The sequence below is a fragment of the Methylocaldum sp. RMAD-M genome (assembly GCF_017832375.1).
In the GTDB taxonomy this organism is placed as follows: Bacteria; Pseudomonadota; Gammaproteobacteria; order Methylococcales; family Methylococcaceae; genus Methylocaldum.
In genome coordinates, this window is record NZ_JAFIBZ010000010.1 from 112179 (window position 1) to 158560 (window position 46382).

Annotated in this window: 43 protein-coding genes (1 of these 43 only partly in view); 11 read left to right on the top strand and 32 right to left on the bottom strand. The window is 58.9% G+C overall.

Annotated elements, in window-relative coordinates; genetic code table 11:
• Positions 1-18 carry the 3' end of a hypothetical protein gene (locus JOD69_RS12180; protein WP_077728665.1) on the top strand. 291 nt of this gene lie to the left of the window's left edge, so the window shows 18 of its 309 coding nt (coding positions 292-309); its start codon lies off the left edge, out of view; its stop codon occupies positions 16-18.
• A 5-nt stretch (positions 19-23) separates the two neighbouring features.
• Entirely contained in the window at positions 24-1076 is a 1053-nt protein-coding gene (locus JOD69_RS12185; RefSeq protein WP_086134009.1) for a metallophosphoesterase, read from the top strand.
• Here JOD69_RS12185 and JOD69_RS12190 read toward each other — a convergent pair.
• The 4 genes from JOD69_RS12190 to JOD69_RS12205 all read right to left on the bottom strand — a co-directional run bounded on the left by JOD69_RS12190 (position 1073) and on the right by JOD69_RS12205 (position 3126).
• A complete protein-coding gene (locus JOD69_RS12190) occupies positions 1073-1522 on the bottom strand; it encodes a CDP-archaeol synthase (RefSeq protein ID WP_086134077.1) in 450 nt (149 codons plus the stop codon). The two genes, JOD69_RS12185 and JOD69_RS12190, sit on opposite strands and share 4 nt — an antisense overlap.
• A gap of 85 nt (positions 1523-1607) precedes the next feature.
• Positions 1608-2273, bottom strand: a complete 666-nt coding sequence (locus tag JOD69_RS12195; protein ID WP_077728663.1) for a DUF1614 domain-containing protein — start codon at positions 2271-2273, stop codon at positions 1608-1610.
• 58 nt (positions 2274-2331) lie between these two features.
• Positions 2332-2838 carry an Hsp20/alpha crystallin family protein gene (locus JOD69_RS12200; RefSeq protein ID WP_086134008.1) on the bottom strand — a complete coding sequence of 169 codons (507 nt, stop codon included), beginning with the start codon at positions 2836-2838 and terminating at the stop codon, positions 2332-2334.
• A 33-nt stretch (positions 2839-2871) separates the two neighbouring features.
• Positions 2872-3126, bottom strand: a complete 255-nt coding sequence (locus JOD69_RS12205) for a hypothetical protein (protein ID WP_139841055.1) — start codon at positions 3124-3126, stop codon at positions 2872-2874.
• 54 nt (positions 3127-3180) lie between these two features.
• Here JOD69_RS12205 and JOD69_RS12210 point away from each other — a divergent pair, with 54 nt between their 5' ends.
• Entirely contained in the window at positions 3181-4470 is a 1290-nt protein-coding gene (locus tag JOD69_RS12210) for a hemolysin family protein (RefSeq protein ID WP_240502395.1), read from the top strand.
• 50 nt (positions 4471-4520) lie between these two features.
• On the opposite strand, the gene JOD69_RS12215 is transcribed toward JOD69_RS12210, so the two are convergent.
• Genes JOD69_RS12215 through JOD69_RS12225 form a run of 3 tightly spaced genes read right to left on the bottom strand, consistent with a single transcriptional unit; the run spans position 4521 to position 6691 of the window.
• Positions 4521-4706 carry a hypothetical protein gene (locus JOD69_RS12215; RefSeq protein ID WP_086134007.1) on the bottom strand — a complete coding sequence of 62 codons (186 nt, stop codon included), beginning with the start codon at positions 4704-4706 and terminating at the stop codon, positions 4521-4523.
• Positions 4707-4723: 17 nt separating this feature from the next.
• Positions 4724-5335, bottom strand: a complete 612-nt coding sequence (locus JOD69_RS12220; RefSeq protein ID WP_086134076.1) for an alpha-ketoglutarate-dependent dioxygenase AlkB — start codon at positions 5333-5335, stop codon at positions 4724-4726.
• A 15-nt stretch (positions 5336-5350) separates the two neighbouring features.
• Positions 5351-6691 (bottom strand): nicotinate phosphoribosyltransferase, encoded by a 1341-nt coding sequence (locus tag JOD69_RS12225; protein WP_086134006.1) that lies wholly within the window; start codon positions 6689-6691, stop codon positions 5351-5353.
• Positions 6692-6803: 112 nt separating this feature from the next.
• Between JOD69_RS12225 and JOD69_RS12230 the strand changes: the two genes are divergently transcribed.
• The 3 genes from JOD69_RS12230 to JOD69_RS12240 all read left to right on the top strand — a co-directional run bounded on the left by JOD69_RS12230 (position 6804) and on the right by JOD69_RS12240 (position 8574).
• The gene (locus JOD69_RS12230) at positions 6804-7097 is read left to right on the top strand and encodes a hypothetical protein (protein WP_133718730.1); all 294 of its coding nucleotides are present in this window, start codon (positions 6804-6806) and stop codon (positions 7095-7097) included.
• 9 nt (positions 7098-7106) lie between these two features.
• A complete protein-coding gene (locus JOD69_RS12235) occupies positions 7107-7313 on the top strand; it encodes a heavy-metal-associated domain-containing protein (RefSeq protein WP_077728659.1) in 207 nt (68 codons plus the stop codon).
• Positions 7314-7593: 280 nt separating this feature from the next.
• On the top strand, positions 7594-8574 hold the full coding sequence (locus JOD69_RS12240; RefSeq protein ID WP_086134075.1) for a malate dehydrogenase: 981 nt from the start codon (positions 7594-7596) through the stop codon (positions 8572-8574).
• A gap of 46 nt (positions 8575-8620) precedes the next feature.
• Here JOD69_RS12240 and argF read toward each other — a convergent pair whose 3' ends face one another.
• Entirely contained in the window at positions 8621-9520 is a 900-nt protein-coding gene (gene argF / locus JOD69_RS12245; protein ID WP_086134005.1) for an ornithine carbamoyltransferase, read from the bottom strand.
• Positions 9517-10704 (bottom strand): acetylornithine transaminase, encoded by a 1188-nt coding sequence (locus JOD69_RS12250; RefSeq protein ID WP_086134004.1) that lies wholly within the window; start codon positions 10702-10704, stop codon positions 9517-9519. The genes argF and JOD69_RS12250 overlap by 4 nt, the downstream gene beginning before the upstream one ends.
• Before the next feature lie 307 nt (positions 10705-11011).
• On the opposite strand from JOD69_RS12250, the gene JOD69_RS12255 reads away from it, so the two are divergent.
• A complete protein-coding gene (locus tag JOD69_RS12255) occupies positions 11012-11551 on the top strand; it encodes a ferritin-like domain-containing protein (protein ID WP_077728656.1) in 540 nt (179 codons plus the stop codon).
• 66 nt (positions 11552-11617) lie between these two features.
• Here JOD69_RS12255 and parE read toward each other — a convergent pair whose 3' ends face one another.
• The 7 genes from parE to alaC form a co-directional block, all read right to left on the bottom strand.
• Complete coding sequence (gene parE / locus JOD69_RS12260; protein ID WP_086134003.1) at positions 11618-13504, bottom strand: DNA topoisomerase IV subunit B; 1887 nt, start codon at positions 13502-13504, stop codon at positions 11618-11620.
• Between the two features lie 324 nt (positions 13505-13828).
• Positions 13829-14920 (bottom strand): threonine synthase, encoded by a 1092-nt coding sequence (gene thrC / locus JOD69_RS12265; RefSeq protein ID WP_086134002.1) that lies wholly within the window; start codon positions 14918-14920, stop codon positions 13829-13831.
• Between the two features lie 34 nt (positions 14921-14954).
• On the bottom strand, positions 14955-15248 hold the full coding sequence (locus tag JOD69_RS12270) for a type II toxin-antitoxin system RelE/ParE family toxin (RefSeq protein WP_086134001.1): 294 nt from the start codon (positions 15246-15248) through the stop codon (positions 14955-14957).
• Positions 15245-15502, bottom strand: coding sequence for an addiction module protein (locus JOD69_RS12275; RefSeq protein ID WP_240506925.1), 258 nt, complete (start codon positions 15500-15502; stop codon positions 15245-15247). Before JOD69_RS12275 ends, JOD69_RS12270 begins: the two co-directional genes overlap by 4 nt.
• A gap of 117 nt (positions 15503-15619) precedes the next feature.
• Positions 15620-15859: a hypothetical protein gene (locus JOD69_RS12280; RefSeq protein WP_139841054.1), complete on the bottom strand. Its 240-nt coding sequence runs from the start codon at positions 15857-15859 to the stop codon at positions 15620-15622.
• Positions 15860-15958: 99 nt separating this feature from the next.
• Positions 15959-17269 carry a homoserine dehydrogenase gene (locus JOD69_RS12285; protein WP_086134000.1) on the bottom strand — a complete coding sequence of 437 codons (1311 nt, stop codon included), beginning with the start codon at positions 17267-17269 and terminating at the stop codon, positions 15959-15961.
• 34 nt (positions 17270-17303) lie between these two features.
• Positions 17304-18488, bottom strand: a complete 1185-nt coding sequence (gene alaC, locus JOD69_RS12290) for an alanine transaminase (protein ID WP_086133999.1) — start codon at positions 18486-18488, stop codon at positions 17304-17306.
• 178 nt (positions 18489-18666) lie between these two features.
• On the opposite strand from alaC, the gene thiD reads away from it, so the two are divergent.
• Positions 18667-19446: a bifunctional hydroxymethylpyrimidine kinase/phosphomethylpyrimidine kinase gene (gene thiD / locus JOD69_RS12295; RefSeq protein ID WP_086133998.1), complete on the top strand. Its 780-nt coding sequence runs from the start codon at positions 18667-18669 to the stop codon at positions 19444-19446.
• A gap of 99 nt (positions 19447-19545) precedes the next feature.
• Here thiD and JOD69_RS12300 read toward each other — a convergent pair whose 3' ends face one another.
• The 3 genes from JOD69_RS12300 to JOD69_RS12310 form a co-directional block, all read right to left on the bottom strand.
• On the bottom strand, positions 19546-20304 hold the full coding sequence (locus tag JOD69_RS12300; RefSeq protein ID WP_086133997.1) for a BON domain-containing protein: 759 nt from the start codon (positions 20302-20304) through the stop codon (positions 19546-19548).
• 59 nt (positions 20305-20363) lie between these two features.
• Positions 20364-20930 (bottom strand): HPF/RaiA family ribosome-associated protein, encoded by a 567-nt coding sequence (locus JOD69_RS12305; protein WP_077728645.1) that lies wholly within the window; start codon positions 20928-20930, stop codon positions 20364-20366.
• Positions 20931-21088: 158 nt separating this feature from the next.
• The gene (locus JOD69_RS12310) at positions 21089-21583 is read right to left on the bottom strand and encodes a BCAM0308 family protein (protein ID WP_077728644.1); all 495 of its coding nucleotides are present in this window, start codon (positions 21581-21583) and stop codon (positions 21089-21091) included.
• Between the two features lie 287 nt (positions 21584-21870).
• On the opposite strand from JOD69_RS12310, the gene JOD69_RS12315 reads away from it, so the two are divergent.
• Entirely contained in the window at positions 21871-23487 is a 1617-nt protein-coding gene (locus JOD69_RS12315) for an NAD+ synthase (protein ID WP_086133996.1), read from the top strand.
• Positions 23488-24372: 885 nt separating this feature from the next.
• Here the strand turns inward: JOD69_RS12315 and JOD69_RS12320 are convergent.
• The 8 genes from JOD69_RS12320 to JOD69_RS12355 all read right to left on the bottom strand — a co-directional run bounded on the left by JOD69_RS12320 (position 24373) and on the right by JOD69_RS12355 (position 35061).
• Positions 24373-25131: a VPLPA-CTERM sorting domain-containing protein gene (locus JOD69_RS12320; protein ID WP_086133993.1), complete on the bottom strand. Its 759-nt coding sequence runs from the start codon at positions 25129-25131 to the stop codon at positions 24373-24375.
• A gap of 646 nt (positions 25132-25777) precedes the next feature.
• Entirely contained in the window at positions 25778-28300 is a 2523-nt protein-coding gene (locus JOD69_RS12325) for a PAS domain S-box protein (protein WP_168183795.1), read from the bottom strand.
• A gap of 170 nt (positions 28301-28470) precedes the next feature.
• On the bottom strand, positions 28471-29262 hold the full coding sequence (fetB, locus tag JOD69_RS12330; protein ID WP_086133991.1) for an iron export ABC transporter permease subunit FetB: 792 nt from the start codon (positions 29260-29262) through the stop codon (positions 28471-28473).
• Complete coding sequence (locus JOD69_RS12335) at positions 29249-29959, bottom strand: ABC transporter ATP-binding protein (protein ID WP_086133990.1); 711 nt, start codon at positions 29957-29959, stop codon at positions 29249-29251. The genes fetB and JOD69_RS12335 overlap by 14 nt, the downstream gene beginning before the upstream one ends.
• Positions 29946-30587, bottom strand: coding sequence for an MBL fold metallo-hydrolase (locus JOD69_RS12340; protein WP_086133989.1), 642 nt, complete (start codon positions 30585-30587; stop codon positions 29946-29948). Before JOD69_RS12340 ends, JOD69_RS12335 begins: the two co-directional genes overlap by 14 nt.
• A gap of 242 nt (positions 30588-30829) precedes the next feature.
• Complete coding sequence (gene oadA / locus JOD69_RS12345; RefSeq protein WP_086133988.1) at positions 30830-32632, bottom strand: sodium-extruding oxaloacetate decarboxylase subunit alpha; 1803 nt, start codon at positions 32630-32632, stop codon at positions 30830-30832.
• A 7-nt stretch (positions 32633-32639) separates the two neighbouring features.
• A complete protein-coding gene (locus JOD69_RS12350; RefSeq protein WP_086133987.1) occupies positions 32640-34058 on the bottom strand; it encodes an acetyl-CoA carboxylase biotin carboxylase subunit in 1419 nt (472 codons plus the stop codon).
• Positions 34059-34323: 265 nt separating this feature from the next.
• On the bottom strand, positions 34324-35061 hold the full coding sequence (locus JOD69_RS12355; protein ID WP_086133985.1) for a hypothetical protein: 738 nt from the start codon (positions 35059-35061) through the stop codon (positions 34324-34326).
• Between the two features lie 743 nt (positions 35062-35804).
• Here JOD69_RS12355 and JOD69_RS12360 point away from each other — a divergent pair.
• Positions 35805-37994, top strand: coding sequence for a TonB-dependent receptor (locus JOD69_RS12360; RefSeq protein WP_205781036.1), 2190 nt, complete (start codon positions 35805-35807; stop codon positions 37992-37994).
• 218 nt (positions 37995-38212) lie between these two features.
• Here JOD69_RS12360 and JOD69_RS12365 read toward each other — a convergent pair whose 3' ends face one another.
• The 4 genes from JOD69_RS12365 to JOD69_RS12380 form a co-directional block, all read right to left on the bottom strand.
• The gene (locus JOD69_RS12365; RefSeq protein WP_168183794.1) at positions 38213-39904 is read right to left on the bottom strand and encodes an autotransporter domain-containing protein; all 1692 of its coding nucleotides are present in this window, start codon (positions 39902-39904) and stop codon (positions 38213-38215) included.
• A 275-nt stretch (positions 39905-40179) separates the two neighbouring features.
• Positions 40180-40899 (bottom strand): response regulator transcription factor, encoded by a 720-nt coding sequence (locus JOD69_RS12370; protein ID WP_077728629.1) that lies wholly within the window; start codon positions 40897-40899, stop codon positions 40180-40182.
• Between the two features lie 239 nt (positions 40900-41138).
• Positions 41139-42782 carry an ATP-binding protein gene (locus JOD69_RS12375; RefSeq protein WP_086133982.1) on the bottom strand — a complete coding sequence of 548 codons (1644 nt, stop codon included), beginning with the start codon at positions 42780-42782 and terminating at the stop codon, positions 41139-41141.
• A 309-nt stretch (positions 42783-43091) separates the two neighbouring features.
• Positions 43092-43304: a hypothetical protein gene (locus JOD69_RS12380; RefSeq protein WP_086133981.1), complete on the bottom strand. Its 213-nt coding sequence runs from the start codon at positions 43302-43304 to the stop codon at positions 43092-43094.
• Positions 43305-43741: 437 nt separating this feature from the next.
• Between JOD69_RS12380 and JOD69_RS12385 the strand changes: the two genes are divergently transcribed.
• Positions 43742-45256 carry a CAP domain-containing protein gene (locus JOD69_RS12385; RefSeq protein WP_168183793.1) on the top strand — a complete coding sequence of 505 codons (1515 nt, stop codon included), beginning with the start codon at positions 43742-43744 and terminating at the stop codon, positions 45254-45256.
• A gap of 541 nt (positions 45257-45797) precedes the next feature.
• Here the strand turns inward: JOD69_RS12385 and JOD69_RS12390 are convergent.
• Positions 45798-46382: IS66 family transposase (locus JOD69_RS12390; RefSeq protein WP_210023956.1), on the bottom strand; the 585-nt coding region annotated here is incomplete at its 5' end.

Below are 46382 nucleotides of genomic sequence, written 5' to 3' on the forward strand. Positions count from 1 at the left end.
AATCATGTGATGCCTTGACGCGAATGCAGCCCACGCCACCGGGCCAGCGCTTTCCCTTTCCGCCGCTGAAGGCGGCCGGAGACGCGGCGCTCGCGTCAGAATCCATTCCCCTCGGCCACCTCCGTTGTCCGCCCATCGATTCAGAGACCTATCGAAGGTTGGAAAGGCGGGTGGGGCGCTGCCACCTCAACCAAAGACTGGGCATAGAGCATGATTTCGAGGCTCGCGTGTTCGGCCAGGGACGCACTTTATTCCATATCGAAAATTGGTATTCCGTTCATGGCTTGATCCGCCATATCCTGCGGCTCTTGTGGCTGCACAACCGTGGCCGCGAAAATGCCCGAACCATCCAAATCCGTCATAACGAGATCAAGCTCGAACGGCTCCCGCGGGCGTTCGACGGTTTTACTCTGCTGCACATTACCGATCTTCATCTGGACATCTCGGAGGATATTCCCGACACGCTCATCGACGCCGTAAAGCGGGTCGATGGCTACGACATCTGCGTTCTGACCGGCGATTTTCGTGCACAAACCTATGGTCCGTACGAACCGACGCTGACGGCCATGCAAAAGGTTCGTCCGTTTCTGAAGGGGCCGGTCTACGGCGTCCTGGGCAATCATGACACCATCCGCATGTCGCCTGGGCTGGAAAACCTGGGAATCCACATGCTGTTGAACGAGTCTATCGCCCTAACTCGCGGCGATGCGACCATCTATCTCGCCGGCATCGACGACCCTCACTACTACCGCGCCGACAACATCGAGAAAGCCACCGATCAAATTCCACAGGAGTCGGTTTCCATTCTGCTTTCGCACTCGCCGGAGATGTATCGGCACGCGGCCTATGCCAATTTCGACGTGATGCTGAGCGGCCACACGCACGGCGGCCAGATTTGCCTGCCCGGAGGCATTCCCATCATTCTCAACGCAAACGCCCCTAGAGCGTTCTGCAACGGACCATGGCGTTACCACTCCTTGCAGGGTTACACATCAGCCGGCAGCGGTGTCAGCATCGTGGATGTGCGTTTGAACTGCCCGCCCGAGATAACCCTGCATCAGTTGCGCTCGACCTAGTAGGGCTGCTCGCGTATCCGGAGCTGGAAAAGGATACGCGAGACCACGAGTTCCAGGAATGTAAAGCCGGCGACGAGACCGGCCACATGGATAAGCTCCAAACCCAGCTCGACACGCACTGCAAGTAAAGGGAACAAAGACTCCGGAATTTGATCCAGTCCTAATGCCATGCCACTGGCCGGAACACCAAGACGCCTCTTGATGAAGCTGGAAAAGAGATCGCCCAGCATCGCCGTGGCGCCGATGCAAAGACCCAGCTCGAAGGGAAATCCTACCCCCGCGGCGGCCAGTCCGGTAACCGGAATCGCAGCAATGAACCCTCTCCAGGTCTTGGACGAGCCAAACAGCGGCCGCCGGTCGACGAAATGCGCGCCGCCGTCTATAGGCCATGCCAAACGCTCGCCCAGTCCCTTGTTGATCAGTATGGGAACGCCGTTAGCGGCCATTAGCAGGAATAGAAGTTTAAGAGTCAGCATTGTCACCGTAATCGGCCGCCCAAAACCGGTACCGCAATTCGAGAATGTCGCCGCTTCAGCTCAAGAGCACTGCCACCAGGCCGGTTATGAAAATGCCGTCGAAAGTGCCGGCGCCTCCGATGGATGCAATCGGAGCCGCCATTCGGCGAATATCCTTCAGGCGCAAGAGATCGGCACCGATCAAGACCCCCAACGATCCCGAGATATAGGCGAGAGGAGCCCGATATTCCTCTCCCAGGAAAATGGCGGCCAGAGCCGCCGCGAGCGGAGCGACCAAGACCGGCATGCCGATGCCGACGCCCGGAATGGGCCGGCTCATGAAGTAGCTGACCGAAGCGACAAAAGCCGTAGCCGCAATAATTTGCAAAGGCGGAACACTGTAGCTGTTGACCAGGTACAGCGAGAACAGCACCGGCACCAAACAGCCGCCCACGTTTACCGCGACTTGAGTGCGGCCGGTAAAAGGCACCGGCGGCCGGCGCAGCAAGCCGTATCCTATTCTTTCAATCGGCGGTGGCGCGGCGGATACCCGCAGCGTAAACAAAGGCAGATTGATGGCGCTGCCGAGCAAGGAGGTAATCAACAGCGTCAGCGCCGATTCCGGATTCAAACCGAGTTTCTGGAAAGTTAGGGTAATCAGCCCCAGCTTGATACTGAAGATAATCCACAGCAGCAAGCCCAAAAAGAACAAAAAGTAGAGAGGTGAAAACGGTGATCGCATCAGCGCTGGTCCAGCCCATAAAAAAGGCCGTGGGGCATGTCCCACGGCCCCTCATGGGTTATTCGACTTTAATGCTTTTACGCTTGGAGGTGGCCACCTTGGGAATGGTCAACTCGAGCACGCCATCTTTGAAATTCGCCTTGACCTTATCCCCTTCCACCGGGCAAGGCAGGCGGATGGTCCGCTGAAATTCGCCCCGACTCAGCTCGCGCCGGTAGAACTGGCCTTTTTCCTCCTCTTCCTCGCGTCGGGTCGTGGCTCGAATGCTGAGTGTATTGTCCTGCAGCGAGACATCGAGGTTTTCCTTGCTGACCCCCGGCAACTCCGCACGGACCAGCAACTCCGGTTCGCGGTCGATCACATCCACTCTAGGCACGCGCCCGCCGAAGACGGACTCTCTTTCCGGCCAGCCCCGTCCAAAAAAGAACGGTTGCATCCAGTTGCGCCGCACCTCGTCGAACCATTGCTCGAGCTCGTCCAAGGGGCTTAGGAATTGCCCCGCTTGCGGCTGCGTCACTTCTTTGCCGGTGGACTTTTTGGTCTGACTCTCTCGCTTGTCGGTCATAGCATTTCCTCCTTTATAAACGCAAACTTGGATTCACATATCAGGCACGCTGGAGAGAACAAAGCCGGACATGCCGGTTTCTGAAATAAGACCGTTAACGACATTTTTCAACGGCTTTGCGACGAGCTGCTGCCTTCCATAGGTCGTGCAACATTCGACAACAACCCATGTCAAAGTGTTGCAAGAGAAAGCCGTATCGGCAACATGGCGTGGGGTTCGCAAGATGTCCCCTTCGGTTTTCTTTTCCCCTTCTTCAACTGTCGGCGCTTCAAAACACCATTTTTGCATCGCCCTTTCTTATTCGCTACTCTAGCTTACCGGATAAACAACCGCTATCTTTTGATGGAAATTCTCATATTGGTCTTTCTTTTTCTGTTGAATGGCGTATTCGCCATGTCGGAAATGGCCATCGTCTCCGCCCGGAAAATCCGCCTGCAACAGTCCGCCCAAGAAGGCCATTTCGGCGCTAAAGCCGCCCTCCAGTTAGCCAACGAACCTTCTCATTTCCTTTCCACGATTCAGGTCGGCATCACCTTGATCGGGATTCTCATGGGCGCTTTCGGTGAAGCAGCCATTTCCGGCGAACTAGCCGAATATCTCGAACAGTTTCCGGAAATTGCGCCTTACAGCCGCGGTCTATCGCTGGCCGTGGTGGTCATCGGGATTACTTACTTTTCTCTGATCATCGGCGAGCTGGTTCCGAAGCGGCTAGCGCTGCAAAAGCCGGAGAAAATCGCCATGGTTATCGCCCGGCCGATGAATTTCATTTCGCTGGTGGCGTATCCTCTGGTCAAGATTCTGAGCCTATCGACCGACTTCATTCTGCGGCTGTTTAGAGCGCGACAGCCCGAGGAGCCGCTGATCACCGAAAAGGAAATCAGGATCATGATCGATCAGGGCACCGCAGCCGGCGTGTTCGATAAATCCGAACAGGAGATGGTTTCGAACGTCCTGCGCCTGGATGTGCTTCGCGTCGGGGCGATCATGACGCCTCGGATGGATATCTATTACCTGGACATCAAGGATTCATTCGAGGAAAACCGCCGAAAGATCATCGACAGCCCCTATTCGAGAATCCCCGTCTGCAAAGACGGGCTCGACAACGTCATAGGATTCGTCCAGGCCAAGGATCTGCTGACCAAAGCCCTCCTCGGCGATTCCATCGACCTGGGCCGACTGATCAAAACGCCACGCTACGTGCCGAAATCCCTCAATCCCATGCAACTGTTGGAGGAGTTCAAGCGCTCGAAAACGCCCATGGCTTTAGTCGTGGACGAATACGGCGAAGTCGCCGGACTGGTCACGCTCAAGGATGTGATGGAAGCCATCGTGGGCGACATTCCTATGGCTGAAGGGGAAGAAGAACCGGAAGCCATTCAGCGAAACGACGGTTCCTGGCTTTTGGACGGAATGCTGAGCACCGCGAAATTCAAGCAGATCTTCGACTTGGAGGAACTACCCGACGAGGCCACGGGCAATTTCCATACGATAGGCGGCTTCGTCATGCTGCAGCTCGGTCACGTTCCGCGCGCGGCCGATCATTTCGAATGGAATCACCTTCGTTTCGAAGTGGTCGACATGGACAAGAATCGAGTGGACAAGCTGTTGGTTTCGCCGATCGATTTCGGCTAACAAGGCTTGAGACGACGGAGAAACTCGACGTAGCCCTAAACTTGGCTTGATCAGCGTGACTCGTTCTTCGTGGTGCCGCAGCGTTCGCACCGATAAACGGTAATCAGCTTGCCCTGCTTGACGTCAAAGGGCTTTTCCCGCACCACTATCCATTTGTGAAAACCGCTCCGGCACAATGTCTTGCCGGCGTGCTTTTCCGAGGCCTTCGGCCGCCGGAAATTAACGACATCGCCCATGGATCGAACTCCTCAACTCAGGAAAAAATGGTTCTGAAAGTCAAATTAATGCGTTCGGTCTTAGGCTCCCGCGCTTTCGGCACGGAATGTCGCCACCCATGCTGCAAACGCCCGCCCATGAGCAGCAGACTGCCGTGGGTCAAGACGATTTCCAAGGTTTCTCCGGTCTTGTTGTGGCGAAGCCTGAACAGCCGTTCGGCGCCAAAACTCAAAGAGGCGATGAACGGGTTCGATCCGAGCTCTTTCTCCTTGTCGGCATGCCAGCCCATCGAGTCCCGGCCGTCTCGATAGAGATTGCCGAGCACGCTGTTGAACCGCCGCCCGCAAAACCTTTCAACGCGGTCCTTCAGCATCGACAAGGTTTCGTTCCAAGGCAGCGGTTCATGGCTCACGCCGGAGTAGCGGTAAGCCGCGCCCGCGTCCCCGTACCAGCACACCAACCGCGGTACCCTCACCCGCCTGCCGAAAACCGTGATGTCTTCTTCCTGCCAAGCCAACTCCCGCCGCAAAAGGATATGAAGCGCATCCGCTTCCGGGCGAGAAACGAAATCTTCGACGAAATACAATTCGCCGTCCCGAGGCGCGAGATTAACCGTGGGCCATTGGGCCGGTGAGCCTGGCTGACGCAAACCGAACAACCCCGTTCAAAGACCCGCGCTATCCATCCGTTCCACCAAACGCTGCAGACCATCGGAAATCAGAACGGTGTACGCCGCGCCATCTTCGATGGCTTTCAGGGCGGGTGGCAATTGCTGCAATTGTCCCCGTAGCCGCTCCCGCATGACAGCGAGCGTCTCCTGTGCACCGACGCGCTTGCCTTTGGCCATTACCTGGCGAAGCAGCGGTTCGCCTTCGATCTGAGACTCGCTTTCCTCGGCCATCACATCGTGCAGCATGTGGCCTTCATCGTCGTAACGGCGGTACACCTGCTTGCGCCCAGGCCAATTCTCCTTGCCTTTCGATCGCTTGCGTCTGGGACGCCCCGCATATTCCTGCAACTTGTAGGCGCAGTTCAAGTACGGCATATCCTGGGACGTCGTCAAACGCGTTCCGACTCCGAATCCATCGATAGGAGCGCCTGCCTCGAGCATCCTCAGGAGTTCGTGCTCGTCCAGATCGCCGCTGGCGAAAATGCTGCACTCCGTGAGCCCGCCCTCATCCAGAATCGACCGTACCCCCTTAGCCAGTTCCGCCATATCGCCGCTGTCTAAACGCACCCCTTTTATGGGGATGTTTCTTTCGGCCAGCCTGGGAGCCAAAGCAACCACTTTTCGGGCGGCTTCCAGCGTGTCGTAGGTATCGATCAGAAGCAGCACGTTGCCCGGCAGGCTTTCCGCAAACCGCTCGAATGCTTCGACCTCGTCGTCATGCGCCATGATGTAGGAATGGGCCATGGTGCCGTAAACCGGAATGTCGAATAATTTTCCGGCCAGAACATTCGACGTACCGTCGAAACCGGCCAGATAAGCGGCTCGGGCGGCCATCAGACCGGCCTCGGCGCCGTGGGCGCGGCGCAGTCCGAAATCCACCAAAAGCTTTCCCGGCGCGGCGAGCGCCGATCTAGCCGCTTTCGAAGCGATCATGGTCTGGAGCTGAACGATATTGATCAAACGGGTCTCGATGATCTGGGCCTCGGCAATCGGCGCCGTTACCCGAACGATCGGCTCGTTCTGAAAAAAGACCGTTCCTTCCGGGATGGCATAAACATCCCCGGTGAAGCGAAGCTTGGACAAATGGTCGATAAACTCGGGCGTAAAGTAATCCAAAGTACCGAGCCACTCGCACTCCTCGTCGGAAAACTCGAAGTCTTCCAGGAATTCGACAAGCTGTTCCAGCCCGGCGGCAATCAGAAAATTTCGGTTCGGCGGAATCTTCCGTACGAACAGTTCGAAGGTCGCGGTGCCGGACATGCCCTCCCGATGATAGGCCTGCAGCATGGTAAGCTGATAAAGATCGGTAAGGAGCGCGGCGTGTTGTGTTTTCATGCTGTAATCCGGTCCTGCGATATCAGACGGGCGTCCGAGACAAAGTCGGCGATTATTAACGGCCTTAAAAACTACGCGGAATTTTTTGGCTGTTCGGAGTCACAAATAAATAATGTCTAGCGATATCGAATCATCGAGCGATCGGACATCGGCTGTCAAACGGACTATTGCTTCAAATGCCGTTCGAGCCGGTATTGAATGTCTGGTTCGCTCCAACGCCAAGACTTATAATTCTTGGGCGTCCGGACATGGCATCAAGTTCAAAGCCTGCTTTAGAAGCGGCATTGCCCTGTTTGAACTTCGGCGCAATCCACCGGCTTTTAGTTCAGACGATGTCGCACTGGCGAGATCACAATCGCGGCTGGCCCGCGAATCCGTGTCGAAAATCACAGATTTCACAGATTGAGTATGACCAATGGCTAAAATTGTCTTGAAGGTAACGGGCATGAAGTGCGGCGGCTGCGAAAATCAGGTCCAGGACGCCGTTAAATCCTGTGTCGGCGTTTCATCAGCCAAGGCTTCCCACACGGCCAGCACGGTCGAAATCGATTACGACGAAACAAGAACCGACCTGGCCTCGGTTAAGCAAGCAATCACCGAAAAAGGCTTCACGGTCGGCTGAAAGTTCCGTCACGCGAGCTTTTGCGCCAGGCGGTACTTTCCTCCGTTAGGATGAGCAATCCGTTCGGCTTTGCAGGGACCGTAGCCGCGTCCACAAATCCAGCACACGATAGGAAAAATGTTTGCCGACTCGTAATGGTATTCGGAGCAGTGCCGATGGATAGAATGGAATGGCGAATCGCGCCGTATCCCTGTCTAATGTCTGAGAGGTTTTCAAGCAGGGAGATGCTTATCGGCCTTCGTGCCGCGGCTCGATGCTCAACTATAAAAAGGGTATTCACATGAAAACGCCTGCGCATATCGCCGTTACGGGAGCGGCGGGGCAAATTAGTTATGCATTGCTGTTTCGGCTGATTGCAGGGGACTTGCTGGGCGACGATCAACCCATCGTATTGCATTTGCTCGAGATTCCGGAGGCCATCGTCGGATTGGACGGCGTAAGGATGGAACTCATCGATTGCGCCCCGCCCTTACTCCACGATGTGATCGTATCCGATGATCCTTATGTGGCGTTCGAAAATGCCGATCTCGCCTTCTTGATCGGCGCGAAACCGCGGGGGCCCGGCATGGAGCGCAAGGATCTCTTGAGGGTGAATGCGGACATCTTCGCCATCCAGGGCCGGGCGCTCAATGCCGCCGCCAAACGCAGCGTCAAAACGCTGGTGGTCGGCAATCCCGCCAACACCAATGCCTTGATCACCCAGCACAATGCCCCCGATCTTCCGCCGGAAAATTTTTCCGCCATGACCCGGCTCGACCACAATCGGGCGGTAAGCCAGTTAGCCCTGCATTGCGGTTGCTCGGTGAGCGATATTCGGAAAGTGATCATCTGGGGCAATCATTCGACCACGCAGTACCCGGACTTGCATCATGCACTGGTTCAGGGAAAGCCGGCGCTCGACAGGGTCGAATGGGATTGGTACGAAAAGGAGTTCATTCCGACCGTACAGAACCGTGGCGCGGTGGTGATTCAAACACGCGGAAAATCGAGTGCCGCTTCCGCCGCCAACGCAGCGCTAGACCATATGCGGAATTGGCTGTTCGGCACGCCGACTGGGGACTGGACCAGTATGACTATCCTCAGCGACGGCAGTTACGGTATCGCACCGGGCCTCATGTTTTCCTACCCGGTCGAAATCGAGGACGCACAGTACCGGATCGTACAAAATTTGGAAACCAGCGAGTTCAGCCGGGAGAAACTCAAGATAACCGAAGCCGAGCTGTTGGCCGAACGCGAAGCGGTGCGGCATCTCCTCCGTTGAACGCGGGCGGCGGCGCAGTGTCGGCCGCCGCGTCCCGGATAAAAAGTCAGTTTTTTACCAGCAGCAATTCCAGCAACGCCTTTTGCGAATGCAAGCGGTTCTCGGCCTCGTCCCAGATCACGCTTTGCGGGCCTTCCAGCACTTCGGCGCTGACCTCCTCGCCGCGATGGGCCGGGAGACAATGCATGAATAGCGCCTCCGAAGCCGCCAGTTCCATCAGAGTCGAATCGACTTGGTAGCCTTGGAAGGCATTCCTGCGCTGCGCCTGTTCGGATTCCTGCCCCATGCTTGCCCAAACATCCGTCACCACCAAATCCGCTCCGCGCGCTGCGTCCGACGGATCGCTCAGCAGTTCCACGCGATCGCCGGCCCATTCGATCAATGCCGATTCCGGCTCGTAACCTGCGGGGCAAGCAATCCGGAGCTTGAAATCGAGCAATCCTGCCGCGTGAATATAGGTCTGGCACATATTGTTGCCGTCGCCGATCCAGGCCACCGTCTTGCCGGCAATGTCGCCGCGGTGCTCGAAATAGGTCTGCATGTCGGCGAGCAGCTGACACGGATGGAATCTATCCGTGAGACCGTTGATGACCGGCACCCGCGAATAGGCCGCGAAAGTTTCCACCGTTTCGTGGGCATGGGTACGCAGCATGACCCCATCGACCATGCGCGAAACGACGCGGGCGGAGTCTTCGATGGGTTCGCCCCGTCCCAACTGGGTATCCCGCGGCGACAGAAAGATCGCGGCACCGCCGAACTGCACCATGCCGACCTCGAACGACAATCGGGTGCGGGTGGAGGACTTCTCGAACATCATCCCGAGCACTTTGTTTCTCAGCGGCTCGTATGGGCTCTTCATGTGCTTGAGCTCGATGGCCCGTCGGATGAGCGCGCGGAACTCCTCGCTGCTCAAATCCAAAAGAGTAATCAAATGACGTGGTTTCATACGCGTTCTCCGACCCCATGGGCCGTGTAGTCGGCGACCAGAGCAGAGATCCCTTCGATTAACAGCTTCTCTTCATCGTCGTTCAAAACGAACGGCGGCAACAAGCGTATCGTTCGGTCCGCCGTAACATTGATCAAAAACCCGCGGCTCAGCGCCTGAGCGACCAGATCGATGCAAGGGGTATCGAGCTCGATGCCGATCATCAGCCCTTTCCCGCGGATATCCACGACACGAGGATTGCCGGCCAGCTTGTCGCGAATCCCGATCAACAAACGCTCGCCGAGTTCTCCCGCACGCTCCACCAAGCGGTTTTCGGAGATCGTCCGCAATACGGCCAGTGCGGCGCTACATGCCAGGGGATTGCCGCCGAAGGTGGACGCGTGCTTGCCGGCGGTCAACATGTCCGCCGCAATTCCTCTGGCGAGGCAGGCACCGATCGGTACGCCGTTGCCCAAGGCTTTGGCCAGGGTCATGACATCGGGCATGATGCCGTGGTGCTGGAAGGCGAACCATTTGCCGGTCCGGCCGATACCGGTCTGGACCTCGTCCAGCATCAAGAGCCAACCGCGCCGGTCGCAGATGCGGCGAAGGCCGGGCAGGAAATCGTCAGCCGGAACGCGTACGCCGCCCTCGCCCTGCACCGGTTCCACCAGGACCGCCACGACATTGGGGTTGGCCACGGCCTCGACAGCCGCGACGCTGCCGTACGGCACTCGCACGAAGCCTTCGACCAGGGGTTCGAAACCCTCCTGCACCTTGGGATTGCCGGTGGCGCTCAAGGTCGCGAGCGTGCGGCCGTGAAAGCTGCCCTCCATGACGATCACGGCGGGCCGATCGATGCCGCGATGATGCCCGTAACGGCGGGCGATCTTGATGGCCGCCTCGTTCGCCTCGGCGCCGGAATTGCAGAAAAAGGCGTTATCCAGTCCGCTCAGGCGGCACAGTTCGCCGGCGAGCTCTTCTTGCAGCTCGATGCGGTAAATGTTCGAAGTGTGCAGCAATTTGCCCGCCTGTTCGCAGATCGCACGGGAAACGGCTGGATGGGCATGACCCAGGCTGCATACTGCCACCCCTGAAATGGCGTCCAGATAGCGCTTGCCCTCCGTGTCCCAAAGCCATGCACCCTCGCCCCGGTCGAACGTTATCGGCAACCGGGCATAAGTCGGCATTACCTGACTGGTCATCACTCGTCTTCCCCAAAATAAAAAGGCAGTCGCAAGACTGCCCCAAAAAGAAGGGAAACATTATAGTGAAAAAATGCTTAGGTACAAGCACTTGGAGGCTTGAAGGCCGGATACCGGCAACGACTCGGCAGCTTGGCGCCGGTTACCCGAAGTTCTCGGCTTTTTGCAGGATGATCCCTCAATTCCGGCGTCATCTCTTCGATACTGGTTCGACTTTTTTGCAGGATCAGCTGTCTTAACGAATAGCGGGTCAAGACCTGCCAAGCGTCGACAGCAAGATGTCCATCACCAGTAAGGAGATTCGGCTATGGGAGATCGACCGTTTTTGACCGACGTCAAAACGTTAAGAGAACGCGCAAGGCAGCACATCGAGCAGGGCGCGGTGACTCCGGGATACAAGGCCGACCGAGAGGTTGTGATCCGACTGCTCAACGAAGCACTGGCCACGGAAATCGTATGCGTGCTCCGTTACAAGCGCCACTATTTCATGGCGACCGGCATCAATGCGCAAAGCGTCGCCCAAGAGTTCCTGGAGCACGCCAACGAGGAACAGATGCACGCGGACAGCATTGCCCAACGCATCGTGCAGTTGGGCGGAGAGCCCGATTTGGCGCCGGAAGGATTGCAATCGAAAAGCCATTCCGAATACGTGGAGGGCGAGTCGCTGATCGATATGATCAAGGAGGATCTGATAGCCGAGCGTATCGCGATCGACAGCTACCGAGAGATCATCGAGTATCTCGGGAATAACGATCCCACCACCCGCAACCTTATGGAAGGCGTCCTGGCCAAAGAAGAGGAACATGCCGAGGATCTGGTCAGCCTCTTACAGGAGCTCGGACAGTAAACCGATGAGTGTCGGCAGGAATTAACGCGCGGCGGATCATCAAACCCTGACTGTTCGAAAATAGGCTCAGACTTCCGCCAGATTGCCCTTTTCCTCGAGCCAAACCTTGCGATCGGCGGCGCGCTTCTTGGCCAGGAGCATATCCAGGCGCTCGTCGGTCGCTTGCTGCTCTTCCAGGGTCAGCTGAACCAGCCGCCGGGTGTCGGGATTCATCGTGGTTTCGCGGAGCTGCGACGGATTCATCTCGCCCAAGCCTTTGAAGCGCTGGACGTTAATCTTGCCCCTGATCTTTTCCGCCTCGATCCGGTCGAGCACGCCCTTTTTTTCCGCTTCGTCCAGGGCGTAATAAACGTTCTTGCCCACGTCGATCCGGTACAAGGGCGGCATGGCGACGAAGACGTGCCCAGCCGAAACTAAAGGTCGGAAATGACGGACGAACAGCGCGCACAGCAAGGTTGCGATGTGGTTGCCGTCGGAATCGGCGTCCGCCAGCACGCAGATCTTGCCGTAACGCAGCCCGCTCAGATCGGCGGAACCCGGCTCTACGCCGATCGCCACGCTGATGTCGTGCACCTCCTGAGACGCGAGCACGCCGCCGGAATCCACTTCCCAAGTGTTGAGAATCTTGCCGCGCAAGGGCATCACCGCCTGGTATTCCTTGTCCCGCGCCTGTTTCGCGGAACCGCCGGCGGAATCGCCCTCCACCAGGAACAACTCGGTCAGCTGCATGTCCTGGGAACTGCAATCGGCGAGTTTGCCAGGAAGAGCAGGCCCCGCCGTGATTTTCTTGCGGGTCACTTGGCGGCTGGCCTTGAGCCGCTTTTGGGCGCTCTCGATCACCAGTTCGGCAATGCGCTCGCCGATGGCGGGATGCTGGTTGAGCCACAGGCTGAACGCATCCTTAACCACCCCGGACACGAACGCCGCGCATTCGCGGGAACTGAGCCGTTCCTTAGTCTGGCCGGAAAACTGAGGCTCCTGCATCTTGACCGAAAGCACGTAATGGCAGCGCTCCCAGACGTCTTCCGGCGCGATCTTGATGCCGCGCGGCAGAAGATTACGGAATTCGCAGAATTCCCGCACCGCCTCGGTCAGTCCGGTGCGGAGTCCGTTGACGTGGGTACCGCCCTGGGGCGTCGGCACCAGATTAACGTAGCTCTCCGTGACCGGTTCGCCTGCCTCGGGCGTCCAGAGCACCGCCCAGTCGGCGGCCTCCTGATGGCCTTCGAGATTGCCGACGAAGGGTTCTTCCGGGACGCACTCGTTCGATCCGATGCGGTCCAGCAGATACTGTGGAAGTCCGTTCTCGTAGTGCCATACTTCCTCTTCGTTGGCCTGTTCGTCCTTGAGAGTGATTTTGAGCCCCGGACACAGCACCGCCTTGGCGCGAAGCAAGGCTTTCAGGCGCGGAACGGCGATGCGCGGCGTATCGAAATAGCGGGCTTCGGGCCAGAACCGGACCGTGCTGCCGGAATCGCGCTTGGCGGTAGTTCCGATTTCGCGCAGCTCGGAGGTTTTTTCACCTTGGGCGAAACTCATCGCATAGATTTTCCCGCCCCGGCGCACTTCGACTTCGAGCCGGTCGGACAATGCATTCACGACCGAAACGCCGACCCCGTGCAGTCCCCCGGAGAAGCGGTAATTCTTGTTCGAAAACTTTCCGCCCGCGTGCAGCTTGGTCAGGATCACCTCCACCCCGGATACGCCGAGTTCCGGGTGAATATCCACCGGCATGCCGCGGCCGTCATCCCGGACCTCCACCCCGCCGTCAGCCAGCAGCCGCACTTCGATGGATTTCGCATAACCCGCCAAGGCTTCGTCGACGCTGTTGTCGACCACTTCCTGGACCAGGTGATTCGGGCGCGCGGTATCGGTGTACATGCCCGGCCGCTTGCGCACCGGGTCTAGTCCCGAAAGAACTTCAATGGATGAGGCGTCGTAAGTTTCGTTCATATCGTTTGAGAAACACTGGAGGAGGACATGATCTTCCCTCCTTTTGAGCGACAATCGAGTAAACCGATTTAGCCGCTAATTGTAGACGTCAAGACTTAGCATACCGGCAACACGCCAGCGCAAAACAAGACTTCTCGTTCTCGTGTGACGCACGCGGCCGCAGGTGATACTTAACTTACAAGTATGCCTTGACGATCACTCCGCAGGACCACGCTTTGAGATCAGAGGAAACCGCTCTGGATGGCGAATGGAATCCGGATGCAGATCGATGTCCAACTCCAGCCAATGAAGATGGTGGCTTGAGGCCGCTCCACTAGCAGCGACTTACATCGCCTCCAAAATCGCCCGCTTCACCGAATCCAGGGTCGCGTCCACCGTCACCGGTTTGGCCGTGCACTGGGAGATGGCCGTGTCGGGGTCCTTGAGGCCGTTGCCGGTGAGGGTGCAGACGATGGTGCTGCCCTCGGGAATGCGGCCGGACTTGATGTCGTGCAGCGCGCCTGCCAGGGAAGTGGCCGAGGCCGGTTCGCAGAAGATGCCTTCCTTTTCCGCCAAAAGTCTCTGCGCCGCCAGGATTTCCTCGTCGGTAAAAGGCGCGAACCAGCCGTCCGATTCCTTCTGCGCTCGCCAGGCGCCGTCCCACGACTGCGGATGACCGATGCGAATGGCGGTAGCAACGGTTTCGGGATGATCCACGAACTCGCCGCTGACGAAGGGCGCGGCGCCCGCGGCCTGATAGCCGCACATGATCGGCCGTTTGTCGGTGACCGGCGCGTGGGTTTCGGTGCCGAGAGCGTATTCGCTGTAGCCCTTCCAATAAGCCGTGATATTGCCGGCGTTGCCGACCGGCAGGCAGTGATAATCCGGAGCGCGGCCGAGAGTATCGACGATTTCGAAAGCAGCCGTTTTCTGCCCTTCGATGCGATACGGATTGATCGAGTTCACGATGGTCACCGGCGCATGGTCCGCGATCTCCTTGACCAACTGCATTCCGGCATCGAAATTGCCGTTGATCTGGATCACCTTGGCGCCGTAGATCATGGCCTGGGCCAGCTTGCCCATGGCGATCTTGCCGTCCGGGATCAGCACGAAAGCGGTGATGCCGGCACGCGCGGCATACGCGGCGGCGGCGGCCGAGGTGTTGCCGGTGGAGGCGCAGATGATGGCCCGGCTGCCCTCATGCACGGCCTGGGTCACGGCCATGGTCATGCCGCGGTCCTTGAACGAGCCGGTAGGATTCAAGCCTTCGAACTTGACGTAAATATCCACATCCTTGCCGATCAGCGTCGGGATGTTGACCAACTGGATCAGCGGCGTGTTGCCCTCGCACAGGCTAATGGGCCGGGTGTCCGGGGTTACCGGCAGGCGGTCGCGGTATTTTTCGATGAGGCCGGTATAGCGGGTCGAATATGCCATGATGAGTCTCTAAGCGATTTGTTTAAAAACTTGATTATTTTGCTCGATCGCACCAGTAACCGGGCTCGCGATGCAGGTGGGCGATAGCCACAATCAGGATTTCGTGGTCCAAGAGCTGATAAATCATGCCGTAGGGAAAACGCTTCGTCCGATAACGCCGGGTGTTTTCGCTAAAGCGGTGCCAAGCATGAGGAAACCGTTTGACATTCTCGACGGCTTCGCGAATTTCCGACAAAAACTGAATACCTAAGCCGGGCAGTTGCGATTCATAGTATTCCACGGCTTCGTCCAATTCCTTCTGTGCCGGAGCGAGAAACCGGACATTCATTTAACGGAATACTTCGCCATCACATCTTCCATCGAGACGGATTCCATTTTTCCGGAGCGATAGTCTTCCAGACGCCTTTCTGCCTCTTCGGCCCACAATTTATCGATGGCCTCATCCGGCTGGTCAAGACTATTTAAGACTTGTTCGATCAACTCGATTCGTTCGCCGGGGGGCAGAGCCAATGCCTGCTTGATTAAATCGTTTGTCGCTGACATATCATTTTCCTCTGGCGCCGTTGCGATATCGCCTGTCATAGATAGAGAAGCATCACGAAGTTCATAGTTCGTCGATCTGAGGCGAGCAAGAGTATCTTCCGCAATGTTCAGTTTCCCTCGCCTAAATTAGGCTGACATATGCTGCACCACCCCCTCCTACGAGATTTCGGAAAGAAACAGTTCCTTCAATTCTTTAGTCAAAGATGACTGAACGTTATTTGGTGGCCCGTAAAAATGCTGCTTCTCGGCATCTAAATCAAAATTAGCTGGCGGTTTGCCACCGCGTCGCTCATCCCAACGCTGCCCATAATCATCCCACCCGTACAAATACGCCCATCCTCTTTCATCGTGCGGACATGGATTACCTTCATGTGGCTTCTCGAAAATCTCAAACATCTTGTGTTTCCGTCCGAGGAGATATGCCTCTCGAATTTCCCATTGGGTCGGGTTGCGTTTATATCGGAGTGCCATTGGGTAATACCTCGAATTGGAATGTTACCCCAGTGTTTCCAACCGAATCCGCTTCACCGGTCCGCTGATGGCGGACAGCGCTTCGATCTCCCGGACGGCGTCGTTCAGCTTCCGCTCCTGGACTTTCTGCGTCAGCATGATGACGGGCAGATGGCGTTCGCCTTCCGGCGGTTCCTTCTGGATAACGGCCTCAATGCTGATATTGTGATTGGCCAGAATGCGCGTCACGTCGGCCAGAACGCCCGGCTTGTCCTCGGCGCTGAGGCGGAGATAGTAGGCCGTTTCGATATCCTCGATCGGCAAAATGGGAATGTCGGAAATCGCCTCGGGCTGAAAGGCCAGATGCGGCACCCGGTTCTCGGGATCGGAGGTCAATGTGCGCACCACGTCGATGATGTCCGCCACGACCGACGAGGCCGTGGGCTCGGCCCCGGCGCCCGCGCCGTAGAACAGGGTCGGGCCCACGGCGTCACCCTTGACCAGAACGGCGTTCATGACGCCGTTGACGTTGGCGATCAAGCGCCGCTCGGGAATCAAGGTGGGATGCACCCGCAGCTCTATGCCTTTTTCGGCGCGACGGGCGATACCGAGCAGTTTGATGCGATAGCCCAAGGCTTCCGCGTAGGCCACGTCGAGCGCCGTGATGCTGCTGATGCCCTCGGTCCAGACCTTGTCGAACTGGAGAGGAATGCCGAAGGCGATGGACGCCAGGATCGTCAGCTTGTGGGCGGCATCGATGCCCTCCACGTCGAAGGTCGGATCGGATTCGGCATAACCCAGCGCTTGCGCTTCCTTAAGCACATCCTGAAAATCCCGCCCCTTTTCGCGCATCTCGGTCAGGATGAAATTGCAGGTGCCGTTGATGATCCCGGCCAGCCACTCCACCTTGTTGCCCGAAAGCCCTTCCCGCACCGCCTTGATGATGGGAATCCCACCGGCCACGGCCGCTTCGAAAGCCACCATCAGCCCTTTTTCGCTGGCCTTGGCGAAGATCTCGTTGCCGTGGAGGGCGATGAGCATCTTGTTGGCGGTGACCACGTGCTTGCCGGCGTCCAGCGCTCGCATTACCAGATCTTTCGCCGGGTCGAGACCGCCGATCAGTTCCACGACGATGTCTACCTCGGGATCGGTAACGACTTCGTACGGGTCCGTAGTCAATCGGATGCCGGCAGTGTCGCAAATCCGGGAACGGTTGAGGTCTCGAGCCGCTACGACGCTAATGTGGATTTCCCGGCCGGCTCGGCGCGTAATTTCGCCGGCGTTCCGCTTGAGGACCTTGACCGTGCCGCCCCCGACCGTGCCCAAACCGAGCAAACCGATATTTACGGGTTTCAAGACGCTCTCCTGTGTAGCAACAAAAATGCCGAAATTATACCGAGTTATCCTTGCGCATCATATGTCGTATGCCGCGGATCGCCTGGCGGGTGCGGTGTTCGTTCTCGATCAGGCTGAAGCGGACGTGATCGTCCCCGTACTCGCCGAAACCGACGCCGGGAGACACCGCCACCTGGGCGTCCAGCAGCAGTTTCTTGGCGAACTCGAGGGAACCCAGATGCCGGTACTGCTCCGGAATGGGCACCCAAACGAACATGGTGCCTTTGGGTTTTTGGACCGTCCAGCCGATGTTGTCTAGCCCTGCGCACAACACGTCGCGGCGTACGCGGTAGGTCTCCCGGATCTCGGCGACGCAGTCCTGAGGACCTTCCAAAGCGGCGATCGCGGCCACCTGGATCGGTGTGAACGTGCCGTAGTCGAGATAGGACTTGATGCGCCCCAAAGCCGCGACCAGTTCGCGGTTGCCGCACATGAAGCCCACCCGCCAACCGGGCATGTTGTAGCTCTTGGAGAGCGTGAAGAACTCGACGGCGATGTCGGTGGCTCCGGGCACCTGCAGGATGGAAGGCGCGGCATAGCCGTCGAACACCAGGTCCGCGTAGGCGATGTCGTGCACGACCCAGATTTTGTATTCCCGAGCCAGCTCGACGACCTTTTCGAAGAACTCCAGTTCCACGCATTGGGTGGTCGGATTGCCGGGGAAGTTCAGAATCAGCATCTTGGGCTTGGGCCAGGAGGTCTTGATGGCTTTTTCCAATTCATCGAAGAAATCCACGCCCGGCACCAGCGGCACGTGGCGCACATCAGCCCCCGCCAAAACGCAGCCGTAAGGATGGATGGGATAAGCCGGATTCGGCACCAGCACTGCATCGCCCGGCCCCAGGGTGGCGAACATCAGATGGGCCAGGCCCTCTTTAGAACCGATGGTGACGATCGCCTGGGAGTCGGGATCGAGATCCACGCCGAAACGGCGCCGATACCATCCGCAGATGGCTTTGCGAAGACGGGGAATGCCTTTGGAAACGGAATACCGGTGGGCGGTTCCTTTCTGCGCCACCTCTACCAGTTTGTCGACGATATGCTGTGGCGTGGGCCGGTCGGGATTACCCATGCCGAAGTCGATGATATCGACACCCTGGGCGCGCTCCTTGGCCTTGAGTTCGTTAACGATATTGAAAACGTAGGGGGGCAGGCGCTTGATACGTTGAAATTCTTCCATCCAGGACTCTTTGCGTAGGGGGTATTTTTTTAAGCGGAATGCGTAGGCGCGTGGCCAAACAACTTAAAGTACCGATGCGCTTTTAGACTGTCAACGGCGCTTTGGGCCTGACAGGCTAGCCGAATGCGGCCAGCCGTGGGAAACTGCGCCTGCATCGCGATCTAACTTTACGCCATCCATGAAACCCCAGCTCCCCGTTGTCTTGTGCTTGTCGGGACACGACCCCACCGGCGGCGCCGGCATTCAGGCCGATATCGAGACCGTTTCCCGATTCGGCTGTTATCCCTGTTCGGTGGTGACTGCTTTAACCGTTCAAGACACGCATAACGTCCGCAAGATCTTGCCGCAAAGGTCCGGGGAACTTCTGGAGCAAGCGCGCACGGTGCTTCTGGATCTGCCCGTCGACGCCGTCAAAATCGGTCTTCTGGGAAGCGTCGACATCGTTTATGCAGTAGACGAGCTACTCAAGATCGCTGGCGGCATTCCGGTCGTTTTGGACCCGATTCTGGCGGCGGGAGGCGGAACAAACCTGGCAAACGAGGCGCTGATCGAAGCGCTAATAGAGACGCTGATTCCACGAGCGACGGTGCTGACGCCGAATTCGCCCGAGGCCAGAAAATTGACGGGAATGGAGGATCTGGACGATTGCGCCGACGCGCTGCTAGCACTCGGTTGCCCGAATGTCTTGCTGACGGGGACCCATGAAGGGGATGACGAAGTCATCAATCGCCTTTACCGCAGCTCCGGCAAGACAACTTACCGTTGGCCGCGCTTGCCGGGAAGCTATCACGGCTCGGGCTGCACCCTGGCATCCGCCGTCGCCGCCTTGCTAGCCCGAGGCCGGGACATCGAGTCCGCTGCGTCGGAGGCTCAGGATTTTACTTGGCAAGCGCTGAATAACGGATTTCGGCTGGGCGGCGGACAACTGCTCCCCAATCGGCGTTATTCCGCGCCGTGAGGAGAGTCGTTTCGCACTGCGTCACTCAGTAGGTCGGGAATCCTTTCCCGACGTTAACAGCACGCTTGTCGGCAAGGGATTGCCGACTTACGACTTTAATCACCCCGCGACTTGAATGCGGTCTACCACATCGTGCACGCCGGGGACGTACCACGCGTCGAGCACCGCCAGGCGCCTCTCTTCATCGCTGGCGAGATATCCTTCCAGCGTTACCGTTCCTTGCTCGGCCGTGATATGGATCTGCGGCTGATGAACCAGAGGGTCTTTTTCGAGCACCATGAGCACGGCATCTGCCAGCTCGCCATCGGTTTCCTGCTCGGGAGGGACGACATGCAGCAAGTTGACGACCGATTCGCAGCCGGCCGCCCACCACGCGAGCACCTCTGCGAAGCGGCGATGAGACAGGCTGAGCACGGTGCCCGACAGCGTGACGGTTCCATCCTGCACCTCGATCTCGATGCGCTGATCGCCCCAATCGCCTTCGCTGCGATCGGGCCACTCGCTGCGACCGACACGAATCGTGTCGAGCCGGTCGCTTTCGCGCACATAGAGGCCGCATTCCCGGAAAACCGGCTCCTGCTGCAATAGGTTAATGATCTCGTCGCGCAACCCGCCCTCCCTCTCGGAGGGAGGCACGGCGACACGCAATCGATCCACGACCGGTGAATTGTCCGCATGGCGATACGCAGCGGCGTGCGCAATCCGTTTTGCCGCGATGTCGCCGACCATACCCTCCAAGACTATGGCACCGTCCTCGACATCGACACGGATTGGATAGTCGTGCAGATTGACCCGGGTGTCATGTTCCAGGTCGGCCAATATGGCCTTGATTCGATCAGCATGCGGATTGGTCGGCATATCGCCCTCCTTAACTCCGAATTGCGCGGGCGCTGTTCGATGAAACAGACGAATCTTTCCTAACCCACAACATGGTGTTTTCCCTCCACGGCCACCGAACTCGCCTGAGGCCCCTGCTCGCCCATTTCTTCAACGAAACGGACGGTATCGCCGATGCCCAATTTGTCGAAATCGCCTTGCACCACGCTGTTCCGATGGAAATAAATCAGGCGCCCGTCCGGTGTCTCGATCATCCCATAATCGCCCTCCGGGTTGATTTGGGCAATGCTTCCATGCGGCATAACCTCGTGGGCCTTGATGTCCTGCCGAACGCGCCGGGCGTAATCCTCCAATTGCCGGCGGGCGGCGTCGAAGGCATCGCGGATCGCCACGTAAGCATCCTCGTGCGCATGATCTTTGCCGGGATCGCGGCTGACCACCAGTTCATCACCCGGCACGGTGATATCGATTCTGACATGGTAGGTATTGCCTTGCCGGTGGTGGCGATGAAGTGCTTCGACCATCACCCGGCAGGACATGATATGCTCGAAAAACTGATCCAGTTTCTCGGCGCGGTCGTGAACGGCTTTTTCCATCGCCTCGGATGGCTCCATATTTCGAAAAGAAATTTGTAACGGCAGTTGCATGCTCTCGCTCCTCAATCCGATCCAGAACTGTAGTTATCCACAGATTCGGCGGAAAAGCATGACGTAAAAGCCCGTACCCCTTGCGCCTCCATGAGGCAGCCCGGAAACCGCCGGTCGGCGATACTTCGCCACACCGACAATCGCGGATCGCGGGGACCTCAACGTGACCAATTCACCCGAAGGAGATACTCCTCCTCCTGATAGGAAAAATCGAGATCGCCCTTGTAGGCGTGCTGGACGGCTTGCCCGGCCGCCCTGGCGAGTTGGGGATTGGTGAATGTCACCAGCATGCCGCCGTTCTGTTCCTCGACGGCCATGATGCGTTTCAGCGGGTGTTCGGCCTTCTCCCTTTCCTCCACATTACGGATGAGATGCAGAATCTCATCTTTGTGTTGAGCCAAAAACTCGCCCGCCAAAGTCAGAAATCCGGCCGGACATTTGTCATGGATACGATGACAGGCGGGACAAAGCGACTCGTTCGCGCCAGCAGGCGCGTCCGACCATTGCCACCGGCCGTCGTGATAAACCGCTCGGCATTCCGGACAAACCGTAGGTTCCGGCAATTTTTGCCGTATTTTATAGGTGTCGTGCTCATGCTCACGGATCAGACGATCTTGGCGATCTCCGTGGTATAGGTTGGGTGGTTGAGTCATGACGGAATCTCCCTGCTTGGATATGTCGCCCGCAAACCTGATGCGAAGTATTTCTTCCCACGCTTGAAATCGACGGCGAATCATCGGGCCATTCGGCTTAGATTACAGATTGAAGAATATGCCTCTCGAACGGGCGCAGCAATACTCGATCGGACACGAGTGCGGCATTTAAATTCACAGATCCTATATTTCACCGTCACAGGCCACGGACATCGTTTTTGCTCGTTCCCGCCGCGATTTCAGGCGAAAATAGCCGCACTACCTTAGACATTTGAATCGCTACAATCGTGAACCTTCGTATCGCTATCGCCCAACTCGACTTTCTGGTCGGCGACCTTAGAGGCAATGCAAGCCGCGTACTGCACACCGCCAGCGAGGCCCGCGACCGGCTTCGCGCTCATGCCGTGGTTTTCCCCGAACTGGCCCTGGCGGGCTATCCGCCCGAAGACCTGATCCTGCGCCGCGATTTCATGGCGCAGGCCGAGCGCATCCTCGACGAAATAGCGGGGCAAGTGCACGGCATCGACGTCATCGTGGGTTTTCCGGAGAACCGAACCGGGATGCCTTACAACAGCGCCGCCGTGCTGCGGGACGGCAAGATTCACGCGATCTACCGCAAGCATGCCCTGCCCAATTACGGTGTGTTCGACGAGAAACGTTATTTTCTGCCCGGATCCGAACCCTGCGTGTTCGACTTACAGGGTGTGCCGGTGGGGATTACCATTTGCGAGGATCTTTGGTTGCCCGGTGCGGTGGAGCAAGCCGCGCAAGCCGGCGCCAAGCTGATCCTGAACATCAATGCTTCGCCCTATCACGCCAATAAAATCAAGGAACGAGAGGCAGTCGCCCGCGAGCGCATCGCAGTGACCGATGTCCCTCTGGTTTATGTCAACTTGATCGGCGGGCAGGACGAACTGGTCTTCGACGGCGCGTCATTCGTGATGAACCGGGAAGGAACCGTGACCTTCCGCGCGCCGGAGTTTGAGGAAGCGCTGTTACCCGTCGACTTTGCCTGCGGAGACACGGTGGAGCCGATTGCCGACGGCGTTACCGAACCGTTGACCGAGATCGAAAGCATCTACAAGGCTCTCGTTACCGGCATCCGCGATTATGTCGGCAAAAACCGTTTCCAAGGCGCGGTGCTCGGATTGTCCGGCGGCATCGACTCGGCCTTGACCTTGGCTCTCGCCACGGACGCTTTGGGAGGCGATAAAGTCGAAAGCGTTTTGATGCCGTCGCGTTACACCGCGGCGATGAGCATCGAGGATGCCCGCTTGGAAGCCGAGGCCCTGGGCTGCCGCTATCACATCATTCCCATCGAACCGGCCTTCGATGCCTTTCTCGGTATGCTCGAGGAGAGCTTTGCCGGCTTGCCGCCCGACACTACCGAGGAAAACATCCAGGCGCGTTGCCGGGGCGTCATTCTCATGGCGTTTTCCAACAAGAAAAGGAAAATCCTCCTCACGACCGGCAACAAAAGCGAAATGAGCGTGGGCTACGCCACGCTGTACGGCGATATGGCCGGCGGATTCGCGCCGTTGAAGGATGTCCCCAAGCTTTTGGTGTACCGCTTGGCGGAATACCGCAACAGCCTCTCGCCGGTCATTCCGCAACGGGTAATCGAGCGTCCGCCCTCCGCCGAACTCAAGCCCGACCAAAGGGACGAGGACTCGCTGCCGCCCTATTCGATTTTGGATCCGATCCTCGAAATGTACGTGGAGCACGACAAATCGGTGGACGAAATCATCGCCGCCGGATTTCCCGAGCACGAAGTCAAGCGGGTGGCGAAGATGGTGGACAGCAACGAATACAAGCGTCGCCAGGCCCCGCCCGGCGTCAAGATCACGCGCCGCGCCTTCGGCCGGGATCGGCGGTATCCGATCACATGCGGATATGGGCGATAGGGAAACAATCGGACGAACGACAGTTACGACCCGAACGACATTTTCGATTGTGCTAAGGCAAAAAAAGAAGGCAGAACAAAGTGCTTGGGGGGGGATGGGGGTGTTCTGCCTTCTGGGGAAGTCTTACAGCGGTCCGGCTTACGGCCCGCTTACCACTTACGGTCGGAGGAAAACTCTCGAACGCTTGCTATCGGCTGACATCGCTGATGTTTTCTTCGGTCCGGAATATTTCCTTGCGCCTATGCCCGGCACGAAGATCCGCCTTGCGTCCTTATAAGTCACCTCCGCGAAAATCACTTACATCAACACGTCTCAATCGGTGCCGTCGTCTCATTCGCGAACCTGGGCTTCTCCCGCCTTCGTCGTTCGCAATCACTCCTCGACAGGCGAAAAAAAAGAAACATCCCTATTTCAACTCGCATCCCATCGATCGACTCCTTTCCACTAGGGCGGATATCACCGTTCCATGACCGCCATTCCAATCAGATTCGGAACATTCCGACTCCGTTCAGAAGGTTCCGAATCACTCACGTCGGACGGAACATCCAATCCCGTCGGGACCACCCTGTCCCTGGCGACATCCTCACTCCTTTCGCCACATCCTAACTTCCTAGCGGAAACTCCTGTCTCCGGCTCGATGCCGTGTCGTGGTTTTCACCTCCGACGACGGTTGCTCTCGAGTGGTTGCTATTAAACCGTGGTTAACTTTCACCGAGAATACGGATGAATTCGTACGTGATTTCGCACAAAGAGGAAGTTCACTTTCGAAAAGCCACGGCACGACCGATTCGGAAGCCGGTGGATTCCGGCAAAGCGCGCTGCCGCCAGAAAGGCGTCCGCCGCGATATGGCGGCAGCGCGGTTCAAGTGGGCGAATCACGTTGGGTTACGCCGAAGCGGTTCCTAAATGACGTCGACCAATCATGATCAGGCCGGACAAAGCAGACCCCAGTAGCCAGACCGAGGCTGGCACCGGAATCGGCGCGACAGCGCCGCCTGGACTTACGTCAATCCTCAAGCTGCCGAAGTCTTTCTCGATCCAGGCAAAACCGTCCGCAGGCGCATAAGCCGCAAGAATGTCTTTTATCGTCAGCTCGATTTCGACAGCGTCAGCGGCCACAGAGTTACTGGCAGTCAAGTCCCAAGGGCCTCCGTTGGTGCCGTCGTCAGCTCCGAACGCGGAGAATGTCTCGGCCTGTGTATCGCCGATGGATTGATGGGTTTCCGGATCTACAATCCGCAGAGATGAGAAAGCCGATACCCAGGAGCCGTCTCCGGTTACTTGATAAACGCCATTCTGACTCCAGCTCACGTCGGTAATCGTCTGATCAGGTATAACCGGTTTAACCGTGGCTCTGATTGTGAATCCGGCAATTTCGGTATCGACCTGACCAATACCATTGCCATTGTCGGCCTGACCAGCACCGACAGATAGCGCGTCGAATGTCAACGGGCCAGGATTGAAGTTAAGACTGACGCCGGTGTCGTCCCGAACGACTTCCGGGTCTCCAAGTGCGCCTAGATCACCCTCCACCAGCGTGAAGTCGATGATATCGCTCGTCCACGTCTGTGCATGGGCAGGCGCCCACGCCAATCCCAGCGACAGCACGGCAGCTGGCGGGATGAATGTCTTTAGCTTAAACATAGTGCCTCCAACACTTTTTTCCCTAAACGCCACCCGATTTGTAAAGCGGACCGCAATGTTTCCGTTACGCCGCCAAACCGGATAACAGCCACTTTCCCTTGGCAACTCTGGACGCCTCGTGTCCGGCAGGAGGGTGACTACCCACCATGACGGCACCGTGGCTTGCCACTCAAGCTCCGAAGGCTATCGACATCATCGCTCAATCCTTTCTCGGCCGAGAGCGAGGAGAGTCGCGCCCGCGGCTATGCGTCACAGAGCAGCTAGGTTGTTGACACAAATCGGCAGGAACCGACTGTGATCCACAAAAAAACGGGCCCTCTTGCCCATAGCGAAGAGAACCCGCTTTCTCAGGATAACGCCCCACCAGAGGTGGGTTTCGCAATCGAAACGACCGGCTGGACCGAATCGATTGCCAACGAAAATCATGATCGCCGAGCTCCGCTTGTTGGCATGCATTTCCGGAATTACCCCTTTTCGGAACTGTCCCACTAACGTTCATGAACGGACCGGTAAGCAGCCAAATAAGCGAATCCAAGAAATTACATTTAAACGCCTATACCCCCTCTCCGAAAATACGCGCAAACTCGTAAGTATCTTGTCACGAGACCGTCACATTATCGAAAAACAAGCAGCCGTCCGCCGAGCCTCAGTCGGGCCTCAGCGTCGCCAGCAACGCGCTCAAAATTTCAGGGTCGACCGGTTTCACCAAGTGATGATCGAAACCCGCGGCCTTCGAACGGGCGCGATCGTCCGCCTGGCCGTAGCCCGTAACGGCGATCATCAGCGCCTTTTGCAATCCCGGTAACCCTCGCATTTGCTTCGCGACTTCATAACCGTCCATTCCCGGCAATCCGATATCGAGCAGCACTGCCTCCGGCTGGAACTCCGCGGCGACCGCGAGAGCGCCAGGGCCATCGAAGGCGGTACGCACGTCGTGTCCGTCCAGGCTAAGCAGCAATGCCATGCTTTCCGCGGAATCGACGTTATCGTCGACCACCAGAACCCGAACGCCAGCCAAACTCGATGCGGATTCGCCGCCTGCCGACCCCGAACCTTCATGAGTCGGCGCAGCCGCCATCCGCGGCAAATGCACAATGAACTCGGCACCGCTGCCGGACCCCGCGCTTTGTGCTAACACTCTCCCCCCGTGCATTTCTATCAGCCGCCGCACCAGTGCCAGCCCGAGCCCAAGCCCGCCCTGGGAACGATCGAGCGAACGGCTGCCCTGGGTAAACAACTCGAATATATTCGGCAAAAGTTCGACGGGAATTCCCATGCCATTGTCGCGCACCCGTATCAACACTTCGTCCGCAGAGCTTTCGATGATCAGATCGATACACCCGCCGGCATCCGTGTACTTGGCCGCGTTATTCAGAAGATTGGCGATCACCTGCACAAGCCGCGTCAGATCGCCCTCGACTTGCACCGGCTCCTGCGGCAAGTCAACAGTCAGCTTGTGCCGGCGGGACTTGATCAACGGCAGGCTGGTTTCGACCGCCCGATCGATTACGGTCGAGATTTCGACCGCCGTCTTTTTCAACACGATGGTACCGCGGGTAATGCGGGAAATATCCAGCAGATCGTCGAGCAAACGGCTCATCTGGACCACCTGCCGGCCGATCACTTCACGCGTCCATTTCAGCTCGGGGTCGGTCAGCCCCAATTGGCGCAACACCTGCACGGCATTCCGGATCGGCGCCAGCGGATTCCGTAGTTCATGGGCCAGCATGGCGACGAACTCGTCCTTCAAGCGGTCGGCCTCGCGCAAGGCCTGTTCCGCCTTTCGGTGATCGGTCACGTCGATTGCCATGGAGGCAAGGAATGGCCTTCGATCGGGCAAACGCATGGGAGCCGACCCATAAAACAGCCAGCGCCGCGGCTCGCCTTTCTTGGTCCACACCGTAATCTCCTCGGGCTCCGCAATCGAGCCTTCGGTAAACCGCCGCTGTGTTTCCGCCAGAATGCTGTCCACCGCTTCCTCGGGAATCCGTCGCCCCTTCAGAAACCAGGCTCGCGCATCGGGAATGTCCTCATGGGTCCACCCCGTCAATTCGGTGACCGCACAACTGATTTCGAGGATCTGGCCGTCCATGGCGTGGACGAAAATCGGGATCGGCGCCTGTTCGACCACCCGGCGGAAACGCTCTTCGCTCTCGCGAAGAGCTTCTTCGGCCTGCATGCGTTCGGTTATATCGCGCACGATACCCAGTATTGCCGGACGCCGATTGAAATGTATGCGGCGCGCGCAAAGTTCGACGCAGATGCGTCGTCCGTCCCGGTGCAGGAACGCCGCCTCGCGACGCCAGGGAGACTCAAGTCCCTCGGAGCCGCTCTGTATGAATAGTTCGCTCCACGATTCGAAATCTTCGGACGCGATCACCGATCGAAACGACAAGCCGATACAGTCCTCGCCCGTATAACCCAGCAAGGCCGACAACGCGGGATTCGCGAAGACGAAACGGCCGTCGTGAGCCACGAATACGCCGTCATCGAGAGAATCGAGCAGCGTCTTGTATTTCGCCTCGCTTTCCGATAGCGCCTGGGCGGCCTCCCGGCGCACGTTTCTGAGCTCGATATGGGTCGCTACACAGGCCAGTAGCTGGCGCGCGGAGAGGGGCTTGATCAGATAATCGTCCACGCCGGCGTTCAATTCTTCGCTACAGGTTTTTTCCTCCGAGCGCGCCGCGGTCAGAATCACCGGGATGTGGTGAATCTTGGCGTTGCCCTTCAATGCGTGCAAAAGCACGGGACCGTCACGCTGCAGGGTCCTGAGGTCGGCCAACACCAGGTCGGGAGGATCACTCAGAACGGCATCAAGCGCTGCCGTGCCGTTGGTTACGACCAGGACCTCGTAGCGATCGTCCAAGAATCGCTGGAAATAACTGCGCATCTCGGCGCTGCCCTCGACGATGAGCAGACGGGCATGCCGCTTGTGCCGTCCGCCCCTCCGGACAACTGTGGGCACCGAAACGCTGTCCGTGCTTTGCTGGCGAAAACTAGACTTCGGGACTATGGCAGCAGCGCTATTGTTGGATAAGCGCCGCGAAGTGCTGAATGAATCGCGGGCGGGCGGGGTAGGATTGTTCTTACGAAACACCCGGAGGTGGTCGCTGAAGCCCTTGCCCGCAGCGGCCGATCTTCCTGCGGCAATTTGGTCATCCTTCTCCATGCTGGTCATCCTGTCGTGTTTATGAGCTGGCGAACCATACTCGAAACCATAAATTCTACCCGAAACGGTGTCCATTCCAAGGGTTCCGAGCATGCATAATCCTCTTATTCGATTGCTTTTACCGCAATTCGGCTGAGCGAATCAAGCCTCCCCAAAAATCGAGCCGCTTGTTAGCCATCCTCGGCGATATCCTCCTTCAACACGTCGAATTCATCGAACGCGATATTCAGACTAAGTGCCAAGTTGAGAATGCTGGCAAGGGTGGTGCTGGCAAAGATGCACAGCATGATGGCAATCTGATATTTCACCGCCAGCCACGGTTCGCTGCCGCCCAGGATCTGGCCGGTCATCATGCCGGGCAGCGATACCAGCCCCAAGGTCGCCATGCTGGCCAGGGTCGGGTTGATCGCCGCTTTGACGGCTTCGCGAAAATAGGGCCGTACCGCCTCCCAGCGGGTGGCGCCGAGCAGCAGATAAGTCTGGTACTCGTTTTCGTTTTTCTTGAGTGCGGTATAGAAGCGCTCCAGTCCGATGACATTTCCCTGCAGGCAATTGCCGAGAATCATGCCTGCGAGGGGAACCAGATAGCGCGCGTCGTAATAGAGCGGCGGCCGTATCACCAAAAACAACAAATACGCCGTGGAAAACAGGACGCTGGCGGTCACCGCCGCGAAAGTGGCGGCGAAGAAGTAACGCCGCTTCAAGCCGGCGCGCTTCAGAATCGACCAATCGGCTACTACCAGCATCACCAGAACCCAAAGGCCGTTCAGCCAGGGATTATTGAGCGTGAACAATGTCTTCAGATAAACGCCCACCAAGGCCAATTGAATGCTCATGCGGAGGATGCCGGTCGCGATCGCCCCGCTCAAGCCCAGTCCGATCAGTCCGAGCAGCAGCCACGGCAACAGCACGACGCCGTAAAGCACCGTCATTTGCGGCAGGGCGATATCAAGCGTTTCCATCGCGACGCGTACGGATCAGGCGCCCGCCGTCCAGTTCCAAAACCACATCGCAGCGCGCGTCCCAGTCGGGATCATGGGCCACGGAGAGCACGGTGAAACCGGGATCGCCGAATACGTCCAGCACCGTCCGCTTGCTTTCGGCATCCAGGGCGCTGGTCACCTCGTCCAGGAGATAGAGATTTTTCCCCAGCAACAAGGCACGCGCGATGGCGATGCGCTGCTTTTCGCCGCCTGAAACGCGGCGGCATTCCTGCTCCAGAATATCCGGGGACAGGTGAAGACGCGCCAGCGCATCGATCAACCGACGCTCGGACGGTTTATTTTCCCGATGCGTCTCGAATTGAAACGGCAACATCAAGGCTTCGCGTACCGTTTCGGCGCCGAGGATCGGCTCTTGCCCGATATAGGCTGCGCGGCGCCGGATGTTTCGCACGGCCGACGGATCGAGCGGCTCGTCGTCGAACAGAATTCTTCCCCCGGCCAGCGGATAAAGTCCCAACAAGGTCTTGAGCACCGTGCTCTTGCCCGAGCCCGATCTGCCGCGAAGCACGGCCTTTTCACCCGCGCCCAGCGTGAAGCTGAGATCGGTCAGGATCGGCTTGCCGCGTACCGATACCGAGACCCGGTCGAAGCGGATCAGCGTTGCGTTCGCCGTCCGGCCATCGACCGGTTCATGTACCCGGTTACCGGGCGGCATCGCCCACGAACGGATTGGTGCGGCGCTCGTCGCCGAAGGTGGACGCGGGACCGTGGCCCGGAATGAAAACGATATCGTCGCCCAAGGGAAAAAGCCGCTCGCGGATGGACCGCACCAGCGTGCCGTAATCGCCCCCGGGAAAGTCTGTCCGGCCGATGGAGCCTTTGAACAGCACATCCCCGACAATGGCGAGACGTTCGCCGGAGTGGAAAAAGACCACGTGGCCGGGCGTGTGACCGGGGCAATGTATCACTTTGAGGGTTTGATGCCCGAACTCCACCGTATCGCCGTCCTCCAGCCAGCGGTCAGGGGTGAAGGTGGCTGCCGGCGGAAAACCGAACATCTCGCATTGCTTCGGCAAGAGGTCGATCCAGAACCGGTCTTCCTTCTGCGGGCCTTCGATCGGAATTCCGAGCTGCCCGGCCAAAGCCGCCGTGCCGCCCACATGGTCCACATGGGCGTGAGTGAGCAAAATCTTGACCAGCGTCACGCCGGCATCTTCGACCGTCTTGAGGATTCGATCGAGATCGCCGCCCGGATCGACCACGGCGCCTTCCATGGTTTCCTCGCACCAGAGGAGCGAGCAGTTTTGCTGAAATGCCGTGACGGGGATGACAGTTGCTTTCATGTCGAAGTCGGGAATTTGAGTTCAAGGGAAGATGATACCGGAAGAAAGCAAACGTACGGGCCTGTCATCAGGCGAGAACGGTCGCCGTCCTTCGCCCAGGTTCAGAGTCGTAGGTCGGCGATCCTTTGCCGACGTGCCGGATTTGCCGGGAAAGGGTCGCCGATCTCCAAACTTCGGCCGGGTTCGGCCCCCTGTGTCGGCAAAGGATTGCCGACCTACAAGTTGCCGACGAATGCGTAAGGCTATGGCTCGATCTCCATCAATACCTCGTTGGGATTCACCCGGTCGCCTTTCTTGACGTGAATCGCGGCGACCGTGCCGCCGACGGGGGCCTGGATTTCCGCTTCCATCTTCATCGCCTCGGTGACCAGAACGCCCTGCCCTGCGCTCACCTTATCTCCCGGCTGCACCAGGATATCGACGATATTGCCCGGCATCGCGGTCACCACATCGCCCGGTTTGCCCGGCACGGGACGCCCGCTCGGCGTGACGCTCCGCCGGTAGCCGCTCAGCACCTCGAGATCCACTTCCTGCGGCACGCCGTCCAAGGTGATGTAGAACCTCCGGTGGCGCGGATCGTTGAAATTGGCGCCGGTGATGTGGACATCGTATGCCTCGCCGTGAACGAACACCTTGAACTCGGTGGGCACGTCGCCGCGCTCCGCCGGCTGGGACGGCGCCTCCGGCGGAGCCAAAGGCTCCGGCTGGAGCCGGCCTTCGCGCCGCTCCTGAAGGAATTTCCGCCCGACTTCCGGAAACATCGCGTAGATCATCAGATCGGTCTCGCTCTCCGCCAGATCGCCGATTTCCGCGCGCAAGTTGTCCAGTTCCGGCGGCAGAAGGTCCGCGGGGCGGCATTCGACCGGTTGCTCGCGGCCGATGGCGCGGCGCTGGAGATCCGGATCGACCGGCGCCGGCGGGCGGCCGTAACCGCCCTGGAGATAGCGTTTGACCTCGTTGGTAATGGACTTGTAGCGCTCGCCGGTGACCACGTTCAGCACCGCCTGAGTGCCGACGATTTGCGAGGTCGGAGTCACCAGGGGCGGATAGCCGAGGTCGCGGCGCACCCGCGGGATTTCGTCGAAAACGTCAAGGATGCGGTCGAGCGCGCCCTGCTCCTCCAACTGCTTGGCGAGGTTCGACATCATCCCGCCCGGCACCTGGTTGATCTGAACGCGGGTATCGACGCCGGTGAATTCGCTCTCGAACCGGCGGTATTTTTTTCGGATCTCGGCGAAATAGGCGGCGATGTCCTGCAACAGTTCCAGATCCAGGCCGGTGTCGTGGCGGGTGCCGCGCAAGGCGACCACCATACTCTCTGTCGGAGGATGGCTGGTGCCGCCGGCGAAGGACGAAATGGCCGTGTCGATGTGGGTGCAGCCGTGCTCAACCGCCTTGAGTTCGCACATTTCGGCCAGCCCTGAGGTGGCGTGGGAATGGAGATGCAGCGGCACGCTCAGGCTGGCCGAGAGCGCCGAAACCAGCTCCGCCGTGGCCATGGGCGTCAGGAGTCCCGCCATGTCCTTGATGGCGATGCTGTCGGCGCCCATCCGGACCAGGGCCTGGGCCTGCTCCACGTAAAGGTCGACGGTGTGGACCGGGCTCAGGGTATAACAGATGGCGGCCTGGGCGTGCTTGCCCGCCTCCTTCACCGCCCGGATGGCGGTCTCCAGATTGCGGAGGTCGTTGAGCGCGTCGAAGATGCGGAATACGTCGATGCCTTCCTTCGCCGCAAGCCGGACGAACTCCCGCACCACGTCGTCGGAATAATGCCGGTAGCCCAAAAGATTCTGACCGCGCAGCAGCATCTGCAAGCGGGTATGGGGCAAGGCGCGGCGGAGCTTCTTCAGCCGTTCCCACGGATCTTCCTTCAAAAACCGCATGCAGGCGTCGAAGGTGGCGCCGCCCCAGACTTCCAGCGACCAATAGCCGACCCGGTCCAGCTTGTCGCAGATGGGCAGCATGTCCTCGGTGCGAAGGCGCGTCGCGATCAAGGACTGATGGGCGTCGCGCAATACGGTGTCGGTGATGTAGACCTTGCTCATGATGGTTTCAAAGCCCCACGTGGGCGGCGATGGCGGCCGCGACGGCCAAAGCCGCGTCGTCGTGGCTGCGTTTCAGTGAATAATTCAGGAGTTCGGGATGATCCTGCAGAAATCCGGTGTCGAAGCGCCCGGCGATGAAATCGGGATGATCGAGGATTTCCCGGTAGAACGGCATCGTAGTCCTCACCCCGCTGATGGCCATATCGCCGAGCACCCGACGGCCGCGGGCGAGCAATTCGGTCCAGGTGCGGCCGCGCACGATGACCTTGGCGCACAGCGAATCGTAATAGGGCGGAATCTCGTAGCCGGTATAAATGGCGGTGTCGATGCGGACGCCGGGACCGCCGGGCGCGTAATAACGCGTGATGCGGCCGTAGCTCGGCAGAAAATCGTTTTTCGGGTCTTCGGCGTTGACTCGGAATTGCATGGCATAGCCGGCGACCTTCACGTCTTCCTGGCGGAAAGGCAAAGGTTCGCCGCTGGCGATGCGGATTTGCTTCTGCACGATATCGAAACCGGTGATTTCCTCGGTAATGGTGTGCTCCACCTGCACTCGCGTGTTCATCTCCATGAAATAAAATTCGCCCTGCTCTGTGAGCAAAAATTCCACCGTCCCGGCGTTCCGGTAATTCGCCGCGCGGGCGGCGTTCACCCCGAGCTGGCCCACGCACTCGCGCTGTTCCGGCGTGAGCTGGGGCGAGGGCGCTATTTCGATGAGCTTCTGATTGCGGCGCTGAATCGAGCAGTCGCGCTCGTACAGATGGACCACGTTGCCGTGGTGATCGCCCAGCACCTGCACCTCGATATGGCGGGGCCGCTCGATGCACTTTTCCAGAAACACTTCGGCGTTGCCGAACGCCTTGGTGGCCTCGGAAATGACCCTTTCGTAATTCTGGCGGAGCTCTTGGGGCGTATCGCAGCGCCGGATGCCGCGCCCGCCGCCGCCCGAAGTCGCCTTGAGCATGACCGGATAACCGATGCGTTCGGCTTCCTTCAGCGCCCGATCGAGACTGTCGACGTTGCCCTCGCTGCCCGGCGTTACCGGCACGCCGGCGCGGATCATGGTCTCGCGGGCCACGGTTTTGTCGCCCATGCGCCGGATGGTGTCGGCGTCCGGACCGATGAAAACAATGCCGCGCGCCGCGCAGGCGGCGGCCAGTTCCGGGTTTTCCGACAGAAAGCCGTAGCCCGGATGCACGGCGTCGCAGCCGGTTTCCACGGCCAGGTTGACGATGCGGTGGGGATTCAGATAGCCGGCCAGTTCTTCCGAACCGATGCAGTAGGCTTCGTCCGCTTTTTTCACGTGGAGCGCGAAACGGTCGGCCTCGGAAAAAATGGCCACCGAGCGAATATCCATTTCGGCGCAGGCGCGAATGATGCGCACCGCGATTTCGCCGCGGTTGGCGATGAGAATTTTCCGAATCATGTGGTTTCTCGTAGATCGGAACCGATTTATCCGAATGGAGAAATCCTATTCTACAGAAACCGAATGCCAAGACTAGTTGGACAATGCCTTGTTTTTATTATGGAAATCATAAGAATTTCGAATGCACGAGCAGCGAAGAAGATTTCCGAGGCTCGTTCGAGCGGCCGGAAAACCATCGCCCCTAACCGCAGGCCGACCACCGCCGTCGATTCAGCCAACATTCCTTGAGTGCCATCCAGCGGTATCGGGAGAGAATCGGCCGGCATCATTTGCATGGTCGGTTGCCGCCGCCGGGATCGCCCATGAGCAGATACAGCACCCGGTCGTCGCCGCGGCGGCCCGCGCTGTAGTCCGCCAGAGCGGTCTCCAGTTCCCCGTTGGGTCCCGCCGAAACGAGCCGTGCATTGCCCGGCAGCCACATATCATCGCTATCGCCGCAGACGCCGTTGCGGTTCAGATCGTCGCAGGGAATCTGGAGCAGGATCGGATTTCTGCAATAGCGCTCGGCGTCCGAATTCGTGCATTCGGGCGCATGGCGTCCGAATCTGTCGAGAACGCCCGTGTCGCCGTTGGCCAAACCGTTGATGAAACGGCCGCTGTTGCAGCTCGCGTCGGAAAAGCTGCAATGGGCCTTGCGGACGTCGATCCGCACGCCATCCGTCAGGTACGGGCCGCGCCAGCCGCGCCCGCTCGCAGGATCGAAGGTCCGAAGATGCGGCGGCAATGACGCCGGGTCGAACAGGTCGCGGATCGAGCGCGGGATCTCGCCGACGTCGGCACGGTATCCCCCAAGGCCGGCCCGTCCGCCCAGAATCGCCGTGCGGATGGCGCCCAGGCTGGCGTCGGTGACAGCGCATTCGGCCGCGAAATCGTCGCCGCGCACGAGCGACATCACCACGCCTATCGATACCGAGACGATGACCAGTACGGCCGCGCGCTCGGCCAGAGTCATCCGGCGGCGCGCCTTGAAAAAGCGGTGTAGCGGTTGGTTCGACGCGATCATGTGCGGTTTACTTAGTTGGTCGGATCAGCACCGGCAAGACTTTGATAACAGAAAGCGTGCCATTGGTTTAAACGATTGATTTGCCGCACTCGGTTTGATGAGCACGGCGAGTCCGGTTCGTGCGCCCTGGACAAAACGCCCGGTGGCACACGGGAAATAGCACAGAGCACCGGGGCGACTGGCGCACATCTCGCGCGCAGGGTACGAAAGTAGATCGGAAATCGCTTTCAAACGCAAACGGCTGCCGCTGTCGCAACGCTTCCGGGTACTACGGTTTCGTCGGCAAATGATACCAATCTGCGACAGCTGACTCGCGCCTATATTTTTTCGGCGCAGGAACCCGCCATGAAGGCTGCTTTCCAACCCATGCAGAACACCCCTGCTGCGACAAACGCTTCAGCGCTTCGTCAACGCTCTGGCGAATCGCCGACCGACCGCGGTATTTGCCACATCCGCCCCCGTGCCGGCCGCAAGATTTGGTTCTGGGCTGCATCGCCTTAGCCGTAACTCGTGGCGGAAATTCAAGCATCTACCAAATCTTGCCTTCCTTAAGTCGCCAAGAGTGAGCGATATCCCTCACAAAAGCGAGGCATTTACCACACACTACAGCGCCAAAATTGGGGAAATAATCCTTAAACATTTGATAATACGATAATGTTTTAATGTGGTGCAGTCTTTGCCATAACGCTCCGCGTCGGCGCCCGCCGTCCGATTCTCTTGTGTGTACTTAGATGAGGTTATGCGTGAAAAAGACTGTGTTTAACGAACGATTGACGAAGGCGCTGACCGGCGCCCTGTCATTTTCCTGCGCGATCTCGGCATTCGCCGCCGACAAGACGGAAAGCCAAAGCGGCGATGCCGTGCGACTCGAAAAAATTCTCGTGACCGAATCGTGGACACCGAATTTCAAGTCGCTGAACACCAGCGAACTGACCGGCAAGACCATAGCCAGGAAGCAGTCTTACACCAGCGATACCGCTGCGCTTTTCGACGACGTGCCGGGATTCAGCCGCTATGGTTCGGGCGGATTATCCAGTCTCCCGGTGATTCACGGCCTCAACGACGACCGGGTCAAGGTACAGATCAACGGCATGTCAATCACCTCCGCCTGTGCCAACCACATGAATCCGCCCCTGTCCTATATCGATTTGCGCAACGTGGAACAGGCGACGGTCGTGGCGGGCATCACGCCGGTCAGTCTCGGCGGCGACAGCCTCGGCGGAACCATCATCCTCGATTCCATCACTCCCCGTTTCGCCACGGCCGAGGAAGGGGCGATATTCGGGGGCAGTATTTCCTCGTTCTATCGCACCAACGGCGAAGCCTTCGGCGGCAGCGTGACGCTCAACGCGGCGGGCGAGCACATGGCCTTGTCCTATACCGGTTCCCACACCGAGAGCGACAACTACAAGGCGGGCGGCGGCTTCGAGGTCAAATCCAGCCAGTACGAGGCCCAGAACCACTCGATGACCCTGGCGCTCGGCAACGACGATCATCTGCTCGTCGTCAACGCCGGGCAGCAGAACATTCCGCGCCAGGGCTTTCCCAATGCCCGCATGGACATGGTCGACAACGACAGCACCTTCGGCAATGTCCGGTACAAGGGGAAATTCGGCTGGGGCGATCTGGAAACCCGGTTTTACTACGAGCACACCGAGCACGAGATGAACTTCCTGGAGGACAAACGACCCGGCGACATGCCCATGAAGACGAAAGGCAACAATCTCGGCTACCAGATCAAGGCGGAAATACCGCTATCGGATCGGGATACCCTGCGCATCGGCAACGAATATCATCGCAACGAACTGGACGACTGGTGGCCGCCGGTCGCCGGCAGCATGATGATGGAACCCGACATCTTCTGGAACGTCCGCAACGGCGAACGCGACCGCATCGGCACATTTGCCGAATGGGACGCCCGCTGGAGCGAGGAATGGAGTTCGCTGCTCGGACTGCGCCACGATCACGTGAGCATGAATGCCGACACCGTGCAGCCTTACTCCTCGACGTCGATGATGCAGCGCGCCGACCAGCGGGCGGCCGGCACCTTCAACGCCAGAAGCCGCGACCGTACCGACGACAACTTCGACGTGACCGCCCTGGTGCGCTACACGCCGAACGACACCAGCCATTTCGAAGCGGGCTACGCGCGCAAGAATCGCTCCCCTAACCTTTATGAACGTTATGCCTGGGGTTTGGGCAGCATGGCCATGTACATGAACGGCTGGTTCGGCGACGGCAACGGCTATGTCGGCGACCCGGATCTGGAGCCGGAAGTAGCGCATACCATAAGCGCCACGTTCGGTTGGCACGACGCGCAGCAACAGGAATGGGACGTCAGGATCACGCCTTATTACACCTATGTCGAAGATTACATCGACGTGGACCGCTGTCCGGTGACCGCCGGCACGCCGTGCACGGCGGCCAATCTGGCGGCGACCGACGGCTTCGTGTTCCTCAAGTTCGCCAACCATGACGCTCAACTCTACGGCGTCGATTTCTCCGGCAAGGCGCTCCTGGGCGACACTCGCTTCGGACGGTTCACCGGCAGCGGGGTGCTGGGCTATGTCCGCGGCGAAAATTTGGACACCGGCGACAACCTCTATCACATGATGCCGGTCAACGGCAAACTGACCGTCGACCACCAATGGGGCGGCTGGAACAACGCCGTCGAACTCCAATTGGTGGCGTCCAAAACCGATGTGGCGGACGTCAGGAACGAACTCAAGACGGGCGGCTACGCTTTGGTCAACCTGCGCACCGGCTACGAATGGAAGCATGTCCGCATCGACGCCGGCCTCGACAACCTGCTCGACAAGAACTACGACTTGCCTCTGGGCGGCGCCTATCTCGGTGCGCGCCCGTTTGTCTATGGCACCGCCCTGCCCGGCATGGGGCGCTCGGCTTACGTGGGGGTGACCCTGACGTTCTGACGAGCGCGTCCCGGAGCGGCTTCCAAGGCCGGCGGAATTTCGTGCGATGCCTTGAGCGTTTTTCACCACAGTATAGCGGGGTGAAACGGGAACTCGGCACGCACACCCCCGGAATGCAGGCCAAAATAAGCTGGTAGGTCGGCCATCCTTTGCCGACAATGATGTCGGGAAGGGATTCCCGACCTACTGGGCGGCGCTACGCCAGACCGAACAATGTCCTAAAACGAAATTCTGACGCCGGCCTCGACGATATGACTGGACACGGCCTGCTGGCCTAACCGGGTTTCATAGCGCAGAAAAGCGGCGTTGCCGCCGGGCAAGGTGGCGGCCAATGATCCGCCCAGATTGAAATAATCGCGGTCCGGAGCCGAGTTGGAGATGGAGAAGCTGCCGGTGCCGGCGGCCGCGTCCGCGAAACGGACGCGGAGGTCGCGCGAACCATTCTGGTACTGGTGTTCCCACTCGAAGCGAATCGACGGCGTCAGCACCGCCCAAGGCAGGCTGAACGACCGGCCTATCTGCGCGCCCAGATCCGTGGTCAGGGAATGATCGTCCTGGCTGCCGAAGGCCAGGCCCAGGCCGCCGCCGCCTTTTTCCTGGTAGGCGTCAATCTGGAGCTTGGCATACTCCATGCGGAGGTACGGGTTCAGGTTCCATTCGCTGATCGCGAAATCCTTGCCGAAACTGACGGCGAAGCCGTACTGATTGCCTTCCGGATTGCTGCGCGCCCGCGACGAAAATCCGGTATAGCGGATATTGCGCTTCATGTCGTAATCGTGGCGGGTGAAATTTCCTATCCAATCCACGTAGAAATCCGCCGGCAGGTAATAACTGCCGTAGAAGGAGCCGTGGTAGGAATCGGTGTCCATCGCGCCGGAATCCTGGCTGAAGACGGCGGAGGTGCCGTCGTAGCCGAACGCGAGGCCCAGGATCAGCTGATCGGTCAGCCGGTAATCGGCACCCAGGGTAAGGCCGCCGGTCGTGAACCGGTAGCCCCGCTCCTCGCCGGTAGAGTCCCTGTCGCCGCCGTTGAACCGGCCTTGCACGAAAAACCCGAAGGGACTGTCCCGCAACGGATCGTCCGGTCCGTCGCCCGCCGCACCGCCCGATTCCTTCCCGAGCGCACGCGCGAGCTGGGCGTAAGAAATGTTTCGGCCGTCGATATTCATGGCCAGGTCGAGACCGCCGCCGCCGTGCCGCAGTATGGTCAAGCGCTGCTTCAGGTTGGCCATGCGCCCGGTGCCTATGCGCAGCGGCATGCTGGTTTGGGAAGCCACCTGCTCGGGGGTGATCTGGCTCAAGGCTGCGATCTTCTCGGCGTCGGTCAATCCGGAGCCCAACAGATCCGAACAGCGCAGTGCCAGTTCGCCGGTGGCTCCGTCACAGGCCCCTACCAGGGCATTGGCCACGGAGCGCTGGTTTTCGGTGAGTCCGGGAAGCTCGCTGAGCGGCGTTGGCGTCGGTGCCGGAGTGGGCGTGGTTGGCACAGGCGTGATGGTGATGGTGACGGAACTGGTCGGAAACTGAGCTGCGGCGCAGGGGCCTTCCGACGAACTGTCGTTACAAGTCAAGCTGAGTGTGAATGTCCGCTCGGAAGCCAGACTCGGGTTGTTCACGATGGGAATCGTGATGGTCTGGGTTTGCGTCAACGGTCCTTGTTCGCGATCGAAGCTCGTCTGCCCGCTCACCCCGGTATAGTCCGCCGGAGCCGTCGCGGTACCGTCGATCGTTATCCAGGTTACATCAAGAGTACCGAATACGTCAGTCTCACTCGGACCTCGCGAATAGGTGAGCGTGATGTCCACCGACCCGGCGTCCGCGCGCACCGAAGGCGCCGTTGGACTGACCGTGACGGTATCGGCCAGTGCCAGGTGTTGGTATCCGCCCAGGGCAATCGCGAGCGCCGCCATCGACCATCGTAAAGGGGTGATGAAAAAAAGAAGGAACCGTGTAAAACATGATTCTTCCCCACGGGAGCCCCCACCCCGATATTCGCCTGCGGACAGGCCATGGATAACCCTATTCATGAGATGCACCTGGTGATGAGTTCGAACAATCGATTTGCCCGAATTATTTATTGTTCGTAATCCGCCGCCCCCGGAAGCCCACTTCGGGCATGCAGATAATACCGCAACGGATCGGCGTGGGCGCACATGAGTGTGCTTCAGCGTCCCCTGCGCTTTACTCAGGCCTCTGCGCCCCCCTGGGCGATCGCGTCCGATTCCTGCGAGGCGTCCAGCTTGTAGCCGTAACCCCGAACCGTCTTGAGAAGCTTATGGTCGTAATTCTCATCGATCTTGCGCCGCAACTGGCGGACGTACACGTCGACCACATTGGTCATGGGATCGGCGCTATAACCCCAAACCTGCTCCAGAATCCGCGTTCGGCTCAAAACCTTACCGGGAGCCTTCATGAAACTCTCGAGCAGCGCGAACTCCTTGGGCGTCAGATCGATCACCTGATTGCCGCGCCGAACCTCATGGGTCTCCTGGTTCAGCACCAGATCGGCGATGCGGAGTTCCCTGGCCTCGCTCTTGATCCCTACTCCGCGCCGCCGCATCAGCGCTTCGATGCGTGCGAGCAATTCTTCGAACGAGAAGGGCTTGGTCATATAGTCGTCCGCTCCGGAGCGGAGGCCGGTCACCTTGTCCTGCACCGTATCCATGGCCGTCAGCATGAGTATGGGCGTGTCGACGTGATCGGCGCGCAGGCGCTCGCACACTTCGAGACCGGTAAGATCGGGCAGCTTTCGATCCAGGATGATCAACCGATAGGCCGCCGTGTTTCCCAGCGCGATGCCGTCCCGTCCGGTACGGGCGACATCCACCGCATACCCCTCGGCCTTCAACCCTCGTCTGACGAATTCGACGATACGCTCGTCGTCTTCCACCAGCAGAATATCCAAGGTCTTGTTACCTCTCCCAAAAAAAGCGTTTTATTAGACATTTTGCGCATTCCGTTGGAGCAGGCTCTAGCCCGCGATCCCGAACGGCTGCCCATCGCGGGCTAGGTAGGATGGGCAAAGCGTAGCGTGCCCATCGAAACGTCTTCGTCGGCAAAGGATTGCCGACCTACTAGCCTCGGGCGCTACATCGCGACGAAATCAGCTCTAAAGCCCGTTCCCACAAAACGCCGGCCTTCGAGCTATGCGGCCGATTCTCGGACGTAGTCGAAATCGTCGGCGCTCGCATCGACAGCGCTGTCTTTCAAATCAACTTGCGGCAATGTTACTGCAAATGTCGTTCCCGCTTCTTCGCTGCTGTCCGCCGAAATCTCCCCGCCATGCGCGGCCACGATGGCTTTTGCGACCGGAAGCCCGAGGCCGGTGCCGTCGTCGCTGGAACGGCGGGCATTCGTGCTGCGGTAGTAACGGTCGAAGATCATCTTGAGGTCCTGGGCGGGAATGCCTATACCGTGATCGGTGACGCGCAAGAGCGCTTCCGTTCCGCCGCCCTCCAGATCGATGATGATCCGGCCGCCGGCATGCGAATATCGGCAGGCATTGTCCCCGAGAACGAAAATGATCTGTCGAAGCCGCTGTTTGTCGCCGCGGACCCACACCGGCGTATCCGTTACGTTCAGCGTCACCTCGATCGATTTCTCCTGCGCCAGCACACGTATATCCTCGGCCGCATTGACGACCAGTTCGACGAGATCGAGGGTTTCCCACTCGAACTGTAGGTTCGCGGTTTCGGCCCTGGCGAGGAACAACAGATCGTTGACCAGCTTACCCAATTGCAGCGACAGTTCGAGAATGCGCTGCAAGGATTCCTTGTACTCCTCGGCATCCTTGTTCCTCCCCCGAAGCGTCACTTCGGCCTCGCCGCGGATCACCGTAATCGGGGTGCGCAGTTCGTGACTGATATCGGCGAAGAACTGCCTCCGCGCATGATCCATGCGTTGCAGCTCGCCGTTGAGGTGGTTCAGCTCGAGCGTCCGCTCCGCCACCTTTTGTTCCAGCACAGTGCGCGCCTCGCCGAGCTTCCGCTGCTGGACTTCCAGCTCTTGCGCCATTTGATTGAAGTGCTTGGCGAGATAACCGAATTCGTCCCGGCTATCGATGGGAATGCGATAAGGGAGATTGCCGGCCGCGATTTCGTCGGTGCCTCGCATCAGGGCCTCGATCGGCCTTCGGATGCTTCTGAAAAGCATGGCGCCCGCGGCGATGCTGAAAACCACCGAGACGATGGCCGTGCTGATGGAAATCCAGCTGGAAAGCCCGATCAGCCCCATCAATCGCTCTCTCGCCACCAGGGCCCGCTCACGCTCGCGATTGATCGCATCATCGATCAGCGGGTCGAATTTGCGGTCGATGTCTTCCTCCAGAACTTCCGACAGCAGCAATAACGCCGCTTCGCGCCGACCCTCCTGCCGCAGGCGGTCGACCTGGTCGAACCGATTCATGCCGGCTTCGAGCGAGGCGCTCAGACGGGCGATGCTGTCCAGTTCGCTCTGACGGGTCTGCCAGACCTCGATATCGCTGGCGGCGTCCAGGTCGGTTGCCGCGGCTTTCCGCAGGCGTTCTACCGCATCGTGCAGACGCTGGCGGGACATCTCGACATCAGCCGCCGTGCCTTGCTGATCGACCAGGAGCAGATCCATGCGTTGCTTAAAATAGCGATAAGCTTCCCGGTAGAGCTGCTGATAGCGGTCGAACGCCTCGTAAGCCGACTGGCTGCGGGACGAATACAGGGCGATTTTGTGAGACCCCCAGTACAGCGTAAAGCCGAGCACGAAGACAAAACACAGAGAGATGGCGACAACCATCGCCAATCTGATACGCAACATGAGCTATCCCACCGAAGGATGAGGCCGATCGAATCCGGATTTCGTTTCGCCCGTTTTCATCAGCCAATAAGCGACAACAGCCGTTTTATTTGTCGGGGGATAGTAATACGAAAAGCGCCGAATGCCGAATTCGGGCGCATTTGTCGGAAAAGAATTGCCGACCAGCGAATGGATTCCTTTCCACAATACAAGTGCAGAATTCCGCCTCGTGTTCGAGGCTTATTCCTGTGGCAGTTCCTTGAATTTGTCGAGGGGCTTGTAATCCGGGGTCGCCACCAGCCCGGAGCTGGTGGCCGATGATGCTGTCCTTCACAGCCTCGAGATTGCCGCCGGCGACACCGGAATTCCGGGCCAGGTCGCGCAAACGAGGGTGAGGAGATCGAATTCCGGCAGGAGGTCCGCGTCGGCGGAACCGGGCGAGGGAATCCAGTAGGCCAGCCGGGCGTCGGCGCCGTGGGCGCTGTCCGCCATTTCGACCGATGGCCCGACCACCTTGTCGATCAGCGCCAGCAGCCGGCTCACAGCACCACCTGGAAGGGCTTTCGCGTGGGCTAGCCGGCATTGCACCGAAACGGCATATGGAGCCTACATATAGCGACAGCAGCAATAGGATGGGCTGAGCTTGCGAAGCCCATCGAGCGCGAACGATGCCTGTCCTGAGCGAGTCGAAGGGCGCTTCCCGATGGTCAGCGCATCCTATGGACCTGCGCCCTGCCGGGGTCGTTCAGTGAAACGAAAAGAGCCGAAGCCGAACAATAAACCTTGACCCGGCAACCTGATTGACAATTCGCTCGACCCAGCGATATCGTCTTTTTGAAGAAAAACGACGTTTCAAGTTTCTATTCGCCTCTACTGACGGGATGCCGCGGCGATATACTGCGGCCAACCGGCACCCCATGCCTGGGGCGATAGCTGTTCTAAGTCTCGCGGGCTTCCGCACTCCCAAGGAAGGGAAAACCATGAAAATACTGTCTCCGACTGGCACGATGGCGCTCATCCTCCTTTGCGCAACCGTTATGAGTGCCGTAGTAACTCCCGCCAGAGCGCAACCACTGGCAGGTAAGGATACATGTGGCGCCGATGTAAATACCCCTCCGTCCACCATCGACCTTGCAACTCAAGGTCACCGAATACGTAATGCCATCCTTTGCCTTATTAATGCCGAACGCACCAGCCGCGGGCTGGCGGCGTTGTCCGCGAACTCAAAATTGGCGAGCGCCGCCGATGGACACGTGCAACGGGCCGTGACCCTGAAATGGTGGGGTGAGAGCGATCCGCACGTCGACCCGCAGGTTGACGTCGTACCGGGGACCAATCCTCCAATTCCACTGGGACGCAACGAAGCGATCGCGGCACGCATAAACCGCGCGGGATACTGTCCGGAAGGCGCTACCTTCGTGAGCGAGATCGCCAAAGATGGCGCGGGCACCAACGTGACCGAATGTCCGCCTGGCGCCTGCTCGACGCCACTCTTTGCCGTCCACTGGTGGATGAATATAAGCACGGCCGGTCACAGGGAGGCAATTCTAAATCCGGCGATCAAGGAGATTGGCGTCGGCGCCCGTGGGGACGTGGCGAATAAGGATCCGGCGCAGAACGCGCAGAGTGAAAAAGGGGCCTATGTCGTGAATTTCGGAGCGTGTCCCTACATAGTGCAGCCTCCACCTCCACCCCCGCCTGACGGGCAAACGAGAGTTGAAGTTACCTTTACAAAAATGCACGTCAATGACTGCCCGGAAGCTGGCATATGCGATTGGAAACTTACCTGTCGACTTGGTAACCAGCAGGAAACAGAATTCTTTACCATGGTGGAGATCAATACCGGTAAAGATAGAGACATTAAACGCATGCTAGCTCAGGATGGAGTTCTGCCGGTTTCTGTTACATGTACAGTTAAGGAGCGCGATGGTCCGTTCCTTTTCTTCGATGACCCCGTATGGGAACACGTCGGCACTAGCACTGCTTCTATTCAGGTATCTGGAAAACATGACATTCGGATAAATCAAAATAGCGATGAAGGCGATGTCACGGTGCATTTGGATGTGAAACAGCTCGGCTCGACAGCGGGTGGTTTGACACAGCAACCCTCCCCGCCGCCAGTTCCAATAGGCTGTCATATCCCAGAGGGTAGCGCTCCGACCTGTGGCTATATGAGCATTGTATGCAATGCCCCATTACCCATGGCCGATGAGATGGTTGTTATGGCCGGTAGCGGTTTTACAACAGAGGTGTATCGAGTCGTCTCTGACATTGGCCTCATCAACGCCGAGTATGGGGGCGAAGGAAATGCCGTGCTGGCAGTATGTGCGAAAAACAGCAGAGGGATGAGTTGCGGTGAGGGTTTCTTTGCCACGCTGGGACCTACAATCTGTCCCTATTCGCCGCCACCCCCAACCTGTCCGCACGGACAGTTTATATGCCCTTCCCGCGGCGGAGTCTGCAAACCGATCACCGACTGCCCCCCTCTTTTATAACATTCACAGGGGGTACACACGACGGGCAACGCTTTTCGCTCTTTTCGGTTACACAGGAGCGGAACCGGCTGAGCTCGGACGAAGATCGGCGGCGCGAAAGCACTGGAGGCCTTGAAGAGAAGATTGACCGAGGAAACCGATCCTGACGTCAAGGCGACCATTTCCAAGGCACTTCCCTGAAGCCACAAAACCAGCCATCGAGAGCATAGGGAAAGGGGCCAAGCTCGATTAATGGCAGTGATGCCTAAACTCGGCGCTGGAGAGGGACGCCGCAAAAAACGCGCGTCCCACAGCTTGAGTCGTCAGCCATAACGAGCAAAACGGGTCAGCCCGCGTAGGGCGCATTAGCATTAGCGTAATGCGCCGAATAAATACCTCCTACGGCGGAATACGCGAGTACGCTATTCCGCTCTACAGTCCTTAGGCTGGCCGCCTCGCGCGGCATCCGGTTACTTACATCGTTAGCCATCATTGACTCGTGATCGAACCTGTCCAGTCCTGCGTTTACTGTAAGCGTCCGACGGTTACCGTCGTGACAGCCTCAAGCCGCCAACGGCTGGGTCAGTTCCGTCACCTGATCGGCCAGGTTCCAGGGTAGGAACTCGTCGATTCGATTGACGGGATGCTCGGCGATGCGGGCCAGCACGGTCCGGAGGTACGCCTCCGGATCGAGGCCGTTGAGCTTGGCCGTGCCAATCAGGGTGTAGATCGCCGCCGCTCGCTGGCCGCCGGCGTCGGAGCCGGCGAATAGATAGTTCTTCCGGCCGAGCGCCACCACCCGCAACGCGCGTTCCGCGGCATTGTTGTCGATCTCCAGACGACCGTCATCGCGATAGCGGGTCAGCGCCGGCCAGCGGGTCAGGGCATAGCGGATCGCCTCGGCTAGCGCCGACTTTTTCGAGACCTGTGTCAGCGTGGTGTGCAGCCAGGTCTGAAGCGCCGCGAGGAGCGGACCCGCGCGGGCTTGCCGCGCCGCCGCGCGGGCCTCCGGCGGCTGGCCCCGGATCTCGGCTTCGATCATATAGAGCGCACCGATACGCTGGAGCGCCTCGGCCGCCAAGGGACTCCTGTGGGCCTTGTGGAGCTCGTAGAACTTGCGCCGGACGTGCGCCCAACAGGCGACTTC

What these genes read in the sequence shown, in the direction of transcription:
- JOD69_RS12230 (WP_133718730.1), top strand. Translation starts at nt 6,804, where the DNA reads ATGTCTAGCGATATCGAATCATCGAGCGATCGGACATCGGCTGTCAAA.
- JOD69_RS12320 (WP_086133993.1), bottom strand. Translation starts at nt 25,131, where the DNA reads ATGTTTAAGCTAAAGACATTCATCCCGCCAGCTGCCGTGCTGTCGCTG.
- JOD69_RS12305 (WP_077728645.1), bottom strand. Translation starts at nt 20,930, where the DNA reads ATGCAACTGCCGTTACAAATTTCTTTTCGAAATATGGAGCCATCCGAG.
- JOD69_RS12375 (WP_086133982.1), bottom strand. Translation starts at nt 42,782, where the DNA reads ATGTTGCGTATCAGATTGGCGATGGTTGTCGCCATCTCTCTGTGTTTT.
- JOD69_RS12195 (WP_077728663.1), bottom strand. Translation starts at nt 2,273, where the DNA reads ATGCGATCACCGTTTTCACCTCTCTACTTTTTGTTCTTTTTGGGCTTG.
- JOD69_RS12225 (WP_086134006.1), bottom strand. Translation starts at nt 6,691, where the DNA reads ATGAAAACACAACACGCCGCGCTCCTTACCGATCTTTATCAGCTTACC.
- JOD69_RS12280 (WP_139841054.1), bottom strand. Translation starts at nt 15,859, where the DNA reads ATGTTTGAGATTTTCGAGAAGCCACATGAAGGTAATCCATGTCCGCAC.
- JOD69_RS12385 (WP_168183793.1), top strand. Translation starts at nt 43,742, where the DNA reads ATGAAAATACTGTCTCCGACTGGCACGATGGCGCTCATCCTCCTTTGC.
- JOD69_RS12200 (WP_086134008.1), bottom strand. Translation starts at nt 2,838, where the DNA reads ATGACCGACAAGCGAGAGAGTCAGACCAAAAAGTCCACCGGCAAAGAA.
- JOD69_RS12300 (WP_086133997.1), bottom strand. Translation starts at nt 20,304, where the DNA reads ATGCCGACCAATCCGCATGCTGATCGAATCAAGGCCATATTGGCCGAC.
- JOD69_RS12210 (WP_240502395.1), top strand. Translation starts at nt 3,181, where the DNA reads ATGGAAATTCTCATATTGGTCTTTCTTTTTCTGTTGAATGGCGTATTC.
- JOD69_RS12335 (WP_086133990.1), bottom strand. Translation starts at nt 29,959, where the DNA reads ATGCCGCCCGGTAACCGGGTACATGAACCGGTCGATGGCCGGACGGCG.
- argF (WP_086134005.1), bottom strand. Translation starts at nt 9,520, where the DNA reads ATGAAACCACGTCATTTGATTACTCTTTTGGATTTGAGCAGCGAGGAG.
- JOD69_RS12255 (WP_077728656.1), top strand. Translation starts at nt 11,012, where the DNA reads ATGGGAGATCGACCGTTTTTGACCGACGTCAAAACGTTAAGAGAACGC.
- JOD69_RS12215 (WP_086134007.1), bottom strand. Translation starts at nt 4,706, where the DNA reads ATGGGCGATGTCGTTAATTTCCGGCGGCCGAAGGCCTCGGAAAAGCAC.
- thrC (WP_086134002.1), bottom strand. Translation starts at nt 14,920, where the DNA reads ATGGCATATTCGACCCGCTATACCGGCCTCATCGAAAAATACCGCGAC.
- JOD69_RS12310 (WP_077728644.1), bottom strand. Translation starts at nt 21,583, where the DNA reads ATGACTCAACCACCCAACCTATACCACGGAGATCGCCAAGATCGTCTG.
- JOD69_RS12365 (WP_168183794.1), bottom strand. Translation starts at nt 39,904, where the DNA reads ATGGCGGCGCTCGCGATTGCCCTGGGCGGATACCAACACCTGGCACTG.
- JOD69_RS12250 (WP_086134004.1), bottom strand. Translation starts at nt 10,704, where the DNA reads ATGACCAGTCAGGTAATGCCGACTTATGCCCGGTTGCCGATAACGTTC.
- JOD69_RS12190 (WP_086134077.1), bottom strand. Translation starts at nt 1,522, where the DNA reads ATGGCCGCTAACGGCGTTCCCATACTGATCAACAAGGGACTGGGCGAG.
- JOD69_RS12275 (WP_240506925.1), bottom strand. Translation starts at nt 15,502, where the DNA reads ATGACAGGCGATATCGCAACGGCGCCAGAGGAAAATGATATGTCAGCG.
- alaC (WP_086133999.1), bottom strand. Translation starts at nt 18,488, where the DNA reads ATGGAAGAATTTCAACGTATCAAGCGCCTGCCCCCCTACGTTTTCAAT.
- JOD69_RS12355 (WP_086133985.1), bottom strand. Translation starts at nt 35,061, where the DNA reads ATGATCGCGTCGAACCAACCGCTACACCGCTTTTTCAAGGCGCGCCGC.
- fetB (WP_086133991.1), bottom strand. Translation starts at nt 29,262, where the DNA reads ATGGAAACGCTTGATATCGCCCTGCCGCAAATGACGGTGCTTTACGGC.
- JOD69_RS12350 (WP_086133987.1), bottom strand. Translation starts at nt 34,058, where the DNA reads ATGATTCGGAAAATTCTCATCGCCAACCGCGGCGAAATCGCGGTGCGC.
- JOD69_RS12185 (WP_086134009.1), top strand. Translation starts at nt 24, where the DNA reads ATGCAGCCCACGCCACCGGGCCAGCGCTTTCCCTTTCCGCCGCTGAAG.
- JOD69_RS12240 (WP_086134075.1), top strand. Translation starts at nt 7,594, where the DNA reads ATGAAAACGCCTGCGCATATCGCCGTTACGGGAGCGGCGGGGCAAATT.
- JOD69_RS12270 (WP_086134001.1), bottom strand. Translation starts at nt 15,248, where the DNA reads ATGAATGTCCGGTTTCTCGCTCCGGCACAGAAGGAATTGGACGAAGCC.
- thiD (WP_086133998.1), top strand. Translation starts at nt 18,667, where the DNA reads ATGAAACCCCAGCTCCCCGTTGTCTTGTGCTTGTCGGGACACGACCCC.
- JOD69_RS12340 (WP_086133989.1), bottom strand. Translation starts at nt 30,587, where the DNA reads ATGAAAGCAACTGTCATCCCCGTCACGGCATTTCAGCAAAACTGCTCG.
- JOD69_RS12205 (WP_139841055.1), bottom strand. Translation starts at nt 3,126, where the DNA reads ATGCAAAAATGGTGTTTTGAAGCGCCGACAGTTGAAGAAGGGGAAAAG.
- JOD69_RS12325 (WP_168183795.1), bottom strand. Translation starts at nt 28,300, where the DNA reads ATGGAGAAGGATGACCAAATTGCCGCAGGAAGATCGGCCGCTGCGGGC.
- JOD69_RS12235 (WP_077728659.1), top strand. Translation starts at nt 7,107, where the DNA reads ATGGCTAAAATTGTCTTGAAGGTAACGGGCATGAAGTGCGGCGGCTGC.
- oadA (WP_086133988.1), bottom strand. Translation starts at nt 32,632, where the DNA reads ATGAGCAAGGTCTACATCACCGACACCGTATTGCGCGACGCCCATCAG.
- parE (WP_086134003.1), bottom strand. Translation starts at nt 13,504, where the DNA reads ATGAACGAAACTTACGACGCCTCATCCATTGAAGTTCTTTCGGGACTA.